The organism is Acinetobacter sp. ANC 4169, assembly GCF_002135355.1.
Lineage (GTDB): Bacteria > Pseudomonadota > Gammaproteobacteria > Pseudomonadales > Moraxellaceae > Acinetobacter.
On the sequence record NZ_NEGE01000015.1, the window covers coordinates 57,445 to 101,608 of the forward strand.

Annotated in this window: 39 protein-coding genes and 2 pseudogenes (1 of these 41 cut by a window edge); 22 read left to right on the top strand and 19 right to left on the bottom strand. The window is 40.8% G+C overall.

Annotated elements, in window-relative coordinates:
* The 5 genes from B9T26_RS12355 to B9T26_RS12375 form a co-directional block, all read left to right on the top strand.
* On the top strand, window positions 1-954 hold the 3' portion of the coding sequence (locus B9T26_RS12355; protein ID WP_171263004.1) for an AraC family transcriptional regulator. Its footprint begins 54 nt before the window's first position; only the last 954 of its 1,008 coding nucleotides appear in the window; the start codon falls outside the window, past its left edge; its stop codon occupies window positions 952-954.
* Window positions 955-1,050: 96 nt separating this feature from the next.
* Entirely contained in the window at window positions 1,051-2,199 is a 1,149-nt protein-coding gene (zapE, locus tag B9T26_RS12360) for a cell division protein ZapE (protein ID WP_086199984.1), read from the top strand.
* Window positions 2,200-2,560: 361 nt separating this feature from the next.
* Window positions 2,561-4,723, top strand: coding sequence for a malate synthase G (locus B9T26_RS12365; protein WP_086199985.1), 2,163 nt, complete (start codon window positions 2,561-2,563; stop codon window positions 4,721-4,723).
* A gap of 330 nt (window positions 4,724-5,053) precedes the next feature.
* Window positions 5,054-6,496, top strand: coding sequence for an aldehyde dehydrogenase family protein (locus B9T26_RS12370; RefSeq protein WP_086199986.1), 1,443 nt, complete (start codon window positions 5,054-5,056; stop codon window positions 6,494-6,496).
* Window positions 6,497-6,573: 77 nt separating this feature from the next.
* A complete protein-coding gene (locus tag B9T26_RS12375; RefSeq protein ID WP_086199987.1) occupies window positions 6,574-7,233 on the top strand; it encodes an SOS response-associated peptidase family protein in 660 nt (219 codons plus the stop codon).
* A 10-nt stretch (window positions 7,234-7,243) separates the two neighbouring features.
* Here the strand turns inward: B9T26_RS12375 and B9T26_RS12380 are convergent, their stop codons facing one another.
* The 4 genes from B9T26_RS12380 to B9T26_RS12395 form a co-directional block, all read right to left on the bottom strand.
* Entirely contained in the window at window positions 7,244-7,708 is a 465-nt protein-coding gene (locus B9T26_RS12380) for a MarR family winged helix-turn-helix transcriptional regulator (RefSeq protein ID WP_086199988.1), read from the bottom strand.
* A 148-nt stretch (window positions 7,709-7,856) separates the two neighbouring features.
* Window positions 7,857-8,321, bottom strand: a complete 465-nt coding sequence (locus B9T26_RS12385) for a MarR family winged helix-turn-helix transcriptional regulator (protein WP_086199989.1) — start codon at window positions 8,319-8,321, stop codon at window positions 7,857-7,859.
* 149 nt (window positions 8,322-8,470) lie between these two features.
* Entirely contained in the window at window positions 8,471-8,938 is a 468-nt protein-coding gene (locus B9T26_RS12390) for a MarR family winged helix-turn-helix transcriptional regulator (protein ID WP_086199990.1), read from the bottom strand.
* 298 nt (window positions 8,939-9,236) lie between these two features.
* Entirely contained in the window at window positions 9,237-9,431 is a 195-nt protein-coding gene (locus B9T26_RS12395; RefSeq protein ID WP_143223023.1) for a hypothetical protein, read from the bottom strand.
* A gap of 458 nt (window positions 9,432-9,889) precedes the next feature.
* Here B9T26_RS12395 and B9T26_RS12400 point away from each other — a divergent pair, with 458 nt between their 5' ends.
* Both B9T26_RS12400 and B9T26_RS12405 read left to right on the top strand, forming a co-directional pair.
* A complete protein-coding gene (locus B9T26_RS12400; protein ID WP_086199991.1) occupies window positions 9,890-11,416 on the top strand; it encodes a TerC family protein in 1,527 nt (508 codons plus the stop codon).
* A 224-nt stretch (window positions 11,417-11,640) separates the two neighbouring features.
* A complete protein-coding gene (locus B9T26_RS12405; RefSeq protein ID WP_086199992.1) occupies window positions 11,641-12,372 on the top strand; it encodes a hypothetical protein in 732 nt (243 codons plus the stop codon).
* 121 nt (window positions 12,373-12,493) lie between these two features.
* On the opposite strand, the gene thiM is transcribed toward B9T26_RS12405, so the two are convergent.
* The 3 genes from thiM to B9T26_RS12420 form a co-directional block, all read right to left on the bottom strand.
* Window positions 12,494-13,315 carry a hydroxyethylthiazole kinase gene (gene thiM / locus B9T26_RS12410; RefSeq protein WP_171263005.1) on the bottom strand — a complete coding sequence of 274 codons (822 nt, stop codon included), beginning with the start codon at window positions 13,313-13,315 and terminating at the stop codon, window positions 12,494-12,496.
* Window positions 13,316-13,390: 75 nt separating this feature from the next.
* Window positions 13,391-14,554 carry a hypothetical protein gene (locus B9T26_RS12415; RefSeq protein WP_086199994.1) on the bottom strand — a complete coding sequence of 388 codons (1,164 nt, stop codon included), beginning with the start codon at window positions 14,552-14,554 and terminating at the stop codon, window positions 13,391-13,393.
* Window positions 14,555-14,786: 232 nt separating this feature from the next.
* Window positions 14,787-15,050 (bottom strand): hypothetical protein, encoded by a 264-nt coding sequence (locus B9T26_RS12420; RefSeq protein ID WP_067726101.1) that lies wholly within the window; start codon window positions 15,048-15,050, stop codon window positions 14,787-14,789.
* Window positions 15,051-15,471: 421 nt separating this feature from the next.
* Between B9T26_RS12420 and pepN the strand changes: the two genes are divergently transcribed.
* Together pepN and B9T26_RS12430 are read left to right on the top strand one after the other, a co-directional pair.
* Window positions 15,472-18,078, top strand: coding sequence for an aminopeptidase N (gene pepN, locus B9T26_RS12425; protein ID WP_086199995.1), 2,607 nt, complete (start codon window positions 15,472-15,474; stop codon window positions 18,076-18,078).
* A 297-nt stretch (window positions 18,079-18,375) separates the two neighbouring features.
* Window positions 18,376-18,591 carry a hypothetical protein gene (locus tag B9T26_RS12430; RefSeq protein WP_086199996.1) on the top strand — a complete coding sequence of 72 codons (216 nt, stop codon included), beginning with the start codon at window positions 18,376-18,378 and terminating at the stop codon, window positions 18,589-18,591.
* A gap of 166 nt (window positions 18,592-18,757) precedes the next feature.
* Here B9T26_RS12430 and B9T26_RS12435 read toward each other — a convergent pair whose 3' ends face one another.
* Both B9T26_RS12435 and B9T26_RS12440 read right to left on the bottom strand, forming a co-directional pair.
* Complete coding sequence (locus B9T26_RS12435) at window positions 18,758-19,201, bottom strand: universal stress protein (RefSeq protein WP_086199997.1); 444 nt, start codon at window positions 19,199-19,201, stop codon at window positions 18,758-18,760.
* 133 nt (window positions 19,202-19,334) lie between these two features.
* The gene (locus B9T26_RS12440; RefSeq protein ID WP_086199998.1) at window positions 19,335-19,778 is read right to left on the bottom strand and encodes a universal stress protein; all 444 of its coding nucleotides are present in this window, start codon (window positions 19,776-19,778) and stop codon (window positions 19,335-19,337) included.
* A 267-nt stretch (window positions 19,779-20,045) separates the two neighbouring features.
* Between B9T26_RS12440 and B9T26_RS12445 the strand changes: the two genes are divergently transcribed.
* The 3 genes from B9T26_RS12445 (at window position 20,046) to B9T26_RS12455 (ending at window position 22,052) form a co-directional block, all read left to right on the top strand.
* Window positions 20,046-21,047, top strand: a complete 1,002-nt coding sequence (locus B9T26_RS12445) for an alpha/beta hydrolase (RefSeq protein ID WP_227518811.1) — start codon at window positions 20,046-20,048, stop codon at window positions 21,045-21,047.
* A gap of 87 nt (window positions 21,048-21,134) precedes the next feature.
* Window positions 21,135-21,482 (top strand): DMT family transporter, encoded by a 348-nt coding sequence (locus B9T26_RS12450; RefSeq protein ID WP_086175011.1) that lies wholly within the window; start codon window positions 21,135-21,137, stop codon window positions 21,480-21,482.
* Complete coding sequence (locus B9T26_RS12455) at window positions 21,483-22,052, top strand: TetR/AcrR family transcriptional regulator (RefSeq protein ID WP_086200000.1); 570 nt, start codon at window positions 21,483-21,485, stop codon at window positions 22,050-22,052. It begins immediately after the preceding gene.
* On the opposite strand, the gene B9T26_RS12460 is transcribed toward B9T26_RS12455, so the two are convergent.
* From B9T26_RS12460 to B9T26_RS12475, 4 genes are all read right to left on the bottom strand, one after another.
* Complete coding sequence (locus B9T26_RS12460; RefSeq protein WP_086200001.1) at window positions 22,049-23,221, bottom strand: benzoate/H(+) symporter BenE family transporter; 1,173 nt, start codon at window positions 23,219-23,221, stop codon at window positions 22,049-22,051. The two genes, B9T26_RS12455 and B9T26_RS12460, sit on opposite strands and share 4 nt — an antisense overlap.
* A gap of 136 nt (window positions 23,222-23,357) precedes the next feature.
* On the bottom strand, window positions 23,358-24,008 hold the full coding sequence (gene leuE / locus B9T26_RS12465) for a leucine efflux protein LeuE (RefSeq protein ID WP_086200002.1): 651 nt from the start codon (window positions 24,006-24,008) through the stop codon (window positions 23,358-23,360).
* A gap of 82 nt (window positions 24,009-24,090) precedes the next feature.
* Entirely contained in the window at window positions 24,091-25,080 is a 990-nt protein-coding gene (gene tal / locus B9T26_RS12470) for a transaldolase (RefSeq protein WP_086200003.1), read from the bottom strand.
* An 86-nt stretch (window positions 25,081-25,166) separates the two neighbouring features.
* Complete coding sequence (locus B9T26_RS12475; RefSeq protein ID WP_086200004.1) at window positions 25,167-26,057, bottom strand: LysR family transcriptional regulator; 891 nt, start codon at window positions 26,055-26,057, stop codon at window positions 25,167-25,169.
* An 84-nt stretch (window positions 26,058-26,141) separates the two neighbouring features.
* Between B9T26_RS12475 and aceI the strand changes: the two genes are divergently transcribed.
* The gene (gene aceI / locus B9T26_RS12480) at window positions 26,142-26,573 is read left to right on the top strand and encodes a chlorhexidine efflux PACE transporter AceI (protein ID WP_086200005.1); all 432 of its coding nucleotides are present in this window, start codon (window positions 26,142-26,144) and stop codon (window positions 26,571-26,573) included.
* Between the two features lie 46 nt (window positions 26,574-26,619).
* On the opposite strand, the gene B9T26_RS12485 is transcribed toward aceI, so the two are convergent.
* Window positions 26,620-27,168, bottom strand: a complete 549-nt coding sequence (locus B9T26_RS12485; RefSeq protein ID WP_086200006.1) for a hypothetical protein — start codon at window positions 27,166-27,168, stop codon at window positions 26,620-26,622.
* 126 nt (window positions 27,169-27,294) lie between these two features.
* A complete protein-coding gene (locus B9T26_RS12490; protein WP_086200007.1) occupies window positions 27,295-28,812 on the bottom strand; it encodes an acetyl-CoA C-acetyltransferase in 1,518 nt (505 codons plus the stop codon).
* Between the two features lie 240 nt (window positions 28,813-29,052).
* Here B9T26_RS12490 and B9T26_RS12495 point away from each other — a divergent pair, with 240 nt between their 5' ends.
* The 5 genes and pseudogenes from B9T26_RS12495 to dnaX all read left to right on the top strand — a co-directional run bounded on the left by B9T26_RS12495 (window position 29,053) and on the right by dnaX (window position 35,616).
* Window positions 29,053-30,444 carry a 3-oxoacyl-ACP reductase gene (locus B9T26_RS12495; RefSeq protein WP_086200008.1) on the top strand — a complete coding sequence of 464 codons (1,392 nt, stop codon included), beginning with the start codon at window positions 29,053-29,055 and terminating at the stop codon, window positions 30,442-30,444.
* A 166-nt stretch (window positions 30,445-30,610) separates the two neighbouring features.
* Window positions 30,611-31,465 carry a MaoC family dehydratase gene (locus B9T26_RS12500; RefSeq protein ID WP_086200009.1) on the top strand — a complete coding sequence of 285 codons (855 nt, stop codon included), beginning with the start codon at window positions 30,611-30,613 and terminating at the stop codon, window positions 31,463-31,465.
* 77 nt (window positions 31,466-31,542) lie between these two features.
* Window positions 31,543-32,817 (top strand): serine hydrolase domain-containing protein, encoded by a 1,275-nt coding sequence (locus B9T26_RS12505; protein WP_086200010.1) that lies wholly within the window; start codon window positions 31,543-31,545, stop codon window positions 32,815-32,817.
* 76 nt (window positions 32,818-32,893) lie between these two features.
* Window positions 32,894-33,343 (top strand): annotated as a pseudogene (locus B9T26_RS12510) (copper resistance protein NlpE N-terminal domain-containing protein).
* A gap of 134 nt (window positions 33,344-33,477) precedes the next feature.
* The gene (gene dnaX / locus B9T26_RS12515; protein ID WP_086200011.1) at window positions 33,478-35,616 is read left to right on the top strand and encodes a DNA polymerase III subunit gamma/tau; all 2,139 of its coding nucleotides are present in this window, start codon (window positions 33,478-33,480) and stop codon (window positions 35,614-35,616) included.
* A 6-nt stretch (window positions 35,617-35,622) separates the two neighbouring features.
* Here the strand turns inward: dnaX and B9T26_RS12520 are convergent.
* Window positions 35,623-36,060, bottom strand: a pseudogene (locus B9T26_RS12520) (acyl-CoA thioesterase).
* Between the two features lie 160 nt (window positions 36,061-36,220).
* Window positions 36,221-37,381 carry an iron-containing alcohol dehydrogenase gene (locus B9T26_RS12525; protein ID WP_086200012.1) on the bottom strand — a complete coding sequence of 387 codons (1,161 nt, stop codon included), beginning with the start codon at window positions 37,379-37,381 and terminating at the stop codon, window positions 36,221-36,223.
* Window positions 37,382-37,497: 116 nt separating this feature from the next.
* Between B9T26_RS12525 and B9T26_RS12530 the strand changes: the two genes are divergently transcribed.
* Genes B9T26_RS12530 through B9T26_RS12545 form a run of 4 tightly spaced genes read left to right on the top strand, consistent with a single transcriptional unit; the run spans window position 37,498 to window position 41,247 of the window.
* Window positions 37,498-38,022, top strand: a complete 525-nt coding sequence (locus B9T26_RS12530; RefSeq protein WP_086200013.1) for a low molecular weight protein-tyrosine-phosphatase — start codon at window positions 37,498-37,500, stop codon at window positions 38,020-38,022.
* Window positions 38,023-38,034: 12 nt separating this feature from the next.
* Window positions 38,035-39,069: a UDP-N-acetylmuramate dehydrogenase gene (gene murB, locus B9T26_RS12535; RefSeq protein ID WP_086200014.1), complete on the top strand. Its 1,035-nt coding sequence runs from the start codon at window positions 38,035-38,037 to the stop codon at window positions 39,067-39,069.
* A 7-nt stretch (window positions 39,070-39,076) separates the two neighbouring features.
* On the top strand, window positions 39,077-40,204 hold the full coding sequence (locus B9T26_RS12540; RefSeq protein ID WP_086200015.1) for a YdcF family protein: 1,128 nt from the start codon (window positions 39,077-39,079) through the stop codon (window positions 40,202-40,204).
* A complete protein-coding gene (locus B9T26_RS12545) occupies window positions 40,204-41,247 on the top strand; it encodes an alpha/beta hydrolase (protein ID WP_086200016.1) in 1,044 nt (347 codons plus the stop codon). The genes B9T26_RS12540 and B9T26_RS12545 overlap by 1 nt, the downstream gene beginning before the upstream one ends.
* Before the next feature lie 399 nt (window positions 41,248-41,646).
* Here the strand turns inward: B9T26_RS12545 and B9T26_RS12550 are convergent, their stop codons facing one another.
* Window positions 41,647-43,317: an FMN-binding glutamate synthase family protein gene (locus B9T26_RS12550; protein WP_086200017.1), complete on the bottom strand. Its 1,671-nt coding sequence runs from the start codon at window positions 43,315-43,317 to the stop codon at window positions 41,647-41,649.
* A 565-nt stretch (window positions 43,318-43,882) separates the two neighbouring features.
* Window positions 43,883-44,164 (bottom strand): IS30 family transposase (locus tag B9T26_RS12555; RefSeq protein WP_143223024.1); only part of this gene is annotated, 282 nt, incomplete at its 5' end.

A 44,164-nucleotide genomic window follows, 5' to 3' on the forward strand; every position in this document is an offset into this window, starting at 1 on the left:
GGTGTTGCAGTTGATCAAAAACTTCAAGGCATTGGATTGCGTGTAGATGCATTGGATCCCAGTTCAATCATCCATCCCAATTTGGAATGGGATGTGCTTAAAGTCATTGGTCAGGATGTTGCACCAGAAAAAGGGCTGTTTATTGGCCAGCATTATGCACTTGCAGGCTATGGTCCCTTACTAATGTTGCTGGTCACCAGTGAAAATGTGCGTACTGCTTTAGAGCAGGGCATTCGCTATCAGGCATTAACGCATTTAACCGGGGTCTTAAGCCTAAAATATACCGCTCAAAAGGTGGCTTTATGTTATGCACCTGAAGATTTAAACAGTGAGCTGGGGTTGTTGCGGGCACAATGTGAAATTTCAGGAACTTATAAATTTATTCAAGATCTTTATAAGATGATGGGCTTAAATGTTCCGCAAATGCATATAGAACTTCCATTTACACAGCCGGAAAATCTGCAGGCCTTAGATATTTATCATGATTATTATGGTGCTGAATTACGGTTCACTGCCGAGTATGCGGAATTCTGGTTTGACGCTGACGTATTAAATGTACAGATTCCTTCAGCGGATAAAATGACCTTTAAGATCTATGAGAGCAAATGTATTGCTGAATTAGAACGTTTAAAGGTAGATGAGTCAGCGCCATCCTTGGTACAGCGTGTACAGGATTATCTGGAGCTGCAACAAGGGGTTATGCCGACCATGGCAGAAACGGCACAAGCCTTGCAAATTCCGGAGCGAACCTTGCGGCATCAGCTGCAACAATTGCAAAGCAGTTATAAACAGATACGTGAACAATTGATTAAGGATAAGGCCCTAAGACTCATCGAATATAAAGAGTATTCCATTGAAATGATTGCGGAATTACTAGGATATTCGGAGCCTGCAGCCTTTAATCATGCCTTTAAACGCTGGTTTGGACACAGTCCACGTCAGTACTTTAAATAGTTTAGTAAATAGCCTAAGTATATTAATGCCAAAGTGTTATATATTTCATCTCAATCTTCGCTATACTTTCAATAGCCTAAAATAGTATCCAATGTTATGTCAGACTTAAATTCGAAGCACAGTACAGCCTTTATCCCTTTGTCACCTGCGGAACGTTATGCACAAGCCATTTCGTCTGGTCAGTTCATGCCGGATGATGCACAGGCGCAAGCTGTACATGAGTTGGATCGTGTCTGGCAAGAATTGATTCAGCGCTTTAAGGCGTCTAAAAAAGCCTTTCGTCGTTTCCGTCGTCAAACTTCACCACAAGGGGTATACATGTGGGGGGGTGTAGGGCGTGGTAAAACCTGGTTGATGGACCAGTTTTTTGAGTCGATTCCGTTTCGCCGTAAAATGCGCATGCATTTTCATCATTTCATGCAGCATGTACATCGGGAACTGAACAAATTATCAGGACAGCGTAATCCGCTGGATCAGGTAGCAGACCAGATTTACCAGCAAGCAGTGGTGATCTGTTTTGATGAATTCTTTGTCTCTAATGTGACAGATGCCATGATTCTGAGCGAGTTATTCCAGAAACTGTTTACTCGTGGCATTACCTTGGTGGCGACTTCAAATATTGCACCGGACGGTTTATATAAAAACGGAATCCATCGTGACCGTTTTATTCCTACCATTGAAATGGTGAAAAAACATTGTGTTATTTTGAATGTTGATGCAGGTGTGGATTATCGTTTGCGCGTGCTGAAACAGGCACAATTGTTTAAACATCCATTAACGCATGAGCATAAACTCTGGATTGCGCAGCGTTTTACAGCGTTGACACAAACGCAAACTATTTCGCAAGAGCCGATTATCATCAATAACCGTATTGTAGAAACCGTTGGCCATACTGAAGATGTATTGTGGTGTGAATATTCAGAGCTGTGTTTAAAACCGCGCAGTCCAGCCGACTTTATTGAAATCGCTAATATTTATAATACGGTACTGGTTAGCAATGTACCGCATTTAACCGATTACCTATCTGAAGGTACACGTCGTTTTATTTATCTGGTAGATGAGTTTTACGATCGTGGGGTTAAATTATTGCTGACTTCGGAAGACAGTATCATTGATATTTATCAAGGTGAAAAACTGGTCTTTGAAATTGAACGCACGCGTTCACGTTTACTGGAAATGCAGTCCGATGATTATCTGAACTCTGAGCATCGACAAATACAGGGTTCAGCCTCAGAAGCCAGCTAAATATCAAGCGCCTAAACAGGCGCTTTTTTTATACAAATTCTTTGATTGTTTTATCGACATTTTGCCCTATTCATGGCTTAATCTTTGCTCGACAGCTGTGACAAATAAAGCTTTTGAGTAGTTTTAAAGCAAAATTCTGCACTTAAGTCTAATTTAGACATTTTAAAAACTTTATAAACTATAAAAAGGTATTCAGGCAGATAATAACGTTGCATTTGTGATCTTCATTTTTTTGAATGATGGATATATTCATTTATTAGAAAATGATCATTATTTAGGAATGTGATAGTACTATTCAGCTAGGTATAAATCGGTATACTAGAATCTCTTGTTATAAAAAGTAGCAATATCAGGAAAGACAATGACTGCACGTATTCAAAAAGGCAAGTTAGCGATTGCTAAAGAACTTTACGATTTCATCGAAAATGAAGCATTACCAGGTTCTGGTTTGGACAGTGAAACATACTGGAAAAACTTTGAACAAGTCGTTGTCGATCTTAGCCCAAAGAACAAAGTACTATTGGCTAAGCGTGACGACATTCAAGCTAAAATTGATGAATGGCACCGCAACAACAAATTTGAATTAGAAGCTTACAAAGCTTTCCTTACAGAAATTGGCTACTTATTACCAGAAGTAGAAGATTTCCAAATCAGCACAGAAAATGTAGATGAAGAAATCGCATTATTGGCTGGTGCGCAATTGGTAGTACCTGTGCGTAATGCACGTTACTGCTTGAATGCTGCGAACGCACGTTGGGGTTCATTATACGACGCGCTTTACGGTTTCGACGTTATTCCTGAAGAAGGTGGCGCGGAAAAAGGCAAGGGCTATAACCCGGTTCGTGGTGATAAAGTTATCGCATTTGCTAAAAACTTCTTAAATGAAACATTCCCGTTGGCAAATGGCTCACACGCCGATGCAACTAAATATGCGGTAGAAGGCAAAAAACTTGCTGTAACCCTAAAAGACGGTTCAACGACTACATTAGCCAAAGAAGCACAATTCGTTGGTTTTAATGGCGATGAAGCTGCACCAACTGAAATCGTTCTTTTGAACAATGGCCTACACGTTGTAATCGAAATTGATGCAACCAGCCCGATTGGTCAAACTGATGCTGCTGGCGTAAAAGACCTTGTGCTTGAATCTGCTTTAACAACGATTCAAGATTTGGAAGATTCAATTGCAGCTGTAGATGCTGAAGAGAAAGTTGAAGGTTACCGTAACTGGTTAGGCTTAATGCGCGGTACTTTGGAAGAGTCTATCGAGAAAAACGGCAAAACCGTGACTCGTACACTGAATCAAGACCGTACGCACAAAAACCTGATTGGTGGTGAGACTACACTTCACGGTCGTTCATTGATGCTTCTTCGTAACGTTGGTCACTTGATGACTAACCCAGCGATCCTTGTAGATGGCGCTGAAATCTACGAAGGTATTATGGATGCGTTAATCACTCCATTGCTTACTTTCGCAGACATTAAAGGCGAAAACACGATCAAGAACTCACGTAAAGGTTCTATGTACATCGTGAAGCCAAAAATGCACGGCCCGGAAGAAGTTGCATTTGCAGTTGAGCTATTTGAACGTGCTGAACAGGCGCTTGGCTTACCTGCGAAAACTTTAAAAATCGGTATCATGGATGAAGAACGTCGTACATCTGTAAACTTGAAGAACTGTATTGCAGCAGCGAAAGACCGTACCATCTTCATTAACACAGGCTTCATGGACCGTACTGGTGATGAAATCCATACCTTCATGGAAGCAGGCCCATTCGTTCGTAAAGGCGAAGTGAAATCACAAATCTGGTTCCCGGCTTATGAAAACCGTAACGTAATGATCGGTCTGCAAGCTGGCCTACGTGGTAAAGCACAGATTGGTAAAGGCATGTGGCCAAAACCCGATATGCTTTTAGACATGTACAAAACCAAGATTGAGCATCCAGAAGCAGGCGCAAGCTGTGCATGGGTTCCATCTCCATCTGGTGCAGTCATTCACGCGATCCATTACCATCAATGCAACGTTTCGGCGCGTCAACAAGAATTGTTGAAAACTGAAGCATTGTCTCTAGATGACTTGTTAACGCCTCCTTTAGCAACCGATACCAACTGGACTGCTGAAGAAAAAACCAAAGAACTTGAAAATAACCTTCAAGGGATCTTGGGTTATGTGGTTCGTTGGGTTGACCTGGGTGTAGGTTGTTCTAAAGTTCCAGACATCAACGACGTTGGTTTGATGGAAGACCGTGCAACCTTACGTATTTCTTCTCAACACGTTGCGAACTGGTTGCGTCACGGTATCGTAACGGCAGAGCAAGTTGAAGAAGTGATGCAGCGTATGGCGAAAATCGTGGATGAGCAAAATGCAAATGATCCGCTTTATACGCCAATGGCACCAGCATTCAATGGTTATGCTTACCAAGCTGCTTATGACCTGGTATTCAAAGGTGGTGAACAGCCTTCTGGTTATACTGAGCCGCTACTTCATGCAGCACGTTTGAAGTTAAAAGGTTATACAGGTGACTAATCCTGTACACTGAAAAAAGCCTCTTCGGAGGCTTTTTTTATGCTTGTTTTATTTCATCGTTTTTTTAATTTTAGATACTAAACAACTTGGGGAAGTTCGGATTATTAAAATAAGTGATGTTAAAAGCCAGTCAACTCATTTACTTTATGCCTTTTTGATTTTTGGTATATATATAAAGCAATCCAGAAAATAAATTCCTGATTCTTTATTGCAGATTTGATTTTAAAAGGCCCAGCTTTGGCAGATTGATACAATTGGTAATTTTGCTAGAACTTCTGCTCAATACATCCTAGAGTAAAGCAATACATAATTCTAACGATGGATGAGAGAATGCAAGCTTATCAATTTTCCGATCAGCAATTTATTGCAGGACATTGGCTAAAAGGCACTTCAACCCATACGCTAAATAATCTCAATCCATATAATCAAGAACTTATATTAAAACTACAGGCTGCGAGCATTGTCGATGTGGATAGTGCTTATTCGGCTGCAGAGCGCAGTTTCGTTACCTGGTCGCAAACATCTCCATCCGATCGTAAAAGTATCATCCTTCGGGTTTTTGAAGTGGTCAAAAATAGACGCACAGAAATCATTGATTGGCTCATTCAGGAATCTGGCAGTACACGTCTCAAAGCCAATATTGAAGTAGATGCAGTATTGGGTATTATCAATGAGGCTGTCACATTTCCTGAAAGAATGAATACCCAGGAATTGCAATCGACAGATCCTGGTCGCAAAAGCTATGCAGTACGAAAACCTTTGGGTGTTATTGCGGTGATTAGTCCCTGGAACTTTCCATTTCACCTGAGTATGCGCTCAGTCATTACAGCCATTGCGATTGGAAATTGTGTGGTGTTAAAGCCTGCAAGTGATACGCCGATTACCGGTGGATTGTTACTGGCCAAGATTTTTGAAGAAGCAGCTATCCCTCAAGGGGTATTCAGTGTAGTGGCCGGTTTAGGCAGCGAAATCGGGGATTACTTTGTTGAGCACGATACGCCTAAAATGATTTCATTTACAGGTTCAACTTTGGTTGGAAAACGGGTCGGGCAATTGGCAGTTGGCGGTAATCATCTGAAGCGGATTGCACTGGAATTGGGAGGTAATGCCCCTTTGGTTGTTCTGGATGATGCTGATCTGGATTTGGCCGTGGAACTGGCTGTAATGGGACGTTTTTTGCATCAAGGGCAAATCTGCATGAGTACCAATCGGGTAATTGTTGATGCTAAAATTTATGATGCTTTTGTTGGAAAACTGCTGATCCGGGCTCAAGATATTGTCTATGGTGATCCAGATCAAGCAGTTACCGTCATTGGCCCGATGATTAATAGCTCACAAGTGGAAAAAATAAAACACATCATTGATCAGGCACTACAACAGGGTACTAAACTCATCCTGCGAGGAAAGATTCAAGGTAATATCATTCCACCGCATATTTTTATTGATGTAGATCCAGAATCCAGTTTAGCCAAAGAAGAAAGTTTTGGACCAGTCTTACCTGTCATTAAGGCCCAAAATGAGCCAGATGCTTTACGTTTGGCCAATGACACGGCATATGGATTATCCAGTGCAGTATGTACTGCTGATCTTGAGCGTGGAGTACGTTTTGCCATGCAGATTGAGACAGGGATGACCCATATCAATGCTATAACCGTTGCAGATCAGCCGAATGCGCCCTTTGGCGGGGAGAAAAATTCCGGCTTAGGACGCTTTAATGGACAGTGGATATTGGAAGAATTTAGTCATACCCATTGGCTCACTCTTCCTGGTTAAACTTCCTTCATGCTAACAAAAGACAAGCCTATGTCATTAAAGTGACATGTAACGAATATCAGAGTGTAATCCATTCTATGTGCGCTAATTTTAAACCGCTCAGCTTAAAGCAGGTGAAGGATCTAAATCTTCCCGATATTCCTTTTGAGTATCCAGATGAAGTCTATCCAAATTATGAATTCCCCTTGCTGTTTAAGTCAGTTCAGGGTCTGGAGTGGCGCAAGGTGCATTTTGGCTTAATTCCAAAATGGGCAGAAGATAAAAGCATTGCACTTAAGACCTACAATGCACGTAGTGAAACACTTCTGCAAAAACCGACCTTTATGAATGCTGTTTCAAAATTTAAATTTGGTGTGATTCCAGTTTCAGAATTTTATGAATCTAAATACATCGAGAACAAGCCGCAGCGCTGGGGTGTACGCCGAAAGGATGGTCAGGCCTGTTATATTGCTGCGCTATATGAAATTTGCCGAATAGGGAGTGAAATTGTTCGTTCAGCCACAATGCTCACGATGGATGCTATTGATCATCCGATGATGAAAGACTTTCATGAGCCAGGCAATGTTAAACGCTCAGTGATTGTGATTCCTCACCAACGACTAGATGAGTGGCTGAGCTGGAAATCTCAAGATATCCGTTCTTTTGTAGAAGGATTCCCGGTAGAAGAATTTGAGTGTTCACATGTTCCAAAAATAAAAATCGAAAAAAACAGTTCCCAGCTTAATTTTTTCGATTAAGCCTAGATTATTACGATAAATTCTTAAAAATATGTTTAAGGCTTTCCATCATTTTTTCAATCTGTAAGGGGGTTAGACCTTCGAAAGATTGTTCCAGAACGACATTGCTCAGATCCTTAATTTTTACTGTCATTTGTTGTCCTTTATCGGTTAAGACAACTCGAGTAATGCGGGCATCATCTTCACAGGAATAAGTTTCAACTAAACCTTCATCTTTTAAACGATAGACGATTTTGGTTGTAGTCGACATTTTGGAAACGACCATTTCAGAGAGATCTGACACGCTGGCATGAGGCTTGGCATGCAAAGAGAGTAAAATGCGACGACGCGAATTGTCCAGACCATATTTTTTTAAGGCATGGTCTACATTTTTTACACATTGTGCATGGACTTGATTAATCCAGTAGTAGGGAAAGTCTTGTAAATCAAAATTATCACCTAATGGAAGTAAAAATTTACTGTATTTATTGGTCATTATTTATTTTCCCCGATTTAATTGTTTTATTTAGAATCTCTTACTTGTGTTAAAACATGTAAGAAAAATACATAAATTTTGCATTTATCTCTAAAGTCAAAAAGAAAAAAAATTCAGTATTTACTGAACTTTTAAATTTAAGCCTAAATTATCGTGATAAATTTTTAAAAATATGTTTGAGACTTTCCATCATTTTTTCAATCTGTAAGGGGGTGAGGCCTTCAAAAGATTGTTCTAGAACCACATTGCTAATGTCATTAATCTTATTCGTCATTTGTTGGCCTTTATCGGTTAAAACTACGCGAGTGATCCGTGCGTCATCTTCACAAGAATAAGTTTCAACCAGACCTTCATCTTTTAGTCGATAGACAATTTTGGTCGTGGTGGACATTTTGGAAACCATCATTTCAGAAAGATCTGAAACACTGGCATTAGGCTTTGATTTTAAAGCGAGCAGGATACGGCGACGTGAATTGTCTAGGCCATATTTTTTCAGGGCATGATCAACATTTTGTACATATTGGGCATGTACTTGGGTCACCCAATAATAAGGAAAATTTTCTAAATTGAAATTTTCTGGTGAAGGCAAAAATTTACTGTATTTTTTTGTCATCTGTACTTTCTCCCCAATAATTGTTGTAATTATATTTTATTATTGTAACTTTTTTTTAAGAAAGTTAAAGTGAAAAAGATAAATTTTTATTTCATTATAAAGTAAAACTTAAAAAATAAACCGTAATTTACCTTACCAGATAGCCCAAATTAATGGGCTAAATTTTTAAAAATATATTTTAAACTTTCCATCATTTTTTCAATCTGTAAGGGGGTGAGGCCTTCAAATGACTGTTCCAGTACTACATTGCTAATGTCATTAATCTTATTCGTCATTTGTTGTCCTTTATCGGTTAACACGACTCGCGTAATGCGGGCATCATCTTCACAGGAATAAGTTTCAACCAGTCCTTCATCTTTTAAACGATAGACAATTTTGGTTGTGGTCGACATTTTGGAGATGACCATTTCAGATAGGTCTGACACGCTGGCATGAGGCTTGGACCTTAGCGACAGTAGAATGCGACGGCGTGAATTGTCTAGACCATATTTTTTCAAGGCATGATCTACATTTTGTACATATTGGGCATGTACTTGAGTGACCCAATAATAAGGAAAATTTTCTAAAGTAAAATTTTCTGCAACAGAAGGTAGAAATTTACTGTATTTTTTAGTCATGGAGAAAATCTCCCTAGGATAATTGTAGTTTTAATTTATTGAAAAGCGTCTTATTTTAATCAAATTATGCTTAGCAATACACATTTTTTATGGTTATTAATATATATCAAGTTTTTTATAATGCAATATGGAAACTTATCTCCTGATAAGTTTCCTTACAAAAAATCCAAGTTAAGCGTAACCGTTTCGAAGAGAAATGGTGTGATTGTATTGGTCTCAATGAAATTCCACCATACTTTAGGTTGGGCAAAATTCAGCACTTCTAGTTGGACTTGAGGATTTTGATAAGTTTCTAAAGCTAAGGTGCCGTAGGGACACCGTGTAGTAAGATGACGGGCAGGAGCATTTCAAACTTTTGGTTATTATGTGTGACCACGCTATTAACCTGATGCTGACCTAATGATGAGTCTAAATTAAGATATGCACTTTCATAACGGGTATTGGCTATCGTTTTAGATACTTTGTTGAAGGTCAATGCTTTTTCATTTGTCATAGCAAACAATCCTATAAATTTTTTTTGATGCTACGTCGTTGTGAACTATGTATTTAGAATGACTAAATTTTGCAGTTCACGCCTAGTATCATCTAAAAAATACTCTTAATGGCAAACATAGAAGAATTGTCAACAGACCCTAGTTTGTGTGCTAAAAACTTTGCTATTTTGGGGTTCTATGCTGGTGTGACTAAGTGTGGATTATTTTTAAATCTGTTTCTTCTTAAAAACATGATTTTTCGTGATTAAATAATATACTGATTTGAGATAAGGCTAAATTTAGTCAAGTTTTGGTAAATAAAAATACAAAAAACTTGTTACTCATTTTCAAGATTGTGCATAATCAGTCTATCTATTGTTGAACAGGTCATATCTATGGATCCGTCGCCGTGCAGGTCTACTTTTCTTTTGAATTTCCTCATTTTAAAGCTAATTCATAAAACCGGAGATATAAACTAATGGAGTTTTTATTGGATCCGGGAATTTGGGTTGGTTTACTTACCCTTATTGTTTTAGAAATTGTTTTAGGTATTGATAACCTAGTCTTTATTGCCATTTTGGCCGAAAAACTTCCTCCAGAGCAACGTGATAAAGCACGTGTAGTGGGTCTTTCGCTCGCTTTATTTATGCGCCTGGGCTTATTGTTTGCTATCTCTTGGTTAGTCACTTTGACCAAACCGCTTATTACCGTCTTTGATTGGACATTCTCAGGTCGAGATCTTATTCTTTTATTCGGTGGTTTATTCCTGGTCTATAAGGCTGTGACCGAACTGCATGAAAAGATTGAAGGTAAACCTGAAGTTAAGGTTACCACCAATATTGTTTACGCAAGTTTTGCAGCAGTTGTGGCACAAATTGTTGTGTTAGATGCCGTATTCTCTTTAGATTCGGTGATTACCGCAATTGGTATGGTCGACAACATCTATGTGATGATAGTGGCAATGATTGTTGCCATGGCTGTAATGTTACTGGCTTCTAAATCCTTAACTGCTTTTGTAAATCGACATCCGACCGTTGTGATTTTGTGCCTAAGTTTCTTGTTGTTAATTGGAATTAGCTTGATTGCAGAAGGTTTCGGTTTCCATATTCCGAAAGGCTATATCTATTCAGGTATTGGCGTTGCCATTGCAATTGAAGCATTTAACCAATTTGGTCAGCGCAATGTAGCCAAGCATGAATCTAAAATTCCACTGCGTCATCGTACTGCCGATTCCATCTTGAAATTGATGGGTGGCAAAATGGAGACGGTAACTGATAGTGCGCAACACTTCGAAGCTCAAGAAACATTCGCTGATGAAGAACGTTATATGATTGGCGGGGTGTTAACCTTGGCAGAAAGATCTGTTGCCTCAATCATGACTCCGCGAACCCAGATTTCCTGGGTCAATCTGGATGATACGCCTGAACAAATTCGTGAACAGGTGCTGTCTGTGCCGCATAGCTTGTTTCCAGTTTGTCGTGGTAGCCTGGATAAAGTCTTAAGTGTGGTTCGTGCCAAAGAATTGCTGGATGTACTGGAGGATGACGGACAACTTAAAGCGTTAATCAAACGTCATCGTCCTATTCACATTTTCCAGAAAATGAAAGTGATTGATGCCATTAATACCTTGCGTACTTCAAAAGGTTCACTGGTTTTGGTCAGTGATGAGTTTGGCAGTGTACAGGGTTTGATCTCTCCGCTAGATGTGTTTGAAGCTATTGCCGGAGAATTCCCTGATGCGGATGAGCAGCTCGATTTAGTGAAAATTGATGATCACACCTGGAAAGCATCGGGCATGCTGGACGTGTACCAGCTCGAATTAGAGTTGGGCATGATGGATTTAGTCGAAGAAGATGCGGGTTATATCAGTCTTGCGGGTTTAATTCTAGATAAAACTCATGGTGAAGTGAGCTTAGGTACTCAGCTTGATTATCAGGGTGTACACTTTGAGGTGACGGAATTAGATGATAATCGAATTAAATCGGTTTTAATTACTTATCATTAGAACATGATTTTAAAGTGATAAATAACTTGTCCTTCGAATAAATTCTTTTAGTCCTGGAAAAGCTCAACAGTCTTAAAACTGTTGGGCTTTTTTTATACTTTTGATTGTAAAACTGCCGGATAAAAACTCAAATGAATCAGTGATTAAATCCCTATTTATAGGGATTTTTTAAATCAGAAAAATAGTCAATAATGGATTAAAAATGGGGGAGACGGATCAAACTGATGGGGATTACTGAAAAGATTGTCGATTTTTCAAAACTGGCCTCTGATCATCAACAGCAGTTTTTTGAAACCATGCTGGCATTTGATCAGCAAATTTTTCCAGATTCCAGCAAAAAAGAAGTCTATGATTTTGTTTATGATGTAGATGCTGTTTCAGTTCAGGTTGTTCACTATTATCATCAGGGACAACTGATTGGACAAAATATTATTCCTATTCTTAAGCTTGCTTTAAATGGGAAACCGATTTTTGTGGTGAGCTCGCGGGCGAGTATATTACCTGCTTACCGTAGAGGAAAACGAACCCTGAAAACGGCCATTCGTGTTGCAGTTAATCAGCGCATTCGCCATCCCGGCATTCCATTATGGTTTGTGCCTACCGTGATACAGCCCAAAATCTATACCTATTTGGCTTCGCGTTCACGTCACTTCTTTCCACGTGTGGGAAGGAATATACCTGTTGAATATTTAAAAGTTTTGCAAATGATGCAGCAGCGTAAAGTCGAGGTAGATAAGCGTCGAGAAGATATTTTTGTGTATCCTTATGTGATGCCTTTGACCACACCTGCACAGATCAAGCGTTTAAGAAATAAAACCACCATCCACATCAATTTTTTTATGCAGCATGTGCCTGACTATTTTGATGGCATGGGTTTGCTGTGTATCTGTAAATTGGATTTAAAAACCATCCTGGAAACGATCTGGAATCTGTCTTTAGATCGTCATGTATATTAAATCCAGTTTGGATCGGTTTTTTAATTGCGATGCTATCATAGTGATCAATGCAGACTGTATTTCTACAGTCTGAGCCAGCTGAACATCTACCATACATCAGCCATCGGAATGCAGGATAGATTTAGAGGGTCAAAATTTTAATATCTGCATATTGCTGTATGAGTTCAGGATTTAAACTGTAAATCTGATCCATAAAGGCGACATTAAACTGTCCAAGCATAGGCGCTTGTTCAAATGCCAATTTCCCAGCAATGGCAAAATGGGTATGTGCAGCAAGCGTTGCAATGGTCGGGCTGCTTACCGCGCAGTAAGCAGCAATTAAGGCACCCAATGCGCAACCTGTGGCGGTTACTTTGGGTTGTAAATAAGAACCACCATGCACCTGAATGACTGCGTCAAATTCTTTACTTAAAATAAAATCCGATTCACCTGAAATGGCAATACATTCAGCATGTTCGAGCAGGACTTTGGCATGGCTGTAAACTTCGGCGCTATCAAGTGTACTATCGACACCTTTAGATTCAGTTTGCTTGCCTGCGAGTGTGCTAATTTCAGAAGCATTGCCCCGGATCACAGTTGGATGATATTGCAATAAATCATCCACCATGTTTGAGCGCCACTTTAAAATTGGGCCATATCCCACCGGGTCGAGCACCCACGGAGTATCGGTACGCTGTGCCGTTTGTGCAGAAATTTGCATGGCCTGCATTTGTTCCTGAGTGGGTGTACCCAGGTTAATGCTCAGTGCAGCTGCAATCTGGGTAAAACTTTCAGCTTCAAATCGATTATCTATCATGGCTGGAGAAGCGCCTGCAGCCAATAAGACATTGGCTGCATAGTTGGCTGCAACGATATTGGTAATGCATTGTACCAAAGGCTGCTGGCTATGCAGCTGAGTCCATGCTTCAACAATCTGCTCGACCAGTGCTGAAGTTTGATCCATGGGATTATTCCTTAAATTATATAGGGTGGAATCGGAGAAACTGGACATATCGATCACCATTTAACGGGTGAAATTCTATTGGGTAAAATAGTGGTCTTGATGCTTGCAGGTACGACAGCATAAGGTCACATAATTTTCGGCATCATAATCCACACTAAGTTCATTGGAACCACAATACATACAGCGTTTTTGTGAATAGAAACTTAATCGGGGTTCAATTTTTTTCCATAACTTCCAGATGGGCTGGAAAAAAATAGCTTCATCATAGCCAAGAAAGCGGAACAACAGGATTTCACTCATTTTGCTGAATGGAATGTTGTGCGGACGAGGCAGGGTGGAGGTTTCCCATTTTTCCGTCACTGAACGTTCACGGTATTGCTGTAAGGTTTTCTTCAACAAGTTGGTATTGATAAAGTTTTCATTGCGTGGCTGGAGGGCTTTCTGCTGATGCAAATATTCTAGAGCAGTTTGTACCAGATAATAGATTTGACCCACGGCCAGCGAATCCATCAGGCGATAGCAGAAGGTTTGAAAGCTATTATTACCTGCAATCTGGATGCCCCAAGTACGACAGTAAAACTGGGTAAATTGAATAATCTCCTGATAAAGTACCAGATAAAGCGCATTTTTGACTTCATCTGCACTTTTAAAAGGCACCCCCAAGGTTAAATTTTCATAAAACCAGTTACGAAGTTGCTGGGTAATACTAAATAAACTGGGTTCCGAATAGCCATCTAAACGGACATTGACATAGTAATGATGCGCTTCGGAAGCAAAATCTTTGGCAATCAGGATTTGTTCTTTGACTAGCTGCTTGAGCAAATAATTCTGAAACAGGTAGTTCGGCGTAATGGCATGATATTTAATGTTTTCCCAATCAATATATTCATGATGGGTCGTATGTTCCTGAACTTGATTGTCCAATAAACTCAGTAAAAACAATTTGTTCAGAAAGCTGATCTGATCCAGTCGATATTCGACATTATCTTTATTTTTCGATTTGATTTTACGCTGCTCTTGAAGACGCGTTTCAGTGAGCATTTTTTTTCGATTAACTAAACATTTGTCACAATGACAGTTGGTGCGCCCATCTTGAAAGACGCGATGCTGGCAGTGACTACATTCATGAAAATTAAGCGCTTGATCGTACTGTTCTGCTTCAATCCAGAACATGGATGCCTGACACAAAGGGCATGATGTACTTTCATCGAGCTGTTTTTGCAGAATCTGAAGGAGCATGGAAAGAGTCAATCACAAGTCTGGTTAATCATTCAAACGATTATACACATCTCTTTTATTGTAACGTGATTGAATAGTGCTGAATGAACAATAAATCAAGGAAGGAAAATACAGGCAAACTTTGCTCTAAAAAATAGCCTAAGCATTTATTATTGATTTATGTGGAGATGGAAAGATAAATCCACCATCTCCACAAAAGAAGGGACTCTCAGGGACATTTAAATTCTTTAAATTAATATGAAGCAGGGCAAGGTAATGACTCATCCTCCTCGCCTAATTGCTTTGCATTGATTAAAGCCTGAACCTTTTTAGAGGGAATTTTTTTGCTGCCTAATGAATCGTAATTATTCAAAATTGCGCAAATATCGGGCGATTGCATTGGAATACCTTCGCAACTCATAAACATCGCAATCACCTTGTGATCGATTCCGGCAGCGTCGAGAGTTTGCATGGTCTTGATATTTTCCACACGGACAATATGGTCTTTTAAATACATGGGACACCTCTTCTAATTTTGATCTGATTTTATAGTGCGCTTTACACAAATATATACAAGCAAGAAACGTGCTCAAAATGTATTCATCTTGAAAATATCTGTCACTTTGAGTTATGCCAGTTTATAAGCCAGTTAAATCTTGCTCAAATAATATAAAGAGATATCAAAATACAGTTATTTTCTATTTACATTACTGAAAGGTGTTGGCGTTATGGCGCATGATTTTTAACTGCACGTATGATAAGTAAGCAACTAAAATATTAATTGTACCAATGCTCAGACAACGAATTGAAAATTGTGAGCAATGTGCCCATATATAACTCAAATCAATCGCACAGACAGATTGTGAAAGTTGTCGTATGATCGAAGCATTTCACAACAACAAAGTTTTGGCTTAAGAACGACAGGATTAGGACATTATATGAATATCGCAGCAAACCCGGTGGTTGAAGCAGACCAAACTGTTTATTTAAAAGACTATCAAAAACCTTCATTTTTGGTGGATTCAATCAACTTGGATATTCAGGTTCATACAGATCGTACCGATGTCCGTTCAACCTTAGTGATGAAGCGTCAGACTGCTGGAGATTTGGTGCTGCTGGGCCGTGATCTGGAATTAAAATCCATTACTTTAAACGGGACGCCGTTAACTGAAGCGGATTACACGCTCGATTCAGAACAACTGGTGATTGCCAATGCACCAGATCAAATTATTCTGGAAACGGAAGTTGTTATTCATCCGGAAAGCAACACCCAGCTGGAAGGTCTGTATCAAGCAGGTGACGACTTATTCGTAACGCAAAACGAGCCTGAAGGTTTCCGTAAAATTACCTTCTATCCAGACCGTCCAGATGTCCTGTCTGTATTTACTACACGCGTAGAAGCGGATAAAAAATTTCCTGTGCTTTTGGCCAATGGTAACTTGATGGAAGCAGGCGAGGCCGGAGAGGGTCGTCACTACACCATCTGGGAAGATCCAACCAAAAAACCAAGCTATTTGTTTGCCTGCGTAATTGGTGATTTGGCAGTTCTGAAAGACTCTTATGTAACCTCTGAAGGCCGTAACGTTGCACTAGAAATTTATGCCGAAGAAAAAGACATTCCAAAATGTCACATTGCCATGGAAGCACTGAAACATTCGATGCAATGGGATGAAGAGCATTATGGTCGTCCATACGATTTGGATAACTACATGATTGTGGCGACCAGTGCATTTAACATGGGCGCCATGGAGAATAAGGGCCTGAATATCTTCAACACTTCATGTGTACTTGCCGATGAAGAATATACGACTGACGCAGCCATCATGCGGGTACAGTCGGTGATTGCGCATGAATACTTCCATAACTGGACCGGTAACCGTATTACTTGCCGTGACTGGTTCCAGCTCTGCTTAAAAGAAGGCTTAACCGTATTCCGTGATCAGTCTTTCTCGGAAGATTTACAGTCGGCTGCGGTACAACGTATTGATGATGTAGCGGTACTCAAAGCGCATCAGTTTCCTGAAGATTCAGGTCCGCTTTCGCATCCACCACGTCCAGATCACTTTGTCGAAATTAATAACTTCTATACGGCAACTGTGTACGAAAAAGGTGCGGAAATTAACCGCATGATGTCGACTCTACTCGGCAAGGAAAAATTCCGTCAGGGAACGGATGAATACTTCCGCCGTCATGATGGAAAGGCGGTAACGGTTGAAGACTGGGTGTCTGCATTGACAGCCGGTTCTGGTGTGGATTTGTCTGCATTCCTGATTTGGTATAACCAGCCGGGTACACCAAAACTGGAAGCAAAAGGCGTGTACGATGCTGCGACTCAAACCTATCGTTTAAGCTTCACGCAATCGTTAAAAGATCATCATAAATATCCAAACCTAAAAGCGGTTCCTATTCCTGTGGCTTTGGCACTGTTTAATGCAGAAACAGGTGAGCAATATACTTTGCAATCTGAAGCACTGTTTGAAAATGGCGTTAAAGATGGCGTGTATCTATTTGATACAGATACGGCAAGCATTGAATTTAGCGGCGTAACGGCAAAACCTGTGGTGTCATTGCTACGTAATTTCTCTGCACCGGTGAATCTTGAATTTAACTATTCAGATGAAGAACTTGCCTTCTTGATGCAATATGAAACCAATGGTTTTAACCAGTGGCAAGCCACTCAAACCTTGCTGGAACGTATTTTATTAAATGGCCATGATGCGGATATTTATATTCAAGCCATGAAAAATACTGTACCGGAAGTCATTCAGAAAGATCCATTATTAGCTTCACGCTTGTTTGATGTACCGACCGAAGGCTATTTGGGTAGCCGTATTGATACAGATTATCAGCCTGCCAAAATTCAGGAACAGCGTAATGCCTTGCTAGACACATTGGCACGTGAATTGGGTGCATTCTGCAAAGAAACCTATCTGGAATTAGATCCAGATATGCAAAGTGAATTCTCTCAGGCGATGGGTGTTCGTGCACTCAGAAACATTATGCTCAGCATGATCGCACGTCAGGGTGATACTTATGCCTTTGATTTGGCTTATGAGCAGTATCATACAGGTAACATGTCTGAACGTTTGGGTGCGCTCAAAGTTCTGGTCTGGAATGATGCGCCACAAGCCAAAGAAGTTTTGTCAGACTTCTATAGCCGTTTTGAAGAAGAAGCCCTGTCTTTAGATCAATGGTTTATGGTTCAGGCTGCACATCCGAAAGCAAATGCAGAAACCATCAAGTACTTAACTTCACATCCGGACTATGATTTGGGTAACCCTAACCGTATTCGTTCAGTCAGTGGCGGTTTAAATGCCAATCCTGTGAACACCTGGAGTTTTGGCGTTCAGCACTATATTGATCTGGCTAAATATTTGGATGAGAAGAATCCAATCGTGGGTTCTCGTTTACTGCAAGTGCTTTCGCGCTGGTACACTTTGGCGGAGCCACAACGTACAGAAGTAAAAACTGCACTTGAGGCTTTAAAACCACAAGTGAAATCTAAAAATGTGGTCGAAACCTTAAATAGTATGTTGAGTATATAACTCAAACATACTGAATAAGTCACAAAAGCCTTTTCCTGGCTTTACCAGGAAAAGGCTTTTTTATATTTCAATCATTTTACTGATTATAAATTATGCTTATGTTTAGCTTAACTTCATTTCATTCTGTCATGTTAAGACTTAATTCCTATGGTGTCATCACTTTAAAATTGTCGAATTAATCACACTTTAGGGGTAATATAGGCATATATAAGCTCATCTTAGGATGAGCTTTTGTCATATTTAACAGACTGTGATTGCATTAGCCTGTGATTTTACTAAGTAGACTGGAGATTGGTTTTGTTAGTTAAAATTGAAGATGGTTTTTACCTAAATACTCAGCATATTATTGCAATTCGGGTTTCGAAAAATGCCACTGATGGTAATTTTGTTGTGACGATTGAATATACGCCAAATAATATTCAATCCATGGGAAGCTATGAGAAAGTTTTTAACAGCAAACTTGAAGCGGAAATTTTCCTACAAACCTTACATCAGCATATTTCTAAAGTATAAACAGGTGTTCAGGCCAAGATTGAAGGTGCAGACAGAATAGTTTTGGGCTCGCATGGTTAAGAGATATTTTCCATGACCGGGATCAAGTGCGTGATTGGCATGATGAACAGATGATTGATATATGTATATAAAAAAAGTCCCTGTAATACAGGGACTTTTTTGTGGCTTAGACTTTCATTATCAATACCGGAATAGGAGACTGGGTCAAGACTTCTTGTGCCACACTGCCTAACACCAATTTTTTAAATCCGGTTCGACCATGTGAGCCCATAATAATTAAATCAGCGCCCACTTCATCAGCTATTTGCATAATACCTTCAGCAGGTGATACGCCACGAACAATTTTGGTGTCTACTGCAATACCATCGCGAATGAAAGATTGCTTGATTTCTGCCAAACGCAACTGCGCATTTTTTTCTGCCTGAATAAAGTAATCGGTAATTGCGGGTGCGACCTTATAAAAATCTACACCGACAAAGGGATCAACGGCAATCACACTGGCAATGGTGACTTGGCAATTTAAAGGTTTGGCCAAGGCTAGTGCTTGTTCAACAGCTGCATAAGAAATAGGGGATTCATCTACTGGAACCAAAATATGTTTATAAGACATGAAATTTCCTTATGAATGTTGCTGAATGGATAAGAGTTCTAATGATTTATAGCCAGTTATGATGACCATCTGCTGCAACGCCAGAATCGATAAAATGAGCCTTGCATGGATTGAAAGGTTCATTTTGAAATACTTATTCTTTGACCACTAAAACAGGAAGCTTGGTGCCTTTTAAAACATCCTGAGCAAAGCTGCCCATTAAGAATTTTTGAAAACCTTTACGCCCATGAGAACCTATCACAATCAGGTCAGTTTTCAATTTTTCAGCAGTTTCAATAATGCCTTCTTCCGAGATATTGCCTTTAATGATTTGAGGCGTTGCAATGACTCCATTCTCGGCGGCAATAGCTTTAGCCTTTTCTAATGCCTTTTCAGCATTGGCATAAGCCTCAACAAAATATTCTTTCATGATTGGAGATGGATAATAGAAATCTGCTTCAGAAAACGGGTCTTCAGTGACCAGGCTGATCAGGGTTAATTGGCTAGAAAATGCTTTGGCAATTTGAGCTGCATTTTTAACCGCAGAGAAAGAAATGTCTGAGCCGTCAACTGGGACTAAAATATTTTGATAAGACATAAGAATGAGTCCTTAGAGTTTATTATGTAGCCATTATTTATACATAGCACATTGTGCTGGAATGATCAATTTAGTCTGTGAAAATTGTTTTAAAATTCATTAAATTATATAAAAATCATAAATATAAGTGTGTACTGTTTTGCATTTAAAACCGAGTTGAAAACTCAACTTTCGGATAAGTATTTCTAAATGTTTAAACAGGCATTAAAATGCGCAAAACATGGTTATTCCTCTCAAAATTATGGAGGGGACGTGAATAGGTCAAATGTGTATTCAAAATCTTTTAGTCTAAGTTTATGTTTTATTGCTGCACTATGCAGTAGTGGTTGCCAGAATGTCCAAAGTAGCAGCAAGGTCATTGCCAGCGTATTTAATGCCTCGACCAATGTGCAAAAAAAGTTTATAGATCGGCATGCGCCTGAAGTGTTGGCGCAAACCAATATTGCATATCTGCAAAATCCGGCGCTGCACCTGGATATTTACCAACCTCATGATATTGCAGCGTTGGGAATTCGGCCGACCGTGGTGTGGATTCATGGTGGTGGCTGGATTTCAGGTTCTAAAGAGCACGCTCGTGGCTACTTTAAACGTTTGGCTGATCAAGGCTATAACGTAGTTTCAGTCGAATACCAATTTGCTCCGCAAACCATTTATCCTGAGCAGCTGCTTCAGATTAATCAGGCACTAAAATTCATTAGCGATCATGCCGATGCTTACCAGATTAATCCCCAGCAACTGTATCTGGCGGGCGACTCGGCAGGGGCGAATTTAGTCAGTCATTATGCAGCTTTACTCAGTAATCCAGCCTTTGCGCAGCAGTCAGGGATTACACCGTTAATTCAACCTGACCAGATTAAAGGTTTAATTTTACATTGCGGTATTTATGATCTGAATGCATTTATTAATACGGCACCTGATGAACTCAAATTAATCGAATGGGGTGTATTTAACTTGGTTCAAGCCTATACCGGCAATAAGAAAGATGACGCAGAATTTTTAAAAAGTATTTCTCCCATTCAATATTTAACAGCAAATTATCCGCCGGTATTGATTAGTGGGGGAAACAAAGACTTTTTAACTCAGACCCAATCTATACCTTTTGTTAAAGCTTTGATCAATCAAAACATACCGGTAACGGAAATATTCTACCCAGACTCGAAAGAGTTTTTAGTCCATGAATATCAGTTTATGATGAGTAAAAAAGCCAGTCAGCAGACATTTCAACAAACGATTCAATTTATTCAAAAATATACTCCTGAAATATTTTAAAAAGGCTTAGAAACTGAAAATAGACTTGCAGAAAAAATTCTAAACACATAACATACCTACCGTAAGGTATGTTTTTGGATTTAAGAGATGAATTCGATATTATTTGCTTATGGGCTGCTGGCATGTGCCATTATTTCGGAAGTCATTGGTTCAACATTTCTGGTGAAGTCTGAAGGTTTTACCAAATTATTGCCTTCGCTGGTGGTGGTGGTTTTATTTTCATTGGCTTTTTATTTATTGTCACAGGTGATTAAAGTCATTCCACTGGGTATCGCTTATGCAATTTGGGCCGGGGTGGGGATTGTGCTCACCGCATTAATTGGCTACTTTATCTTTCGCCAAAGTTTAGATCTGCCTGCCATGCTTGGGATTGCCCTGATTGTTTCAGGGGTTGTGGTGATTAATCTTTTTTCTAATTCTACAGGACATTCGTGAATGCTCGACAATCCGCATCAGCGTAAGAAAGAACCCCAAGTCATCCGTCAGGCAATTCTGCAACATGCGATTGCTTTGGCAGCAGAAAAAGGCGTGAATGGAGTGTCTATACAGGCCGTTGCGGATCTGGTTGGCGTGACCAAAGGCGGCGTGTTTCATCATTTTCCCAGTAAGCAAAAATTACTTGAGTCGATGGTGGTCTCGCTTTTACAACAATTGGATGTGGTGATTGATCAGCTTATTGTTCAAGATAATCAACCCTATGGCAGTTTTACCCGTGCTTATATTGAAGTGACATTGGAAAAACAGGTCTTGGGTTTGGAGCATTCTTGGTCTGCCATTTCTATGACCATGCTCACAGATAAAACTTTCAATGAATATTGGATTCAATGGCTCAATGAACGTTTAATCAAGCATCATCAGACCGACTCAGATATTGAACTGAAAATTTTACGTTACGCGGCAGATGGAATTTGGCTGACTGCATTCACTGAAGTGGAAGATGTAGCTGAAACGCAGCGACTTAAAACAGAGTTAATCGCCCGAAGTTATCGGGCGAAGCTGGATTAAGATTTATTTTTAAACTTGAAAATGAAGTGAACAACAAGTCCAAATAATAGTCCCCAAAAAGCCGAACCAATACCGAAAAACTGAATACCGGAAGCACTAAATAAAAAGGTCAGTAGCACAGCTTCTCGTTCAGCAGCTTGATGAAAGGCCAATGCAATGTTATGACCAATGGTGCCTAACAGTGCAATACCGGCCAAAGCAGTAATAAATACGCCAGGGAAAGACATTAAAATACTGGTCAGTGTCGCGGCAAACAAACCCATTAAGATATAAAAGAAGCCGCAGCTTATTCCCGCAATATAACGTTTCTTGCTGTCAGGATGAGCCTGATCATCCAGACTGATAGCCGCACTGATGGCGGCAATATTCACGGAAAAACATCCAAAAGGCGCGAAAATGGTTTGTGCTGCTCCGGTCCAGCCGATCAGCTGGTTCACATTTGGTTCATAACCATAGCTTTTGATCATGGCAAGACCGGGCAAATATTGGGATGCCATATTAATGACAAACAAAGGGAGCGCCAAACCGAAAATGGCCGACCAGCTAAATTCAGGCGCCATCCATACTGGTTGAGCCAGACTGAACTGAATGGTTGAGGCATGAAACTGTAAAAACAGAGGACACAGTGCAATACCGGCAATCACCGTGATGACAATGCTATAACGTGGAGACAGTCGTTTAGACAGAATATAGACGGCCAATAATAACAGGATAAACCCCCAGTCATTTTGCATGCTGGCAAACAGTGCAATACCAAATTTCAGCAACACACCTGCGAGCATGGCACTGGTTAAACTTTGCGGAATGTAGGTTAAAACTTTCTGGAAAATACCGGAAAAACCTAAAATCGCTGTCAGCAATCCACAAACTAAAAATGCCCCAATCGCCTCATAGAGACTATAACCATTGGCTGTGGCCAGAATTAAGGCCAGCCCTGCAGTTGACCATGAGGTCGCAACAGGATATTTAAACTTCCAAGACAGGATTAAACCGCTTAAACCAATGCCCAAACCCAGTGCCCAGAACCAGGAGGTGATTTGTGCTGTAGAAGCCCCCAAAAGCTGAGCAGATTGAATCACCAATACAGAGGAAACACTGATACCGACAAGGAAAGTAATAAATCCTGCAAAGACAGCAGGAATGGAAAAGTCTTGGAGAAGTTTTTGCATAAATCCTTTGCAATGTGCATCTTATAATGATTGAAAAGTGTACCAATCATACGCCTTTCATTCTTAAGCGAAAAGACATCATGATTTAAATCTAAAGTTTATTTAAAGATTTAGCTTGCTTCAGTTCGCCTGAAAGCTACAAGGTGGAAGTCGCAAGTTTAATACCAAAACCACAAAATAACAGTCCCACAGCCGCTACACATGTAGCCGTCACTTTATAACGGGAAGTGAAATAAGATGCGAGTTTTGCTCCAGAAAAAATCAGGATGGTTAAATAACTCATACTAATAATCTGTAGTACAACTGCAAGAGCGCTAAAGGTAATCGCCGGATAGGGATAGGTCGGATCGACAAACTGCACAAAAAAGGACAAGTAAAACAAAATGGCTTTGGGGTTTAAAATACTAATGGTTAATGCGGTCTTGAAAGGGTGAAGCTGTTCAATATTCTCTTCAACTTGAGTAATTTCTTTTTGAGAATGTAGCGAATTCCAGCTGTGATAGGCAGCAATCAGTAATTTTATGCCCAAATAACTTAAGTAAATGGCACCCACTATTTTCAGTAAGATAAATAGCCAGGGGAAAGCATGTAGTAAGGATGCTGCACCAAGCGCTGTGAGGATTATTAAAATGAGATCACCAGTATAGACACCAAAAGCACTTTTATAACCGGCTTTTATGCCAAAACGTGAAGCGATGGACATCACATAGAGCGAATTTGGGCCAGGTAATAATACGATTAAGGTTGTACCAATAATATAGGTGCTGAGATCGGTTATGCCGAACAAAATAAACTCTCAAATCATCAAAAAAAGCCGACCTGTTCACTATAACAAAATCGGCTTTTTTATAGGGGGGAATAAGGGTAAATTAAGCTTTAATTTCAGCATCTAAGCCAAAAGATTGGCGCAATAAAGTACTTAATTGGTCACGTGCTTTAATAAATCCGTCAATTCCGCTTTGTAAAAGCTGTGAAGACATCAAGTCATGTTCAATTTGGTCTTTAAATTTTTCTTTGCTTAAAGGTTCCACCTGATGTTGACAATGCGCTTGAGCATGATTGTTAGAAAGCTGGGCAACTACTTCACGCTGATCTTGTTCCAGTTCTGCCAGAAGGTTTGGAGAAACAGTGAGCAGGTCACAACCCGCCAATCCAAGGACCTGATCGATACTGCGGAAACTTGCGCCCATCACTTCTGTTTTGATGCAATGCTGTTTGTAGAAATGATAAATCTGTTTAACTGAAAGTACACCCGGATCTTTCTCAATAGGATAATGATCGACATTTTCGGCTTTTTTGAACCAGTCTAAAATACGACCGACAAACGGTGAAATGAGGGTGACATTGGCATCGGCACAGGCTTGAGCCTGATGCAAGCCGAAGAGCAGGGTCAGGTTACAATGAATGCCTTCTGCTTCTAATGCTTTGGCTGCCTGAATGCCTTCCCAAGTCGAAGCAATTTTAATCAGGATACGGTTTTGATCAATACCATAAGTCTTATATAAATCCAGCAATTCTTTGGCTTTGGTGATGGTGGCTTCAGTATCATAAGAAAGCGCTGCATCCACTTCGGTGGAAACTCGTCCTTGAATCAGTTTCAAAATTTCCACACCAAACTTGACCGTGAGTATATCGATGGTACGCTCAATTAAAAGATCGCCGCTATATCCTTCTGATTTTGCCTGTTCAAAGGCAGCTTCAATCAGTTCCTTATTTTCGGCTTGATTGGCTGCGGCTGTAATCAGTGATGGATTGGTTGTTGCATCAAGTGGACGAAATTTTTCGATCGCGGAAAGATCACTACTGTCGGCAACAATGGTGGTTAAGTTTTTTAATTGATTTAAGGCTGATTGAGTCATTGTCGTCTAGTTCTTAAAGTTATTTCCCATATTTGTTATATCACAATCTGCTTTTATCCAAAGTAAAAAGCACGTATAAGCCCTGTCTATTTTGTGTTTTTTCTCGAATTTCGGATGTGATTAATCAAAAAATGAGCAGCTGCACCGAGTTGACTTTCACGACTCCAGACCAGATCGACAAAATATTCAAATTTAGGACTGAAATCCAGGAAGTTAAGTATTTTAAGCTGTTGTTGAATATGAGGATTCTGATTTAACATTTCTAAAGGTAAAACGCCCCATCCCAAGCCTTGCTGAATCATGGCACATGCCGATAAATGGTTATCTGTGCGCCAGTAGGTTTTTGAAAACAGCAATTCCGGCTTGATGCTTCGGTCGCGACTTGCCACCACTATTTGCCTGCTTTGCAGAATTTGCTCATAGCTCACCTGCTCAAATGTGGCTAATGGGGAGTTGATCGCTGCAACAGGCACCAAGGCCTCACGTTTAAGTTCGACAAACTGTTCACGTGCTTCCAGCTGTTCACGTTCAAACATGAGTGCCAATTGCGCCGTCTGGTTGAGCAGCATTTTTAACGCATCTTCCTGCGGCGCTGAAAAAATATTGATTTGCAGTTCTGGAAACTGTTTTTCCAGCAATGAAATATAGTCAATCCACTTGGTGTGCAGCAATTCAGAAACCACCACAATATTTAAAGCGGATTCCAGACCCTGACTCAGGGCAAAAGCCTGCTGTTTCCACTGGTTGATTTCAATAAGCAACTGTTCGGTTTTTTCGTATAGCGTCAGGGCTTGAGGGGTAGGTACTGGCTCGCGGCCAACACGGGTGAATAGCGATAAATTGAGATCAATTTCCAGATTGGCAATTGACATGCTGACTGCAGATGGAACTTTACCGAGTTTTCTCGCAGCCGCAGAAAATGAGCCGCTTTCAATCACAGTCTTAAAAATAATCAGTTGTTCTTGGTTAATATTCATCTATCAAAACTTTTGAAAGAATCTAATTCGATTAATCAATATTATCAAAATAAAATACCTTCATCCAAGTGAAAGAGTTTTAAAATGTTGATTTCCAAAAGAAGGATTATTCATGCATTGAGCTATGAGACGATCCTGCTGGTCATCATTGCGATTGCGTTAAGCTTTATTTTTGATATGCCTATGCAAGTGACGGGTACGCTAGGTATCGCTATGGCCGTGACTTCAGTGATTTGGAATATGACTTTCAATCATTTTTTTGAAAAGTTTGAAGCCAGACGCAAACTGAAAAGAACGGTCGGTGTGCGTATTTTACATGCGATTGGTTTTGAAGGTGGCTTGATGCTGGCGACCATTCCTATGGTGGCTTATGCCTTGGACATGCCAATCTGGCAGGCCATTTTGACTGATCTCAGCATGACCCTGTGTATTCTGGTGTACACCTTTATTTTCCAATGGTGCTATGACCATATTGAAGCTTCGATGGGTTATCAACCTGAATATCGTCAAAGTTAATGCGGTTAACTCAATAAATTAAAAGCCAAACTAAGTTATGGCTTTTTTATTTCATTTTGCGACCCTCCAATGCATTAAACAGCATCAGGGTCAAAAAGATGATCAGTGAATATTGTAAGAAGGAAAAAATTAAACTGAGATATTTAGGCGCATGATAGAGCAGATAAGCCATTAAATAGCCTTTACTATTTCGGGCTGGTAAATCATTGGAGATTAAAAACCATGTTAGGTTTAAGAACAGTACGATAAAAATAAAAAAGATAATCCCGAGTGGCTTATACATACTTTGTTGCTTAGATGGGAGCGCACGAATGTGTTGTTTTAATTGTTGCTTGGCTGCAGCATCTAGACCAATAAAAAAGTAACTATAGGCAATAATTAAACTGGTGATCCAAGTGCACAAAGCAAAGAAATCATTCAAGATTTTATGCGCTGTTGAAATGGTAGAGGCTTGGGTGGCAGGTAAAATACCGTAAAAAGAAAACTCAAAAGAAATCAGGATAAAGGCAATAATCAAGGGAACAATAAAAAAGTAATAGCAAGGGGCAATGTTAGATAAAGAATCGAAAATTAAGCTTGGTTTTTTATTGTACATGGCTTGTTAGAAACTATTTAAAGTGTCTGTTATTTTAAGATTTTTATTCAATTTTTAAAATATGAAATAAAAAATACCGCTTGCATAAACAAACGGTATTTTCATTGATCTGGTGAAGCAGCGAGATTATTTTTCAATAATCGCTGTTACACCTTGACCACCTGCAGCACAGATCGAAACCAGAATACGACCTGAACCTTTCTGGTTAAGCAACTTGGCAGCAGTTGCAATAATACGACCACCAGTAGCTGCAAATGGATGACCAGCTGCTAAAGACGAACCTTTAACGTTCAATTTGCTACGGTCAATTGAACCCAGTGGAGCATCCAGGCCTAAACGCTCTTTACAGAATTTAGGATCTTCCCAAGCTTTCAAGGTAGAAAGAACTTGTGATGCGAATGCTTCGTGAATTTCATAGTAGTCGAAATCTTGAAGTTTAAGTCCAGCACGTTCAAGCATACGTGGAACTGCATAAGCAGGTGCCATCAACAAGCCTTCTTTTTTCTCTACAAAATCTACTGCAGCAGTTTCCTGGAAAGTTAAGTAAGCCAAAACTTCATGACCATTGGCTTTAGCCCATTCTTCAGAAGCTAAGAGTACACAAGATGCACCATCAGTCAGCGGAGTAGAGTTACCCGCAGTCATGGTACGTGCATCACCTTTACCAAATGCCGGTTTAAGTTTTGCAAGTTTTTCTGCTGAAGAATCTGCACGTAAGTTGTTGTCACGCTCTAAACCAAGGAATGGTGTAATCAGGTCATCGAAGAAACCTTCTTCGTATGCTGCCGCCATTTTTTGGTGTGAAGATGCAGCAAGTTCATCTTGCGCTTCACGAGAAATGCCCCATTCAAGCGTAGTAATTGCTTGGTGGTCACCCATAGACAGACCGGTACGTGGTTCACCATTTTTAGGTGCATCCATTAAATCTTTTACATTGATTTTTGTTAAAGCTTTTAAACGGTCTTTAGCAGTTTTAGCAATGTTCAGTTCAAGCAAAGCTTTACGTAAACCATCACCGAAAGCGATTGGTGCATCAGATGTGGTATCTACACCACCAGCAACACCCACTTCAATTTGACCTAGCGCAATTTTGTTTGCAACCAAGAACGCAGCTTGTAAACCGGTACCACATGCTTGCTGAATATCGTAAGCAGGTGTTTCTGGAGCAAGTTCAGTATTTAACACACACTCACGCGTCATGTTAAAGTCACGGCTGTGTTTTAAAACTGCGCCAGCAACAACTTCGCCTAAACGTTGGCCTTGTAAATTGAAACGCTCAACCAGACCATTTAATGCTGCAGTAAACATGTCGCTGTTAGACGCAGTAAAGTAAGCACCGTTTGAACGGGCAAAAGGAATACGGTTACCACCGATAATAGCAACGCGGCGAACTGTGTTTTGGCTCATGGTTTTATCCTGTTGAACAGACGTTTGAGTTGTAGATTCAGGTTTTGTTGTAGCTGAAGTAGTCGTTTTACTACGTGGTGATGTGGAACGAGTGCGAGTCGTTTTCGTCGTAGTATTTGCTGGCTTGGTTGCCGTGCCAGAAGTTTTACTTGTACGCGCAGTACTTTTTGATGGTTTTGACACAGTTTCCGTAGCAGAATTTTCGACTGCCGGATTTTCTTGAGTTGTTTTGCTCATCAGGCTTTTCCAAGCATTTTACAGTATTCTTGACAAGTACATTAACACAATCTAAAAACAGCTGAATTGACTAAAATGACATTAGGCAAAGCATTCAGGTCAAGACATCCATTGTTTAACTCAAGTATGATTCTATCGAAACTGATGGATGTATTGAAATATAAGTGCCTGACATCATATTGAAGTTAAAAGGATATGTTCAAAACCATCAAAAATTAATTTGTAAGAGAGATAATAAACATGACTGATCAATACCAAACCTTTGCAAAATCTCCTATTGGTAAATTTGTCATCAAAAATTTAGGTTTGCCGTCCCCAATTTCTTTAGAGCGTTTTGAGTCAGCTTCACCAGTAGTGAAAGGTGCGGTGTTATTTGGTGCTGCACCATCTAGTACATTATCGGGTGCAATTGCACAGGTTTTGGCCAATATTCATGCCAATGGCTATGCAGGTAACAATGCAGATCTGCAACAGGCTGCTGCAAAGGTTGGTTTAAACCTGAGTGCATTCAATGAAGGCGACAAAGAGTCAAAATTTAAGGCAGTTATTTTTGATGCTTCAGGTATTCAAAACTCAGAACAGCTGAAAGAACTGTATAATTTCTTTAACCCGATTGCACGTCAAATTCAGGCTTCAGGCCGTGTTGTCGTTGTCGGTATTAGCCCTGAAACTGCAAAAACGGTAAAACAGGCCATTGCTCAGCGTGCGCTTGAAGGTTTTGTTAAATCTGTGGGTAAAGAATTCAAGAAAGGTATTGCAGCACAACTTGTTTATGTCGATGAAGGCGCTGAAGCCAACCTTGAATCTACAGTGCGTTTTGCATTATCTCCGCGTTCTGCTTATGTGTCTGGTCAAGTCATCCGCGTTTCTAAGGCAGATGTGGTAGATGTAGACTGGGCTAAACCGCTTGCTGGCAAAACTGCCGTGGTAACAGGTGCAAGCCGTGGTATTGGTGAAGCGATTGCTCACGTACTTTCACGTGATGGTGCGCATGTAATTTGTCTGGACGTTCCACAACAGCAAGCTGATCTGGACCGTGTTGCGGGAGAGATTGGCGGTTCAACCTTAGCGATTGATATCACTGCTGCGGATGCCGGTGAAAAAATTAAGGCTGCTGCAGCTGCTCAAGGCGGTCTGGATATTATTGTGCATAACGCAGGGATTACCCGTGACAAAACTTTGGCCAATATGAAGCCTGAGCTTTGGGATTTGGTCATTAACATTAACTTGTCTGCGATTGAGCGCGTCAATGATTACCTTCTTGAAAATGATGGCTTCAATACAAATGGTCGTATTGTGTGTGTATCTTCTATCTCAGGTATCGCAGGTAATTTAGGTCAAACCAACTATGCAGCATCTAAGGCGGGTGTTATTGGTGTGGTGAAATTCACAGCACCAGTTTTGAAAAATGGGGTAACCATTAATGCCGTGGCACCAGGCTTCATTGAAACTCAAATGACTGCTGCAATTTCATTTGCGATTCGTGAAGCAGGCCGTCGTATGAACTCGATGAGCCAAGGCGGTTTACCGGTTGATGTTGCTGAAACGATTGCAATGTTTGCATCAACTGCATCTACAGGTTTAAATGGCAACGTGGTTCGTGTGTGTGGTCAAAGCTTGCTAGGGACTTAAGTAATTCTCTTAAAAAAGTTCCCTCTCCTTTAAGGAGAGGGTTAGGGAGAGGTAAAATTCTTTTAATTTTACATTGGGAGAAGTCTTACCCTCATCCCAACCTTCTCCCAAAGGGAGAAGGAGCTTTCAATACAAATTGAAATAATAAAACTTCCAAAGGTTCAGTATGAATACTCGCCATTTTAGTCAACTTCCAAAACCTTATTTAGCTTATCCAAAGGTAATTCAAGGCTTGATTTTTAAAAAGCCGAAGGGTGAAAAAGTGCTGCCGCAAGTTGAATATGTGGTGGATTCATTCAAGGTCGATCAAAAGCATCTTAAAGCTTACAATGAAGTGTGCGGCTTCAAAAATAATGGTTATATTCCTGCCATTTATTTAGCGGTGCTGTCGCAAAGCCTGCAGATGCACATGATGACGACAGAAGCTTTCCCATTTGCAATTTTGGGCTTGGTGCATATTCGCAACCAGATTAAACAAAGCCGCAAAGTGGGTACCAATGAACAGTTAACTTTGTCTTGCAAGTTTGGTGAGTTGCAACCGCATGACAAGGGCGTGCAATTTGACTTTATTACCACGGCGAAAGTCGGCAATGAAGTGGTGATGGAAGGGACAACCACCTATTTAGCCCGCCAAAAAACCGATACCAAAGCTGCGCCTAAACTGGTAGAAAACAAAACACCTGCCTATGAATTGAATGCAGAATGGAATGTGTCTGAAAATACTGGTCGTCGTTATGCTTTAACCTCTGGTGACTTTAACCTGATTCATATCCATGCCATTACGGCAAAAGCATTCGGTTTTAAACAGGCGATTGCACATGGCATGTGGAGTAAGGCGAGAGCGCTGGCCAGTTTAACTTTGCCAGATGCTTATGAAGCTGATGTCTGGTTTAAATTGCCGATGTATCTTCCTTCAAAAGTAGAATTCTTGACCGCTCAGGAAGGAAAAGATACCGAGTTTTTCATTCGAAGCAGTAAAAACAAAAAGCCGCATGTCTCGGGAAGTGTGAACGCACTTTAAGACCAAAGCCTAAGTCACTGTTGATTTAGGCTTTTTTGTTTTAAGCTCATGGAAAATAGATTTCTAGGGATGGAATGATGCAGCAACTAAAAGATTATCTTTTTGCTAATACAGCAAATTATCAAGGCCATGTCGATGAACGATTTATAGACCTTGCCACACAATTCAGTCGCATGCAGGATGCACGGACAGATTTAGGTGGCGCGGCTTTGGTGGTTTATTTTCAGGGACATAAAGTTGTTGATATCTGGACAGGGAAAAAGTCTGAAACTGAAAGCTGGCAGGCAGATACCTTGTCGGTATGTTATTCCACAGGCAAAGGGGTTTTATCTACCTTAGCGCATATTTTAGTCAGTGAAGGTTTTTTAGATTACGATATCCCCGTTGCACAGTATTGGCCTGAATTTGCGCAACAGGGTAAAGACAAAATTACATTAAGGCATATGCTGAGTCATCAAAGTGGCCTATATGATATTCGTAACCAAATTGCTGATGCTTCGGAAATGGCTGACTGGCAGCATATGCTGGACGTTATTGCCAAAGCCAAACCACGTTTTGAGGTGGCTACAGATGCAGCTTATCAGCCCTTAACCTTTGGCTGGCAAGTGGGGGGTGTATTGGAAAAAGCTACCGGACAGTCATTAACGGCATTAATGCAACAATACCTGCTGCAACCTTTAGCCCTTAAAGCTGCTTATTTTGGTGTGCCTCAAGATCAATTACAGCAAATTGCCCGTTTGCTGCCCAAGAAACAGCGTGAAAATTGCATTACATCAGCCTCATCAGCGCATCCTAAAAAAACGGTTCAGCAGAAAGCACGCAAGGCATCTCCCTTAGATAAGCTGTTGGAACTTTCTGGACAAAACCCGCAAGATTTTCAGGATGCCATGATTCCCAAAGGCATGAAAAATTTTAGCTTTTTTAGTGATGAAGGTTTGCAAGCGATTATTCCTGCTGCCAATGGGGTATTCAGTGCAGACAGTCTGTCCAGAATTTATGCCATGCTCGCCAATGGTGGTGAGTGGCAAGGGCAGCAGTTGATACGCCCTGAAATCTTTAAGCAATTAAGCCAAATTCAATATACCCGGCGTGATCGGATCATGCCGTTGCCTATGCATTGGCGGTTGGGTTATCACCGGATTTTAACTTTAGGAAAATCATCTTCCGGATTTGGGCATATGGGTTTTAATGGCTCCGGCGCATGGTGCGATCCTGAACGGGGTTTAAGTTTTGCTTATACCCATAATTTTACCACCGCTTCCATTACTGGTGATTACCGGCTTTGGAGCTTAACCCAGGAAACGCTACGCTGTGCCGATCAGGTCTTGGCGGGACGTAAAGGCTGGTTTTAATTTGCAACATTTTGCGTGAGAAATTAACGGAAAAATATGCTACTTTGCCTGCGATTTTAACTGCTGTTGATGTTTTATGAAAAATGTGGTGTTGATTCCTTTGGTGGCAAGTGCTGCATTACTGGGATGTCAGGAGGCCAGTCAATCGGATCTGCAAAGCAAGGCATCGATAGAATCACAAAAGTAACTGGCAGCATGGGCAGGAGAATATCAGGGTACAACGCCGTGCATGGGCTGTTTATCCCGTTGCGAAGATTGTCCGGGCATGGCTGTGACTTTAGCCCTGCATGAAGACAAAACCTATACCTTAACCCGTGAAAGTTTAAGCGGTCATAATGAAGTCGAAACCTTGAAGGGTAAGCTACGCTTTACAGATGAATCAAAGCAAAAAATTGAGCTGGTGAATGTGGCAACGCGTAATTTGCTTTATGTGGATTTGGATAAGCAGTTGCTTGAAATTCGTCAAGATCAAAGCGGTAAAAGCTACCAGATGCAAAGTGATTTTCTTTTAGGCAAGCTGAGCTAATTCTATTGAATGTATAAATAAAAATTTCCTATTTGTTTGAGTGAAATACAGGATTTTTATTGTTCATACTCCCGCCATTTATTTCACTATTTTATAAAAAAACAGTATGCTTAGACCTGTAAAAAGGAGCATACATGTATCAAGTACTTGCACGAAAATACCGTCCACGTAATTTCAATGAATTGGTGGGGCAAAACCATGTGTCACGCGCACTGACGAGTGCCTTGGAACGTGGTCGGTTACATCATGCGTATTTGTTTACCGGGACTCGTGGGGTAGGTAAAACCACCATTGCACGTATTTTGGCAAAATGTCTGAACTGTGAAACTGGCGTGACCTCAACGCCGTGTGAAGTGTGTGCCACTTGTAAGGCGGTGAATGAAGGCCGTTTTATCGACCTGATTGAAATTGATGCGGCATCGCGTACTAAAGTTGAAGATACACGTGAATTATTAGATAACGTTCCCTATGCACCTACCCAAGGTCGGTTTAAGGTTTACCTGATCGATGAAGTGCATATGCTGTCTACGCATTCATTCAATGCCTTACTAAAAACATTAGAAGAACCGCCTGAACATGTAAAATTCCTGTTTGCGACAACCGATCCGCAAAAGCTACCGATTACCGTCATTTCGCGCTGCTTGCAATTCACTTTACGTCCGCTGGCAGTCGATGAAATTACCGAACATCTGGGTAATATTCTAAAGCAGGAACAGATTCAGGCCGAACAGGATGCGATCTGGCAAATTGCTGAATCTGCCCAGGGGTCATTACGTGATGCCTTATCTTTAACCGATCAGGCGATTGCTTATGGTCAGGGTGAAATTCAGCATCAAGATGTTAAAGACATGCTGGGCCTGATTGACCGTACTATCATTTATGATTTGATCTTGGCCATTCATCAAAACCAGAAAGCCCGTGTCAGTGAATTGCTTATGCAATTTAGACAACAGGCGCTGGATGTATCACTGGTTTTGGATCAGTTGATTTCGACCTTGCATGAACTGGCATTGTTACAGTATCTGCCTGAACTGAGCTTGAAATACAGCGCTGAAATCAATCAAAAGATTATGCAGTTGTCGCAACGCATTTCAGCACAAGATTTGCAACTGTATTATCAAGTGGCCTGTAAAGGCCGTGCTGACCTGCAACTGGCAGTCACTCAAGAGCAGGGCTTTGAAATGTGCGTGTTACGCTTATTGGCGTTCCGTCCATTGCAGCCCAATGAAATTCCTGTATCACAAACACCAGTCGTTACACAGAACGTTCATCCAGTCGTACAACAGGCGGTTGATTCAGAGATGTTGCACCAGCAATCATCGCAAAAGGTAGCTGTAGAGCCGATCACATCTGTTGAATCAGCACCTGTATATGATGATTTTGATGATGGTCAGTATGACGATGACCCATTTAATGAGGTTGCAACTCAATCTGTTTCCTTAGATGAACCGAGTTCTGATGACTTCTTAGATGCAGAATTGGAACAACAAGCAGAATTTACTGAACCTGCACAGCAAAATACAGTTGAAACGCCAGCTATAAATCCTGCAGCCGCTTCAGATTCAGACCAAATTGTCTTTGATCCTGCTGCTGCTGATGTCTTATTTGGTATGGATGATGAGATTGCCGTAGAACCTGTGGTTGAAGCAAGCAGTGATGATTTCCTGTTTGATGAAATTGCACCTTTACCGACTGATGAATCTTCATCGATTGAATCTCAAGTTGAAGTTCAGGTCCAAGTTCAGCAACCTGTAGAAGATGCAGCACAAGATTCATTATTTGATTTGGCACCTGAACCGGCTGTTCCGGCACCTCAAGATGTACAAGGCAATTTGACAGATACTTCATCGAAACTGATGCCACAGGATATTCTACAATTAAAGCCTCAAGTTCTTGAAGGTGAGTGGACAGTGGATAAATGGGAGTACTGGTTCCGAAACAGTGAATTATCACCTGCAGTTCAAGAACTTGCTCAACAAGGGGTAATGACCGGACAGATCAATGGTGAATCGATTTTTCAAATTCCAAAGCAATATGAAGCCTTATTGACTCAGTTGCAGCATGCCTTGGAACAGGCATTAAAAACCGAATGGCCGGGTACTCATTTTCAGGTTCATTATGCAGAAGTAGCAACTACAACGCCGTATAGCATGCAAACTGAGCGTAAGGAAAAAGCCTATGCACGCGCGGCAGAGCTACTACATGCAGAACCAGCGGTCAAAGAGCTACTGCAAAATTTTGAGGGTGAAATACAGAATATCCAGCTTAAATAAATTTATTTATTTATTCACACTATATTGATATAAAGCATCCCGCATTTTTATTGGAATCGGGGTGCTTTTTCGTGTCTGGCGGTCGACAAATACATGCACGAAATGCCCCTGTGCAGAAGCCACTTCATGGCCCTGTTTAAAAATGGCTAAATCGTATTGTACGGATGAATTTCCCAGTTTAGAAATCGTCACACCGACATCAATAATTTCGGGATAGGACAGTTCCTGAAAAAAGCTGCATGCCGAATCCACCACTAATCCAATCACGGGCGAATAGCGAATATCAAAATCTGCCTTTTCAATCAGTAGGGAATTGGCGGCAGTATCAAAATAACTGTAATAAGTCACATTGTTGACATGTCCATAGATATCATTATCGGACTAGCGGGTTTGAACTGGTAAAAAATATGAAAAATCTGCACGTCGTTTAGGTATCTGTTTCATTGGTATAGTCACTTTAATGATTTCATTTTTTTACTGGGAAGCCCATGAAAATTCAAGTTAAAAATAGGTCATCTCAATAAAACTGGATGACCTGTAATAACTGTAAAAGCAATTTGGATATTACTTAAATCTTTGTTTTTATCAGCAGTATAAGTTTGATTTATGCATAAATGGCTTGATAAATTTCCCGTGCGTCATGTTGGCTGAGATCACGCGGGTTGTTTTGCAATAACCGGGTTTGTAGCATCGCATCATTGGCCAGTTGCTCAAGCATATTTTCAGGAATATTTAAATCTTTCAGCCTTAAAATCAGGCCACTTTTATCTAAATGATTCTGCATGTGGTCAATAAATAAATCACATAAACCATCTGTACTGCCGTTGCTTTTCGGATCCAGCCAGCACATCAATTCAGCATAGAGTTGCTTTGCATTTGGTGCATTGAATTTTAACACTTCGGTTAAAACCAAAGCATTGCTATGCCCATGAGAAATATGGAAATGTCCACCTAGGGGATAAGCCAGCGCATGGACTGCTGCGACGGGTGCATTGGCAAAGGACTGGCCAGCCAGCATGGAACCAACCAGCATGTTTTGACGGGCTTCTAAGTCCTGACCATCTTTTAATACCAGACTTAGGTTTTTATTGAGTAATCTTAAAGCCTGCTTGGCTAACATGTCGGCATAGGGATTTTTTTTGATTTTGGAGGTGTAGGCCTCAATAGCATGCACCATCGCATCGATGCCGGTCGCAGCCGTGATATGGGCGGGCAAGTTTTGAGTAAAGGTTGCATCTAAAATGGCGACATCTGCAAATAAAACAGGCGAGACAATGCCTGTCTTGGTGGTTTCGCCAGTGGTGACAATAGAAATGGGAGTAACTTCGGAACCTGTACCTGCCGTGGTGGGAACTAAAAACAGCGGTAATCTAGGGTGTTTGGCATTATTTACGCCATATAAGTCCTGCAAGTTCTGTTGTTGCTGTGGATGCGCCAAAACCGCAATCACTTTGGCAACATCCAGTGAACTGCCACCACCGAACCCTAAGATGATGTCCGCTTGTTCATTTTTGGCGAAGTTTACGGTGTCCAATACAATCTGTTCAGGAGGATCTGCCTGAATGTTTGAATAGATCGCATAGGGCAGCCGAATGGTTTCTAGAATTTCAATAATCGGCACATGCAGCTGCTGCTGAATCATGCCGGCATCGGTGACCAATAACAGTTTTTTATAAGAATGTTGTTGTAATAATGGCTTTAACTCATAGATCGAGCCCAGTCCTGAAATAATATTCGAGACGGTTTGAAATTGAAAATGGCTCATCTATTGCTTCCTTTTTGATATCAAAATCAAGATTATTGTTTTAGTGTTCTATAGGATTCATCCTCTAAATAACTTAACATAAGACACCTGAAAATAAAGCAGTAATTGAGGTTGTTATGTCATCCCAAACGCCCTATAAGGTGTTATGTGTATGTTTAGGAAATATTTGTCGCTCTCCCACGGCAGAAGTGGTTCTTAGACATTATTGTGATAAACAGCAACTTAATATTGTAATCGACTCCGCAGGAACCAGTAATTATCATCCCGGAAAAGCACCAGATGAGCGTAGCCAGAAACATGCCTTAAAACGCGGTTATGATTTATCATCGTTACGGGCGCGCCAGCTGAAACCGCAAGATTTTCTTGAATTTGATCTTATTCTGGCGATGGATCATGAAAATTTATCCAATATTCAAGCACTTTTACAACAGGCTGAAACGGCCTATGCTACCAGTCAAATTCGGGCAAAAATTGCATTGATGAGTGAATACGATCAGAATTATCCCAAACAGGCCTTGCCGGATCCCTATTATGGTGGGGAGGATGGTTTTGAACGTGTACTCGATCAGTGTGAATCGAGCAGTCTGGCCTGGGTCAATATTTTTAAACAACAGTTCAAACAACAGATAGATATGAAATAAAGGTTTAAGCACATGAATATTCAAACGCAAATTCAACTTAAGCCTTTTAATACCTTAAGTCTTGATGCAACAGCATCGCATTATGTGAAGGTTCAATCTACAGCTGAATTGGTGGATGCCTTAAATTATGCTCAGCAACAACAGTTGAATGTGCTGATTCTGTCAGGTGGTAGCAACATGCTATTGCCAGAACGGATTTACGCGCTGGTTATTCATATGGATATTCAGGGCATTGAAGATATTCGAGAAGATGAACACAGCAAAACTATTCGCGTTGGCGCTGGACAAGTCTGGCATGACTTCGTGTTATGGACGACAGAGAATCATTTATATGGCCTGCAAAATCTGGCGCTTATTCCTGGTCTGGTGGGTGCGTCTCCGGTGCAGAATATTGGTGCCTATGGCGTGGAAGCGGGCGAGTTTATCGAATCGGTTCAGGTTTATGATCGTTTGCTGGAACAATTCAGCATTATCTTGGCTCAAGATTGTGATTTTTCCTATCGGCATAGTATCTTTAAAGATGATCCGAATCGCTTTGTGATTACTCATGTGACTTTTAAATTGCTTAAGCACGCACATTTAATGTTGAATTATGGCGATCTCAAGCAGGCAGTAGGCGATGAACAAACCGCTGAAAACCTGCAAAAGCAAGTGATTCAAATACGTCAAACTAAGCTGCCAGATCCCAAAGAATATCCAAATGTGGGAAGTTTCTTTAAAAATCCGATCATTTCGGAACAATTATTTGACCATTTAGCACAAACATTTCCGAATTTGCCCCATTATCCTCAGGCCAAAGGTGGCGTTAAAATTGCAGCAGGCTGGTTAATCGATCAATCGGGCTGGAAAGGTAAAAAACTGGGTGTGGTCGGCATGTTTCTTAAGCAGGCCTTGGTACTGGTGAATTATGATCAGGCCAATCTGGCGGATGTTCAAGCCACTTACCATGCTGTACAACATGATGTACAGCAAAAATTTGATATTTTGTTAGAACCTGAACCGGTACTGTTTGATGAAACAGGTTTAATTCGTTCACACATGGAATAAGAGAAAGATGGCGAAATCACATTGGATGGTTCGACTGGTACAAACAGCTTCAGTGCTATTTGTATTGTTCGGCTGTTTCATGGTTTTGATTTATTCGCCATTTTATTCTGGTTGGGTGGTGGGTGCGCTGAACAGTCTCGTGCCTGTAGAAGTGAATCAGGTAGCGGCAAAAAGTCAGCAAATGGCAGCCTTGAGTGAACATGAAAATCTGGAGCCTGGTTCCAAAGTCTGGATTGCCCGTCAGGCCTATCTCAAATTGATGGAAGAGGCGATCCAATCGCATAATTCACAGGATCTGGTATTGATTCAAGCGCGTTATAAAGCCTTGCAACAAATGATTGAGGACGCACAACAGCAAGAAAATGATGATCAGGAAAAACCACAGATTCCATTACTTGCAAAACCCGCATCTGAAGCAGCTGAGTCCGAAGATCCCGCTCAAGCGGTCAAAGATTTATTGGACTTGAACAGTAGGGAAAATAAAGCGTTGATGGAGAAATATGTAGAATTTCTTCGCACCCATAAAATTGAACAGGAACAAGTCGCTAAAGAACCTGTCGATGAAACCATCTATCAGGATATTGCCCTGATTCAGGAGCAAAATGAACAATCACAGCCACAAACTTCTAAACCTTATGCAATTGTGGTCCTGGGTGGTGGGCTGACACTGGATAAAAATGGCAAGGATATTGTGGTCAATAAATATACCCGCCTGCGCCTGGAAAAAACCTTAGCCATAGAACAGCAGTACCGCTTACCGATTGTGCTGAGTGGTGTAGAAGCACCTTATATGCAGCGCTGGTTAAAAGCGCATGATGTCGATGCAAAACTGCTGGAAGACCGCAGCATGAATACCTGTGAAAATTCGCGTTTTAGTTCATTGTTATTGCAAAAAAAGGGTGGAGCACCGCGGGTGATTCTGATTACCGACCGTTATCATATGCCGCGTACCCGTCGTTTATTTGCATTAAATGGTATTGAAACTGTCCCGGTAGAAGCACCAATGCCTACACGTCTGACAAACTGGCGTCCAAGTGAACGAAATTATGATCATAGTCGCCGTGCCAATTATGAAATGCTAGCTACGATTCGCGATGTCTGGTTTGGTTCCAGTGATTGCCGAGAGGTACCTTAATGACCGATATCCCATTTTTGAATCCAACTATTTTAAAACAGCTGGATTTACCCGTTCCAAGTCGTGAAACCACCCCGCAATTGCTTGAAGCCTTAAATCTGAATAAACCCTATCAGCCTTCCGTAGAAATACAGGCTTATCGTAAATTATATGGTTTGCATTTACTGGATTGTGAGCATTGGCAAGGCTATGTGCAAATGCCTTTGTTTAAACTGCATGTACAGGTGTTTCAACCAAATCTGGAAAAAATTGCCTTGCCGAAAATACGCGGCACGGTATTTTTACTGCACGGCTATCTGGAACATAGCGGGATTTATCAGCCAATTATTCGTGAATTGCTGGAACAGGGTTTTAGCGTTATTACCTATGATTTGCCTGGTCATGGCCTGAGTGATGGTTCACCGGCAAATATCAAGAATTTTGACCATTATCAGCAAGTGTTGCATGCGGTTTATCACTACATTAAAAATGCCGATCAATTACCGAAACCCTGGTTGGGCATTGGGCAGAGTACCGGTGGTGCCATCTGGATGCATCATTTGCTGGAATTTGCACAGCGTCGTGAAAATCCCTATGTAGACCGTGTGTTATTGCTTTCACCACTGCTTCGACCAGCCAAGTCGGCGTGGTGGCATAATTCGGTCGGTCTGGGTATTATCCGACGCATTAAACGTCAGGTGCCGCGACATTTTAGACGTAATAACCACAATCCGGAATTTCTGCGTTTTGTCCGCTTAAAAGATCCATTACAGCCCCGTATGATGGGAATGGACTGGATTTTAGCCATGTCGAAATGGATGCAGGAAATGGAAGCGCGTCCTCCTTGTCGCATTCCAGTCTGGCTGGCACAAGGTGCACAGGATCAGACTGTGGACTGGCGTTATAACATTGAGTTTATTCGCCGCAAGTTCCGCTTGCAGACCTTATTGATGCTGGAAGAAGGTTCACATCAGTTGATTAATGAACGTGCTGATATTCGTGCCGCCTTAACCGGTTTGATTCCTGCTTTTTTACATGCCCAAAGTTCACAGGGCTATTATTAAAATGTGCATAATGCATAGATAAAAAGAGGTCCTAAGACTAATGCTGATCAGTTAAGGAGTTTAGAAATAAACTCTTTAATTTTTTAGTAAGTCATGGCGGAGTCTTACCGTTTTAAATCAGACCCTTGCAGCTCATTTGTTACTTTGGTTTCGCCCAAAGTAACCAAAGGCATTTGTCATCCGCAAAACTCGTCAACCACTATCAACTAGCAAATTTGTCGCAAAAACAATCATTTTTAAATGTAGTCCTGCCTCAAACAGTTGCGGATGACTTTTCCACATATCAAATACAATCATGAATTTAAAAAGAAAAATGCCAGTCAATTTCTTAACTGATCAGCATTAGGTCCTAAGACCTCTTTTTTTGTTCTATACCAGCTTACTTATTATTAAGCAGCGTTAAAACTGTCCTGCATCGGCTAAATTCCACATCTTAAAATAAAAGTTTTCTGCATCTTTACCCTGGCAAGAAAGCAGTTCACCTGCTTTTAACCAAAAGTGTAATTGCGCATAGTTTTTAATTTCCCGGTCATTGATACGCTGTGCTAAATGATGAGGCTTGATATCCGCCGGATGTTTTAGGCCCGCGGCCGCAATCATTTCCGATAGCGCAAGCATGGTGTTTTGATGAAAATTGAATACACGTTGCGCTTTGGTGGGCACATGTAGTGCCTTCTGCCGCTCTTGATCCTGGGTGGTTACACCAACTGGGCACTGATTGGTATGACAACTTTGTGCCTGAATACAACCTACGGCAAACATAAAGCCTCGTGCCGAATTGATCCAATCTGCGCCAATGGCCATGGTGCTGGAAATATCAAAGGCACTAATGATTTTACCGCTTGCGCCGACTTTAATCTGATCTCTTAAACCGGCACCAACCAGGGTGTTATGTACAAACAGTAAACCTTCACGCAAGGGAGTGCCCATATGGTCAATCAGTTCAATCGGGGCTGCGCCAGTGCCACCTTCAGAGCCATCCACCACAATAAAGTCGGGTACAATCTGAGTTTCTAGCATGGCTTTGACAATACTCATAAATTGCCAGGGCTGACCAATGCAGAGTTTAAAGCCCACCGGTTTGCCGCCTGATAAATCACGCAGCTGCTGAATGAAATGCATCATTTCAATAGGGGTGCTAAAGGTGGAATGTTTGGAAGGTGATACACAATCATGATCCCGGCTAACACCACGAATTCGGGCCACTTCTTCGGAAATTTTTTCTTTGGGTAAAATACCGCCATGCCCGGGTTTGGCACCTTGCGATAGCTTGATTTCAATCATTTTAATTTGCGGTAGCAGTGCCTGCCGGGTAAATTTTTCCGGATCAAATTGTCCATCCAGTGTACGGCAGCCAAAGTAAGCACTGCCGAGTTCCCAGACAATATCGCCACCATGTTCCAGATGATAAGGGCTAATGCTGCCTTCACCGGTGTCGTGGTAAAAATTGCCCATTTTCGCTCCCAGATTCAATGCACGAATGGCATTGGCACTTAGACTGCCAAAACTCAGGGCCGAGATATTCATGATGGAAGCGTTATAAGGCTGCCGGCATTGATGATTGCCAATGATGATGCGAAAACTGGCAGGATCTGCAGGTTTGCACGGTGTAATGGAATGGGTAATAAAGCGATAGTCTTGTTGATAGACATTAATAATGGAACCAAAAGGTTTATCGGCATTTTCATTTTTGGCCCGTTGATAGACCAGGCTGCGTTGCATGCGAGAAAATGGCAGGGCATCCTGATCGGCCTCAATAAAATACTGCCGAATTTCAGGGCGAAAATCTTCAAAGATAAAGCGGAAATGACCCATGATCGGATAATTTTTCAATATCGAATGCTTGTTTTGTAAGACATCATATAAGCCAACCAGCATCAGGATGCCGGAAATTAGCCATAAGGAATTCAGCAGGGTGTCAGAAATAAAATAATAGATATAATGCGGGGCATAAATAATCCGGAACCAGCTAATGGTTAAGGCAATGAAAATAAAACTAAACCAGACTGAGTATCGTGAAAAAAAAGTATTTAAAAGCCGATGTCTAACAATCTGAACAGGACCTGGCATTCCATTTTTCCATACCATTATGAATCATTTAAATGTGCCTATTTTATATACAGGCTACAAGTTTTGATTTGTAAAACTCCTGCTATGGTCAGTGCTATGGTCAGATAGGCGAAGCTATCTTCAAGTGGTTCTTCTCAGTCAATTTAATGCAACAAGCATCACGATAAAATTGTACTTATCTCTAGTGAGATTGAAGCAATGACAAGTTTCAGTATCTTGAATATGAATAGTGTGCAAAAGAAATCCAGAATAAATGCTTAATAAAAAATCAGCTTAACGCTTCTGATCTTATGATTTCCCATAATCCAGTTTGTGTTTTACATTAGTTTTACCTAAGCCACAGAGGAAATGTGTATGACAATGAAATCTATTCGATTTAACAGTGGAGATCTGGCGTGCTAAAGCACAATGTCTGTTTCTTGCTGAATAAAATCAGTCGCCATCAGGCTTTAAACAGGGGTGAAAAAATAAAGCCTGATATTGTTGAAGCCCACAACACAAGAACAAAAAATAGATCCAAGCAGAAATATCCTATAGTCCCAAACATTGGGACTTTTTTTATTTCTTAGATTAGCATTTGAAGTGCAACACCATGTTGTTGCCATAATACCTGACTCGGACTTTTAAAGCCGAGTCTTTTTCTTGGCCGATGATTCAAACGTTGAGTAATTTCTGAGATATATTCATCCGTATAGGCATTCAAATCACTGCCTTTTCTAATATATTGCCTGATTAAGCCATTGGTATTTTCATTCGTGCCTCGTTGCCAGGCGCTATAAGGATCAGCGAAATACCAGTCTATCCCTAATTCTTCAGCAGCATACTCATGCAGGCTGAACTCCTTACC

Excerpts from the sequence above, each read along its gene's own strand:
- zapE (WP_086199984.1), top strand. The coding sequence starts at position 1,051 with ATGTCAGACTTAAATTCGAAGCACAGTACAGCCTTTATCCCTTTGTCA.
- B9T26_RS12380 (WP_086199988.1), bottom strand. The coding sequence starts at position 7,708 with ATGACCAATAAATACAGTAAATTTTTACTTCCATTAGGTGATAATTTT.
- B9T26_RS12490 (WP_086200007.1), bottom strand. The coding sequence starts at position 28,812 with ATGAGCAAAACAACTCAAGAAAATCCGGCAGTCGAAAATTCTGCTACG.
- dnaX (WP_086200011.1), top strand. The coding sequence starts at position 33,478 with ATGTATCAAGTACTTGCACGAAAATACCGTCCACGTAATTTCAATGAA.
- B9T26_RS12385 (WP_086199989.1), bottom strand. The coding sequence starts at position 8,321 with ATGACAAAAAAATACAGTAAATTTTTGCCTTCACCAGAAAATTTCAAT.
- B9T26_RS12495 (WP_086200008.1), top strand. The coding sequence starts at position 29,053 with ATGACTGATCAATACCAAACCTTTGCAAAATCTCCTATTGGTAAATTT.
- B9T26_RS12375 (WP_086199987.1), top strand. The coding sequence starts at position 6,574 with ATGTGCGCTAATTTTAAACCGCTCAGCTTAAAGCAGGTGAAGGATCTA.
- B9T26_RS12505 (WP_086200010.1), top strand. The coding sequence starts at position 31,543 with ATGCAGCAACTAAAAGATTATCTTTTTGCTAATACAGCAAATTATCAA.
- B9T26_RS12440 (WP_086199998.1), bottom strand. The coding sequence starts at position 19,778 with ATGTCTTATCAAAATATTTTAGTCCCAGTTGACGGCTCAGACATTTCT.
- thiM (WP_171263005.1), bottom strand. The coding sequence starts at position 13,315 with ATGGATCAAACTTCAGCACTGGTCGAGCAGATTGTTGAAGCATGGACT.
- B9T26_RS12450 (WP_086175011.1), top strand. The coding sequence starts at position 21,135 with ATGAATTCGATATTATTTGCTTATGGGCTGCTGGCATGTGCCATTATT.
- B9T26_RS12405 (WP_086199992.1), top strand. The coding sequence starts at position 11,641 with ATGGGGATTACTGAAAAGATTGTCGATTTTTCAAAACTGGCCTCTGAT.
- B9T26_RS12475 (WP_086200004.1), bottom strand. The coding sequence starts at position 26,057 with ATGAATATTAACCAAGAACAACTGATTATTTTTAAGACTGTGATTGAA.
- B9T26_RS12370 (WP_086199986.1), top strand. The coding sequence starts at position 5,054 with ATGCAAGCTTATCAATTTTCCGATCAGCAATTTATTGCAGGACATTGG.
- B9T26_RS12435 (WP_086199997.1), bottom strand. The coding sequence starts at position 19,201 with ATGTCTTATAAACATATTTTGGTTCCAGTAGATGAATCCCCTATTTCT.
- B9T26_RS12390 (WP_086199990.1), bottom strand. The coding sequence starts at position 8,938 with ATGACTAAAAAATACAGTAAATTTCTACCTTCTGTTGCAGAAAATTTT.
- B9T26_RS12365 (WP_086199985.1), top strand. The coding sequence starts at position 2,561 with ATGACTGCACGTATTCAAAAAGGCAAGTTAGCGATTGCTAAAGAACTT.
- B9T26_RS12460 (WP_086200001.1), bottom strand. The coding sequence starts at position 23,221 with ATGCAAAAACTTCTCCAAGACTTTTCCATTCCTGCTGTCTTTGCAGGA.
- B9T26_RS12455 (WP_086200000.1), top strand. The coding sequence starts at position 21,483 with ATGCTCGACAATCCGCATCAGCGTAAGAAAGAACCCCAAGTCATCCGT.
- B9T26_RS12400 (WP_086199991.1), top strand. The coding sequence starts at position 9,890 with ATGGAGTTTTTATTGGATCCGGGAATTTGGGTTGGTTTACTTACCCTT.
- pepN (WP_086199995.1), top strand. The coding sequence starts at position 15,472 with ATGAATATCGCAGCAAACCCGGTGGTTGAAGCAGACCAAACTGTTTAT.
- B9T26_RS12415 (WP_086199994.1), bottom strand. The coding sequence starts at position 14,554 with ATGCTCCTTCAGATTCTGCAAAAACAGCTCGATGAAAGTACATCATGC.
- B9T26_RS12540 (WP_086200015.1), top strand. The coding sequence starts at position 39,077 with ATGGCGAAATCACATTGGATGGTTCGACTGGTACAAACAGCTTCAGTG.
- B9T26_RS12525 (WP_086200012.1), bottom strand. The coding sequence starts at position 37,381 with ATGAGCCATTTTCAATTTCAAACCGTCTCGAATATTATTTCAGGACTG.
- B9T26_RS12530 (WP_086200013.1), top strand. The coding sequence starts at position 37,498 with ATGTCATCCCAAACGCCCTATAAGGTGTTATGTGTATGTTTAGGAAAT.
- B9T26_RS12545 (WP_086200016.1), top strand. The coding sequence starts at position 40,204 with ATGACCGATATCCCATTTTTGAATCCAACTATTTTAAAACAGCTGGAT.
- tal (WP_086200003.1), bottom strand. The coding sequence starts at position 25,080 with ATGACTCAATCAGCCTTAAATCAATTAAAAAACTTAACCACCATTGTT.
- B9T26_RS12420 (WP_067726101.1), bottom strand. The coding sequence starts at position 15,050 with ATGTATTTAAAAGACCATATTGTCCGTGTGGAAAATATCAAGACCATG.
- B9T26_RS12485 (WP_086200006.1), bottom strand. The coding sequence starts at position 27,168 with ATGTACAATAAAAAACCAAGCTTAATTTTCGATTCTTTATCTAACATT.
- murB (WP_086200014.1), top strand. The coding sequence starts at position 38,035 with ATGAATATTCAAACGCAAATTCAACTTAAGCCTTTTAATACCTTAAGT.
- B9T26_RS12395 (WP_143223023.1), bottom strand. The coding sequence starts at position 9,431 with ATGACAAATGAAAAAGCATTGACCTTCAACAAAGTATCTAAAACGATA.
- B9T26_RS12550 (WP_086200017.1), bottom strand. The coding sequence starts at position 43,317 with ATGCCAGGTCCTGTTCAGATTGTTAGACATCGGCTTTTAAATACTTTT.
- B9T26_RS12500 (WP_086200009.1), top strand. The coding sequence starts at position 30,611 with ATGAATACTCGCCATTTTAGTCAACTTCCAAAACCTTATTTAGCTTAT.
- aceI (WP_086200005.1), top strand. The coding sequence starts at position 26,142 with ATGTTGATTTCCAAAAGAAGGATTATTCATGCATTGAGCTATGAGACG.